The following is a 55,734-nucleotide window of genomic DNA, read 5'->3' as shown; positions in this document are numbered from 1 at the left end:
TTCAACGCCTGCAGGAAGAAGGAAGCACGGTGCTCGTGCTGACGGGAAATATGGAAAGTGCGGTTCTGTTGGCAGAGAATGTTTACCGCCTTGAATCCTCCGGGCTGCATTTGGTGGAGACGCAGACGGAAAACGAGGAAGAGGAAGCACCTGCAGCCGTGGAGGATAAAGAGCCGGGGCTGCCGTTTGATAAAATACCAAGCCGTGTAAATGAGAAATTAATTTTGTTTCATCCCACCGAGATCGACTTTATAGAAAGCGTGCAGGGCGAGGTGCATCTTCATGTCCAGGGAGAAACCTTCCCGGCGGTTTTTACACTCGCCGAGCTGGAGGAACGGCTGCAGCCATTCGGCTTTTTTCGCTGCCACCGGTCGTATATTGTAAATCTGCAGAATGTGCGCGAAATTATGACCTGGACCCGCAACAGCTATACGCTTGTGTTAAATGATGCTTCCCAGGCGGAAATTCCGCTGTCCAAAACGAAAATGGCCGCATTGAAGGCGATGCTCGGCATCAAATAAGTGTTCCACTGAGAGCAGAATATGTATCATTGGGGCCCTGATATGCTCCATTGACCCGGAATATAATGCGCCAGACCGCGTTTCTTCGTATGCTGAAAGCAATCACATAAGAGGAGGCGCAATAATGGAACCGATTCTTCACCTTCAAGGTGTATCCAAGATGTACGGCAACCAGGTAGCCGTCAACGACCTGGATATCGACGTGCAGCCGGGGGAAATTTTCGGCTTTTTAGGCCCGAGCGGCTCTGGAAAAACAACCACTATTAAAATGATTACCAATCAGCTTGAGGCAACCGATGGCGAGGTGCGCGTCTTCGGCCGGTCTCTGCCGGTGCGGGCAACAAGCGACTTTTACCGGCGGTTTGGCGTGCTGACGGATAACAGCGGCCTGTATCAGCGGCTGAGCATCGAGGAAAATCTCGCGCTTTATGCCAAACTGTACGACGTGCCCAGGCAGCGCATTCAGGATGTGCTGGAGCTTGTGAACCTGCAGGAGGCACGCCGCAGGTCTGTGGCCAAGTTGTCCAAAGGCATGAGGCAGCGCACGGTTCTCGCCCGGACGCTGCTTCATGAACCGGAGCTGCTTGTGCTCGACGAGCCGACGTCTGCCCTTGATCCGGGCAACATGCAGCATATTCACCAGGGCTTGCGGGCATTAAACGAACGGGGAACAACGATTTTTCTTTCGACCCATGATATGCAGGAGGCGGAGACGCTCTGCGACCGGGTAGCCTTTATCCATGACGGGCGTCTGCAGCAGGTTGATACCCCCAAAAATCTGCGGCGGCGGTATTCCGAAGGCATGATCCAGGTAGAGCTGACGAACGGGGATGTGCATACGCTCGCGAATACCCCGGCGTATGCCAAACAGCTGTATGAATATATGGCTGACGAACGGGTGGCCGCGATCCATTCCCAGGAACCGACACTGGGAGACATTTTCGTCCGTTTAACGGGAAGGGAGCTGGTGTAACGATGATGGCCGTACAGCGTATGTATGCGATTTTTATGAAGGATGTTAAAGATTTATCGAAAAACCTGTTTGTGACGACGACTGTGATAACACCGGTTATCCTGGCTCTGTTTTACGGGCAGCAGGACCAGCTGCCGATAGAAATTCATTACTTAACGTTCAACATCGCGCTGGTGCTTGTGGCGACATTTGTCCAGGCCGCGCTGATTGCCGAGGAAAAAGAAAAGCATACCCTGCGGGGGCTGATGCTGTCTCCGGCATCTCCGTGGGAAATTCTGGCCGGCAAAAATGTGTTAACCTTTCTATTCACAGCATTGACGCTATTCGTATGTATTCTCCTCGCCGGCTACGAGCCGGCTCACGCAGGCATTGTCGGAACGGGGATGGTGCTGTCGATCGGTTTTTACCTGGCGCTCGGTACGCTGCTGGGTCTTTTAGCGACGTCGGTCGTACAGGCGTCTGTCGCTCTGCTGCCGATTATGTTTGTTTTCGGATTTTCGCAGATTATCGAAGAAATGGCCAACCGCTACCAGGCAGCAGGGGTGCTTGAATACCTGCCGAACGTTCAGCTAGTGGAGATCGCCCGCCAGGTAGAGCAGGGAGCGGCGTGGGTCGACGTGACGGCTCCGCTCTTATGGATTGTCGGCTGGATGGCCGTCATGTGGGGCGTCGTTTTCATCACCTACCAGCGGCGTCAGCTGGAGGATTAGGGAAACGCTTTTTTAGATGAAAGGAAAGGAAGCACCGGGCGCCGTTTGGCACGTGGATGCTTCCTTTCTGGATTCTATACGGATGAAGAGCTTTTTATGCTTTAGATGCCGCCAGTCCAAGGGTGCGCGACGTGGAATCGTGCACCATGTCCAGCAGCTCGGGGTTATCCTCAAGGGATTTGCCGTAGGACGGAATGATTTCCTTCAGCTTCGGCTCCCACGCTTCCAGGTGCTCGGGAAAGCATTTGTTCAGAACCTCGAGCATAATTGACACCGACACGGAAGCGCCCGGGGATTCACCGAGCAAAGCGGCCATCGACTGGTCGCTCGCATGAATCAGCTTGGTGCCAAACTGCAGGGCGCCGCGGCCGCCTTCTTTTGTATCCTCGATTAATTGCACGCGCTGGCCGGCGACGAGCAGCTCCCAGTCCTCGCTGGAGGCATTCGGCACGAAGTTCCGCAGCTCCTCCATCCGGTTTTCCTTCGACATACTCAGCTGCTGGGCCAGGTATTTGAGCAGCGGTGTATTCTTCGCGCCTGCTGCAAGCATCGTCAGCACGTTCGTCGGCTTGACCGAGCCAAACAGATCCAGCGGCGATCCCTGCTTCAGGAACTTGGGCGTAAATCCGGCGAACGGACCGTATAAGAGCGTATCTTTTCCTTCAATATGGCGCCGGTCCAGGTGGGGCACCGTCATCGGCGGGGTTCCTGCCGGCTCTTTGCCGTACACCTTGGAATGATGCTCACGGACGACCTCCGGATTATCACAGACGAGGAATTCGCCGCTGATCGGAAAGCCTCCGATATGTTTGCTTTCCGGGATGCCGGTTTTCTGTAGCAGTGGCAGGGCGCCGCCGCCGGCACCGATAAAGGCGAAGGAAGCCGTATGTTCTTCCAAAGTTTCCTTTTCATGGTTCTGTACCTTTACCTCCCATGTGCCGTCGTTTCGCTGGGAAATATCATCAACGGAATGGTTGTAGCGGATCTCGATATTGTCCTGCTTCTCCAGGTTGGCGAGCATCTGGCGGGTCAGTTCCCCGAAATTGATGTCGGTGCCGTGGTCAACCTTCGTGGCCGCTATCGGCTCGTCAGCGTCGCGGCCCTCCATCATTAACGGAATCCACTGCCTGATTTGATCAGGATCGTCGGAAAACTCCATGCCCTGAAACTGGGGATGACCGTCGAGAGCCTCAAACCGTTTTTTCAGAAAGTTCACGTGATCCTCTCCGTAAACAAAGCTGATGTGGGGGAGGGGACGGATAAATTCCTCCGGGTTTTGAAGATCGCCCTGATCCACCAGATGCGCCCAGAGCTGCCTCGAAACCTGGAATTGGTTATTAATGTTGACGGCCTTGCTGATATCAATGGAGCCGTCCGGCTGCTCGGGGGTATAGTTCAGCTCACAGAGCGCCGCATGCCCGGTCCCGGCATTATTCCATTCATTCGAGCTCTCCTGGCCTGCAGAATCGAGCTTTTCGAAAAGGGTAATGCGCCACTGCGGCTCCAGCTTATTCAGGAGCGTGGCGAGCGTCGCACTCACGATGCCGGCGCCAATAAGGATCACGTCTGTCGTAGTGTTGCTGTGGTTCATAGTTTTTCCTCCTTAAAAAGTGCATGAGTGTAAGCGCTTGCGATAAGTAGTATGGTCATCTGATGACTTGGAATTTATCATAACATATTCCGAAAAGGAAGGACAGACTACCGGCAAAAAAGAAGCATTTATGTTAAATTGATTTAGCGTCGAATAGATAATAAACAAAACAGCAGTGAAGGTGTACTGGCTGGAAGATGCGGGAGTAATACATAGTATACGGAAGCAGCATAGATTTACAGGAGGGCACAGATGACTGATTCATGGACTTCGTTACTAAAAAATAAAACGTTTGTGCTCGTATGGCTGTCGGGCATGACGGTGATGCTTGGCTTTTCGATCTTCTTTCTGTCCGTTTCCTGGTTCGTCGTCGATGAAATGCAGGAGCCGGCTATTCTCGGGGTCGTGATGATGACGGTTGCCATTCCACGTGTGGCAATGATGATTTACGGCGGGGTGCTTGCGGACAAAATCCAGAAATCGCGAATTATGTTTACGACGAACGCGCTGCAGGTGGTCGTGATGATCGTGCTTGTAGTGCTCGTGCAGCAGGATGCCCTGCAGACGACCTCATTGATTATTCTGGCATTCGTCTTTGGCTTCCTCGACGCCTTCTTTTTCCCGGCGGCTTCGGCGATGATTCCGAGTATTGTGCCGGTGAAGCAATTACAGCAGGCCAATTCCTGGTACCAGGGCTCCACGGAGCTGATGTTTATTATTGGACCGGTGGGTGCGGGGCTGCTGTTAACCTTTGGAGGCTTTGCCTTTGCGTTTTCCGCAGCGGCTTGCCTGATCGCCGTATCCACTGTTCTGATTTACCCGCCGTTATTGAAAGACCCGGTCCCGGAAGCGAGAAGCGGGCGTCATACCGCCTGGATGGATCTGAAGGAAGGGCTTGCGTACGTGCTTCAATCAGGCATCCACCGGGCCGGCACGATGGTGATTATTACGATTAATTTACTGATGATCGGACCGCTGTTGATCAGCATCCCGATGCTTATCAGCGCCCTTGGAGGCGCCCCGTGGCAGCTGAGCCTGCTGGAGGGGGGATTTTCAACCGGTACCTTTTTATTGAGTGTATTACTGGTTACGTGGTCGCTGAAGCAGCGGCGGGGCCAGTGGGTGTTAATCTCCCTCGGGGTAAGCTTTATTCTCCTCCTGGTATTCAGCCAGGTGGAGGCTCTGCCTGTACTGGTTATTGTGATCACGCTGATGGGAGGGGCGGGGATGCTGGTGTACCTGCCGACGATTACGATGATCCAGGAGAAAACCGACAACAACAAACTGGGTCGGGTGATGAGCCTGGTCAACTTTGCCTCCAGTGGATTTGAGCCTATCGCCTTTGCGCTCATTTCGTTTCTGGTGGCGGCCTCCATCCCTATTCAGGCGGTGCTCCTGTACACATCCGTCACAGGAATTGTGCTGACCGGATTGCTATTATGGCTCAGCCCGGAGTTTCGTCAGACCGATTAGTGTAACCGTGGAATCAATATGCATCTGGGGACAAGCTGAATGCTTGTCTCTTTTTTTACGAGTAAGCAGAGGCTTCAAATTCTTTTCTTTTCAAATCATATTAGGCATTTCTTTTTTTGAAATAGGTATATATAATACAAATAATTCATACTTTTGTTTAAAAATAGTAAATATTTCATGCTCGTGGAATGAGTAATAAATAATGCGGGCGAAAGATCAGGGAGGAGGATACCGTGACGTATTCATTTAATGATTCAATGACGTTAAAGGATTTCTACACCCAAAATGCTCAATTATTCGAACAAATGCTGATTGAAGAAGCCGATACGGTAAAAAAAGAAGTCCGGGATATACTGCAGCGGGGCAATATTGATTTGGTGGCGAACGCCCACCAGTTTGTTTCCCTGGCGTTTGATGAAAAAGAAGAGGAGCTGAAAGCATTCGCTGAACAGGAGGGCATCGTCTGGGCGTCGCAGGATATTGAGTTATCCTTCAGGCTGGAATGGGTACATGCGCTGCGCCGGACGATCTGGCTGTTAATCGAAGCCTACCAGGCACGTGCCGGGGAAAAAAGATTCCACGGTTTTTTTCAGTGGGAACGAAAAATAAATAACCAGATCGACGCTTTTTTACATACGTTTTTGAAAAGCTATTCAAACTACAAAGAAACCCTTATACAAAATCAGGAGCAATTAGTCGACTATCTTTCGACGCCGGTCATCCCGCTCGGGCGCTCGATCTGTGTACTGCCATTAATTGGACCTATCGACAGGCGGCGCCTGGAGCTGCTGGAGGAAAATGTATTGATGAAGGTGGCGGAGCAGAAAATTCAGGTTTTAATCATTGATTTGTCTGGCGCAGAGTGGATGGAGAAAGAGGAATTAAAAGACTTTATAAGAATCGTTGAAGGGGTCTCTTTGATGGGAAGTGAAGCCGTACTCACCGGGGTGCCGAGAAAACTGGCGATGGATCCCGCTTTACTTCAGGAAACGGGTAATTCCCGAATCAGAACACTGGGCACGCTGCAAAGGGCCGTTAATGAATATTTTGTAAGGAAGGGTTAACCTGCCTTTGTTGGAAATTCTGCTTCATTACGGGAAAACGAGTTCCCCATTAGTGCTGGTTCCTGAGCAGAAAGAAAAAAGAAAACCAAACCGGCTGATCAAATAATTATGAGTTGTGGAAAGATCGGTATGTTTTACCTGTAAATTAGGCGGGTAAATATGCATTATAACGTTAAAACCATAAAAGCTTTCATAGCATTAGAAATAAATAATCGGCGGAAATGAATGGATACAAAAGCCAGTACATGAGCCAGGAAAAGGAGCGAAATCCTTTTTCTGGTTTTTTATTATCAAAACACAGTTGAAAATAGGCGTTCCGCGAAAAGAAATGGTGGAAGACTTATGTAAGGAATACAACCTGGTTAAGTAAGCGTGAAGGAAAATTATGAGTTTAAAGAAAGAGAGGAAATATAAACATGGAAATAGCAGCAGTAATTTTGTATGGCGTGTTTGCGGCGCTTTTGGTAGTGAATCCAGGACAGAAGACCAAAACGAAAAGCCAGTAACAGAAATAGATATGTAAATTCACGGGGCACCACCAGTGAGAACAGTGACCTGGTGGTTTCTTCTTGTTTCGGTGCATTAAAGAACTCGTTTGGAACGAACTACTCGAACATTAGTATAAAGGCCGTTAGCAAAAGCGGAGAGTAACGTTTGAGGAAGTCAGATGTAGGAAACAGAAGAAAATGAAAGTTAAAAGAAAATACAACCATCCTTAAGGAGATGAATAGCATGCTATCGTTTATTTGGAGTTTGATTATCGGCGGTTTGATTGGCTGGGCAGCAGGCGCACTTACCGGCCGCGACGTGCCATTTGGTATTATTGGTAACATTATCGCCGGTTTTATCGGCGCGAGTTTAGGCACCGCGCTTCTCGGCAGCTGGGGGCCGACTCTTGGCGGATTTGCCATTATTCCTGCCCTTATTGGTGCCGTTATTCTCGTATTGCTCGTAAGCTTTATTTTTCGGGCCATCAAGAAGAAGAAATAAAGAAAAGAAGCAGCACGACCGGAAGAAAGCTGTCTTTAATACAGGCAGCTTCCTTCTTTTGTTGAAAAACAAATAAAGCAGTTTTGAAAAATGCAGGGGGAACTGCCCGAAAGGAGAAAATTTATGAAAATAGATACATTCACAGACAAAGTAGCGGAAAAATACGGTTCTACAGATGAACAAACGATTGTTAACGAAGGGGCTGCGTTTATTGCTGAACTGGTAAGCGGAATGCAAAAGCAAATTCAGACAAAAGTTGGTGCCAACGTGCGAATGACGGGAGATGAAGAGGCGGGATCGGTGATTGGTGTAGGGCCGGTGGAGCTGCTGTTTCAAAAGCATGCCGATAATCCAATGATTGAAGTGCTGGTCTCCGATGAGAAAGAAGGCAAAAACAAGGAGCGTTTTGATGTGCTGGAAGTGCCGGAAGGACAAGCAGCACTAATAAGCACCCGTTTCCATCAGGAACTGAGTAAAGACGTTTTCGAAAAATATTTGAACGAGTTTCGGCACGTAGTTTAATGATCGTTTCTGTTCTATTTATAAAAAAAGAGCCGGGCGTGATGCAAAAGCATCCATGCCCGGCTCTTCTTATATGGATAACAAAAGCCCTTAGTGGTTAAAAATCCGTTTTGACCGCCTTCGCAATCACCAGGTAAGCGATCAGGAAGCCGGCGATGCCGAGGGAAACGGGCACAGCAGCCAGGGAATAAAGCGTCTCTGTGTTATTCATTGGTGATGAAAGAAGCGTAATAATCAGGACTGAAGAGGTGATCGTCGCGGGCACTGAATACTTTCTCATTCCAAAAAATAATGGAATCAGGGCGATGCCGGCAGAGCTCAGGGCGACTAGAAGGACACGTAAAAATCTATCCGAGAACATGTTCAGCGTAAAGGGTTCACTGATGTAGTGGAAAATGGAATTAAGGAAGGTGAAGCCGCCAAACACGATGACGTTCGAAAACAGGATAAAGAAGAAAGTTAATATGCTTACTAAAAGCACCTTTGCGAGCAGTAATTTTTTTCGGCTGACAGGATACATAAACAAGACGGTGATTGTCTTATCCCGGAATTCCTCTACGACGAGATGAGAAAGAAGCACGGAGGCATAAATCACAAAAGAAGCGACAATTAATGTTTCCATGGTGGTAAATACACTTTCATAGCTCGATAAAAGCGCGGCAGCGTCTACGTCTATGCGAAAAAGCAGAAATAAACCGATGATACCCGCGTTGATTGCGAGGAACGTGAGCAGAAGATTTCTCATATTCATTTTTTTCGTTTCCCATTTCATCAGGCTAAGCATGGAGATGGCCCCCTTCCATTAAATGCAGGAAATAATCCTCTAAGGACTGGCTCTTTTTCGTAATCGAGGCGATTTCAATTTGATGCTTTACCAGTGCCTGGATAATATCGTGCTGGGCAGCCGAACTGTCGTAAATATGAATCAATCCCTCGGTTTCCTTCATTCGAAAGTTATTGATCTGTAATTCATTTTCCAGGATGAAGGCAGCCCGGGTACGTTCGTTTACACTGAGTTCAATATGCTCCACGTGATCGTTGTGAATCCGGTCCATGGACGTTTCCTCGAGCAGTTTTCCGCCCCGGATCACGCCTATCGTATCGGCGATCTGCTCGATTTCCCCGAGAATATGGCTGGAAATTAGTAGCGTAGTGCCGTATTCCCTGCTGAGTGTCAAAAACAAATCACGTAACTCGCGTATGCCGACAGGGTCGAGGCCGTTGACAGGCTCATCGAGCACGAGTACCTCGGGCCTGGTAATGATCGCTCTCGCAATGGCCAGCCGCTGCTTCATTCCGAGCGAAAATGCTTTTACGGGCTTTTTTTCGACGTTGACCAGATGAACCAGCTGCAAGGCTTCTTCAATGGCTCCTTTTCTGTAGTAGCCCATGTAGCTGCAGTGAAGCTCCAGGTTTTCCTGTGCAGAAAGCTTTTCATAAAAAATAGGGTAGTCAATGATGCTTCCCATTCGTTTTAATCGCTCTACTGAAGAGGTAGTTACTTTTTCGCCCAGAAGTTCAATTTCGCCGCTCGTGGGCGTCACAAGGCTTGTGATCATTTTCATGACGGTGGTTTTTCCCGCTCCGTTCGGCCCCAGAAATCCGTAGATTTCACCTTTTTTCACCTTCATATTTACATCTGAAACCACGGCGCTTCCCTTATAGGCTTTAGTCAGCCGGCTGGTCTGAATAACATAGCTCATGTCGCTCCTCCTCCTTTTGGTTATATTTTCATTATAGTGAAGGAAAGTGTCTTTTTTCTTACCGAATCCTTAAGTAAATCTTACATTTATAAAAAGACTGCCATTATCCCTTGGGAAAGGTGAGGATAAAAGCAGTCTTTTGATAGGGGGTGCTGTCGTATTCGATAGTGCCATTCATCTGTTCGGTTAATCGTTTGGAAATCGTTAACCCGAGGCCGCTTCCCATTTCCGTGGCATGCTTGGAAACGGAGCCCGTATACAGACGTTCAAAAATCCGGTTTTGGGCGGACTCCTCGATGCCTTGCCCCTTGTCAGAAACCTCGACCGTTATCCTCTCGTTCTGCCCGCTTAACGCCAGGCCGATAAATTTGCCGTCGCTGCCATAGCGGATGGCGTTGGACAATAAATTGTTTAAAACACGGGTGAAGGCTTCTTCATCGCCGTAGAAGTAAAGAGGCTCTTCGGGAATACGAATGCTCACGTCGAATTTCTGCAGCATCAGCGTATCGTGGTAGCCGAGCACCACCTGCCGGCACACTTCATTGGCGTGTAGACGCCTTGTGTCCAGCTGCCAGTCTCCGGACTCGAGCTTTGCCAGGTCAAAAAACGTATTGATTAATCCTGCCGTTCCGATGACTTTGGCAGCCGCCCGTTCCAGCAGAACCGCGCGTTCTTCGGCAGTATAATGCGTTTCATGCTGGAGATTTTCGATATAGCCCAAAATCACAGTCAGCGGCGTTTTTAGGTCATGGGAAATGTTGGTGAGCATGCGATTGGTGGAGGCGCGCATGCGGGCATTATCAGCTACAAATTCCTGGTGCTCATCAAGCAGGTGGTTGATTTCGTTTAACAGCTGCTGCAGCTCTTGATTGTCCGTTGCTAATAATATTCGTTCGGAAGAGCGGCTGGAGGCGATAGCGCTGATTTTGGCGGAAATATACTGGACATCGCGGTACAGCTTTCTCCGGTACAGGTACTGTTGATACAGAAGCAATAGTAACAAGGCGGCAATAACCGAAAGTATAATCGTCATTGGCTCGACTCCAATTTGTAGCCAATCCCCCAGATCGTTTTTATGTATACGGGGGCGGAGGGATCCTGTTCAATTTTGCTTCGCAGGCGGCGGATGTGGACGTTGATCACATTTTCATCGCCGTAATAGGCTTCCTTCCAGACACTTTCAAACAGCTGGCCTTTGGAGAAAACGTGGTTGGGGTGGGCGGCCAGCAGGCTTAGGATTTGAAATTCCTTGGCCGTCAGGCTGATGAGCCTGCCGTTTTTCTGAACAGTGAAATTCTCCGGGTCGATGACAAGGTCAAGCACAGTAACTTTATTTCCGTCTTTCATGGAGGGGGAGCGCGTATATTGAGTGGACCGGCGCAGCGCTGCATGAACCCTCGCCGTCAGCTCGATGAGAGAAAAAGGCTTTCCGATATAATCGTCAGCGCCAAAGCCAAGGCCCAACGCCTTGTCGACATCGCTGTCCTTTGCCGAAATAATCAGAATCGGCATCGAATGTTCTTTTCGGACCTCCTGCACGATTTCGATACCGTTTCTCGATGGGAGCATCAGATCAAGCAGCAGTAAATCAAAACGCTCCCGGGAAAAAAGTGCAAGGGCTTCGTCGCCGTCGAAGGCTGAAACCACCCGGTAGCCCTCTTTCTTTAAATGGGTGGAGACGAGACTGTGAATGTCCTGATCATCTTCAACGAACAAAATTGTTTCATTCAATGGACTCATTCCTTTTTATATATTCATTATTATCTGTTCATCTAATGGCAATAAAAAATCTTTTTTGCATAAGCATTGAAAAAACAATGAGCTTTCAGTTTGCACCGTTGCGGTGCTGTTAATCTCTAATTTTAACGAGTTAAAAGAGAATTGCAACGTTGTTTCACTGACCATAGCATGGTATTTGTTATAATGGAAGGAAAATACAATTAATAAATTTTGCTTTGAAGGGGAGTATAGCATGAGAGCATTTATTCTGTTTCACCGCGCATTTAGCACCGTGGTTCTCTTTTTGGTGGTTGTAGATTTAGTTCAGCTGATTGAACTGCCATCCTGGGTGTTTATTGTCCTGATGAGTATGTTAGTTGCTTCTACGGCTGTCGTTTGGACGTACGAACGAAAGCAGGCCAGAATAGAACCGGGGCATTAGGCCGGTGACAGCAAGCCGGTCTTTATATGTTAGAGCATAAAAGGATAATTGTATGGAGGGAGGATGGCAGCAATGAATGCATCTTTATGGGAACAGCTTCGGGCGCTGAGCTCTCAGGAGCCTAAAACCTTGGAACAGATGGCATTAAAGCTTTCGGAGGAATCGGGTGAGGTCGCCGAAGCGGTGCTGGCAGCATCGGACGCGAGTGGAAGCGAGTACAAACAGGCGTCCCGGAATCACATTGATGAAGAATGCATCGACGTGATTCTGGTGGCAGCCGCTATGTTTTACCAGTCTGGTCATGATACTGCGCATATGGAACAGCTGATGCAAAAGAAAATGGAGAAATGGCGGGAGCATATGGCGAAAAGGGAAGTTTAATTTAACTGAGGAATAGATGAAAGACATCTGCTGAAAGCAGGGCACGGAGGAAGTGTCCTGTTTTTGTGCGCATTTCGATCCTGATCTAATGACCTCAGGAGGTTTACATATAAAATGTTTGGAAATTACGGATTTCCGTTCCAAAAGGCATAAATCATGGCGGCAAGGAGAGCCGGCGAAATCCCAACAGCTGATTCCTCCACACGTGTTTCCACCAATCCCCTCCAAAGGAAGCCGGTGCGCCTGGTTTCTCCCACGCATTTGTCTTTCACATAAATATGGCCCTGGCCGTTCCACTGCAGTTGAATAGTCACATCCGGCAGGTGATTCATGCCGCTCAGCGTCACCGCGTATTTACGTTTGGACGCATGCAGGCTTGTCATATCTGCGATGTGCATACGATTCTGAAAAACATGCCAATTGTGCCCTTTATCGAATGATTGCTGGACGATGGCGTAACTATTATCTGCTTCCATAGCGATATTAACGTCGTGAACGGGGCTTCGGGAAGGACGGTCGCCTGCATCGTGAAACCAGCGCTGCATCGTTCCAATTTCTGCTTCACGATCATACACGGAAATGGCTTTCGTAGAGGCGCCCCGCAAAGGACGGGAATACATTAGCAGCATGACAGGCTCTCTCCTTTTCTAAATGATTATAGATGAAACGGCGTTTTGTGGTTAAAAATCACCGCTTTTAAAAATGAAAATAGTAGCCTATGACCATAAAAACGAAAAAGCTGTTGGCCATCAAAAACGTTGGAAGAAGCAGCCACCACAGCCGGCCTACTACGGCAAGCACAAAGCCAGTGGCGCCGAAAACCTGACCGAAGATCCAGCAGCTGAACCCATAATCCCAAATAAAATTGGGAAGCCACGTAGCCACGCTCAGCAGCAGGCATAAAACACTCCATTTACGAAGCTTGCGCCTGGGCATGAATAATCACCCTCCCGATATTCGATGGGTAAGTAAACTTTATTTTCGGGGTTAAGGAAGAAAATTGCAAACTGAAGATGAAGAAGCTTAACGAGGGTTGCAGTTTTAAAAGAAGAAATAGTACAATTCAGACTAAAAGTAATAATTTTACATTAATTACTTTTTGTGTGTTCCGGTTCGTATAAAATAGTAGGGGAGAGGATTAATAGAATTGTTGTACATATGGGAGGAGGCCGCATGAAATTTCTTCAGGTAATGAAAGGGATACTGACGATATGGATTGCCATTCACAGTCTGAGTGTCATGATTTTATTAATATTATTGCTGCTTGCAGTTCCCGGTACCGATTTTCCTTTAAACTCTGTCGGGTCATTGATGGCGGGAATATTAGGGTATGCTGCTGTCGAGTATAAATTGAAGAAAAAAGAAGAAAATCAGGAAAAAGTGCGGGGATAATATTTGAATTCCAGGAGCAGCAGAGGACGTTTGATGGCACAAAGCTGGAAAGAGCGAAAGCAGGATAACTGTTTATATAACATGTTTCTATTCGACTATGTTATTGCCGGCATTACACTTGTGCCATTTGTGCTTCTCCTGTACTTGTTTGGCGTAGTCCCGCTAAATGAAACAACGTCGGTTTATGATTAACTTTATACGCGGCGGTCTAGTTACTTTTTTATGACTAATATCTTCATCTCCAAAGTTTATCGCTAAAGTAGGTGCACCAGGTTTTAAAAAATATTGAAGCAGTTCGCATAAAAAAAGCAGAACGCTGCCGTTCTGCTTTTTTGTATGAGTAGAGGGTTTAAAACGCCTCTCCCAATTTATCATCCACTGTCCAACCCATTTTTCTTATAGACATACATAAATATTCCCAACGTGAGGACAAGCCAGCCGAAGAGAACGCTGGTATCTGTGACGTTCCACTGGTAATCCGTGGTGGAGGAGAGTGTTTCGGACAAATTGGCCAGCACTCCGCTATACGTGTAATTCAGTATGTCCGCAAACGTCTCACTGAACACTTTGAGCACAGGAGTCGAGGTGAAAAGCACTAAAATGGGCGTGCTGACGAGTGTCGCCTGCGCCTGGTTTTTGGCGAATACGCCGATGATGAAGCCGATTACGATACTGATTAAGCTGGCTAAGGTAGTGATCACCAAATACGTAAGCAAAGGAATATCTCCCAGCGAAACGCCGCTTGCAGGCACCAGCAGAATGTTGGTGGCTACGAGGATCACGAGTATGGGAATCATGCTGCCGATAAAGTATTCGGGCCCTCTCACGGAGGAGGTCATTAACACGCGCAGGGTGTGTTTTTCTTTTTCTTCCGCGATCGGGGAGCTGCTCATGGAGATGCCGGCAATAGCAATATTAAAAATCAGGCCGAAGCTCAGCAAAAACCCTTCCGTGGAAAAGGCCATTCCCGTCTCGCCGGCTTCCACCTCCGGCATCAGATTCCTCATCACAATGACAAAGATGATGGCAAAGATCGGGGTGAAAATGATACTCATATTACTCAGAATCAGTCGTAATTTCAATTGAAGCACCGCGCTGATTTTTCGAAACGATAGACTCACACTAGTTCCCTCCCCGTCACTTCGAGAAATACCTTTTCTAAATTTGGCTCATTGGAATGAATCGTTAAAACTTCGTCACTGGTCAGCCAGCGGTGTAGCCGCTGGACCGCTTCGTCCGTATGAGGGAGCGTCACCTCTTCGCCGCTTCGCAACAGCACCTGGTATCGTTTATCCCGGTTATACTTGAGCGTTAATGCCCTGGGCGAATCGTGCTCGACAATCAGCCCGTCATTCAAGAGGGCCACGTGATCACACAGCTTGGTCGCTTCGTTCATGTTGTGCGTGGTCAAAAATATGGCAGTACCATTATTTTTGATTTCCATCAGCAGGGCATGAATGGCTTCGGTGGTAACCGGGTCGAGCCCGCTGGTCGGCTCATCGAGAAAGAGCACCTTCGGCTGGTGCAGCATCGCTCTGGTCAGAACGAGACGCTGCTTCATTCCCTTCGAGAGCTTACTGGCCAGCTTGTTTTTCTCCTCATACAGCCCGACCTTTTTAAGAAGAACATCAATGCGTTTTTTGTCCACATTCAGCAGCTTCGCGAACGTGCTTAAATTATGATACACGCTCAGTCTCTCATACACCCCGCTGTTATCGGTCACGATTCCGAGCTGTTCATAAATGCTTTCGTCGATACGTTCCACGGGGTGGCCCAACACAAAAGCCTGACCGGAGGACTGGGCCAGCTGCCCGGTCAATATTTTGATGGTTGTGGTTTTTCCGGAGCCGGAAGGCCCTAAAAATCCGAAAATGTCACCCGCACGAACGGAGAAACTGATGTCTTTTAAGGCGGTTTCGCCTTTAAACTTTTTGGATAACTGCTTCACCTCGATGAATTCCTGTTCCATCTGTCTTCGCTCCTTCAATTATGATTCAACAGGGGGCTATCGTTTTTCCTTTCGTTACCCTGTCTCTTAATCATAACTTTACCGGAGCCCGGGAGAAATGTCGTAAATATCCGGTGAACAGTAACGGTCTAAAGCCCAAATGTACTAAAAAGGAGCTGAAATTATCTCATTTCAGCCCCAAGCGTACGTTAAAATTCCATCAATGCTTTCATTTCCTCCAGCCGGTTCCGGGAAAGCGGCAGTTTGAGATTGGCATTTCCCTTTAACACAAGCGTATAGCTGTTTTTGGAATAGCTCACTAATTCCGACACCCGCTGCAGATTAACTAAATACGAGCGGTGGGACCGGAAGAAACCGAAATTCGTTAATTTTGCCTCAAGTTCATTCATGGTCAAATCGGTGGGGAAGTGCTCCTCGCCGATGCGAATCGTACTGACGCTGTTAATGCTTTCAATAAAATCAATTTCATCCGGGCTGAAAAAAATCGTTTTGTCCGCCAGCCTGCTGGATACTTTATAAACTTTGTTTGGCTTTGTTTCCGCATCGGCTGTCTCTGTCTGTGTGCCCCTGCCATTGTCGGCAAGCTCCGTTTGTTCCAGGCCGGAATGCGGATTGTACCGGTACACATCGTCGCTTAATAATAACAGCTCCTCGAGAAACGTGGAGGTGCAGAGCACCGCTGTGTTATTGGACCGAAGGTGATGTAGCGCCTGTAAATACAATTCAATGCCTTCGTCTGTTGCGTTATTTAAAGGACTTTGAATCAACAGCAGGCTGGGGGAGAACAGGAACATCCGAAACAGGCTGATTCGTTTTTTCTGGTCCAGCGACAGCCGGCTGATTCTCGTATGCCATACATCGGACAACGAAAAAACGCCGATAAACGATTCCAGAGGCTCCCCGAAATCGGCAAGCTTTTTAAAAATACGCAAATAGCTGGCCACCGTTAACCCTTCATACAGGGCGTCCTCTGTCAATTCCGTTACGATGTCATTGGTTTCTTTTTTTACATGGCCGCTCGAGGGAGCGAGGTCACCGGAGAGAAGTTCAAAAAACACAAGGCTTTCGTGGTGAGTCATTTTAATTCCTATTTGAGACGTTTCCTCAATCATTAAAGTCAGATTCTTTAAAACAGTCCGGTCGTTCTCCTGCTTCATGACATTTTCGAGCGTTAATAAAGGCAAGAAGGCCACTCGCTTTCGTATTTGATTTTGAGATCGCTTTTCTAATTACTGTGAGAACGAAAGGAAACAAAGAATTTTAATTAAGGGAAAAATGCTGGGCTACCTACTGTGATTTTTTCCTTTCATAATATCCGGCCGCCTTTTTGCGGTTCCCGCATAACTCCATGCTGCACCAGCGCCGCTTTCCAGGCTTTGATTTATCAACGAAGTGGAGACAGCATTCTGGATGCTCGCACTCACGAATACGATTGGGAGAGGTAGTATCCAATGTGGAAATAATAGAATCAACAATATGATAGACCACGTGATCTCTGGCTGTTATCCCTTCGGCTTCCATGCTTAATTTATCCTGCCTTTGTCTAATGGCGAAGCTGACTCTCAGTTGTTCCACAAGCCTGTTGAGTTGATTTATGGTAGTTGAAGAGAGGTTTTTCTGCCCGTTTAACTCAGACAAAATAACGTTGCTGAGCTCCCTGAGTGACCGAAGATCATTGATTAGCGAATCAAGTAATACTTCATTTTGTAAATAGAGAGCATCTGATTCCCGTAAAAGATCATTTTCCTCCATCCATTGGAAGGAACGCGTTCGATCATGAAGAATATCAATGGTTTGTTTGTTGGAGATATAAGTTGTATTAACTAGATTTATCCATTCGGTGCCGCCTAATAAGTATAATGATTTTTCCATTAATGTTTCACCTCATTAATTATTATAACCATTAAAAATTATATTTACAAGTTAGTATAAGTGGTGTATTGTTATTTATAACCACTAAAAATATTTATTTAAGGTTATAAAGGGTGGGGAATGGAAAGCCGTTTATCGGGAAAGGGCTATGGCAAAAGGATACGATTCAGATGAGTCATTTTTTGGTGCACCGTTGGAAGGATCTCCAATAATAATATGAGGTGAGAATATGATAGTGGAATACAAAACCGTAACGATTAATAACGTTAATATTTTTTACCGGGAAGCTGGCAGGAAAAGCAACCCGACAATTTTATTGCTTCATGGTTTTCCATCTTCTTCTCACATGTACCGGAATTTAATTCCTGAATTAATGGAGGACTACCACGTTATTGCGCCTGATTATCCAGGCTTCGGCAATAGCGATCAGCCTGGGATGGATGAATTTGATTATACATTTGATAACTTTGCTCTTTTAATAAATGAATTCGTGCAGCAATTAGAACTGAAAAAATACAGCATTTATGTTCATGATTACGGTGCTCCGGTCGGGTTCCGCCTGGCCGTCCAACACCCTGAACGCATTCAGGCCATTATTACTCAAAATGGAAACGCTTATGAAGAAGGGCTAATGCCTGCCTGGGATCCTATACGCACATATTGGGAACATCCAACGGAGGAAAATAAAAATAAGTTAAAATCTCTGCTATCGTTGGAATTTACAAAGTATCAATATACAGATGGGACCCGGAACCCCTGGCGAATCAGCCCCGATGCATGGAATATGGATCAATTGGTGCTGGACCGTCCCGGTAATAACGACATCCAGCTTGCGCTATATTACGATTATAGAAATAATCTTAAACAATATCCGCTCTGGCACGAGTATTTTAGAATGTATCAGCCTCCCGCGTTGGTAGTATGGGGAAAAAATGATATGTTCTTCGGGCCAGAGGGAGCATTAGCCTTCCAAAAAGATCTTAAAGATTGCGACGTTCATTTATTAAATACCGGGCATTTTCCTTTAGAAGAAGAGGTGGAAACCAGCGCTTATTTAATAAGACACTTTTTAAAAGACCGTTTAATGTAATTTCATCATCGATAGTCGGCCACAGGGAAGAATGGACTGCCCAGGGTATTAAAGATAAAGTATCGGAAGGACATGGCAGTAAAAAATCATGGGAGGAACGATAATGAAATCGGAGGTGCAAGTATGGAAGTCTTTATCATTGGAATTACCGGGAAAATCGGTGGCCTGCTTGCCCAAAAGCTTCGTACGGAAGGAGATGCTGTTCGCGGACTTGTGCGCCGGAATGATCAGCAGGCAGACCTTGCGGCAAAAGGTATTAATACGGTAGTCGGCGACCTTGCCAGCATATCGGTGGAAGCTCTGGGAGAGGCTTTCGGGAATGCGGATGCCATCGTATTCAGTGCAGGCTCCAATGGCGGAAGGGCAGAGGTCACGAAAGCGATTGATGACGAAGGGGTGGCAAAAGCGATCGATGCAGCTCTCCGGGCACAAACCCGCCGCTTTGCCCTCGTTTCGGTGCTCCCGGAGGCCTGGCGGGAGCGCAGTCTCAGCGACGAAGAAGAGTATTACTTTGCTGCGAAAAAGAAGGCAGATATCGAGCTTAGCCGCAGCGGTCTGGATTGGCTGATTCTTCGTCCGTCCTTGCTTGTGGACGACCCCGGCACCGGAATGGTTTCTCTGGGGGCCGCCGGCTTTCACGACCAGATAGCCCGTGCTGATGTGGCCGGAACGCTCGTGGCATTGCTGAAAGAACCTCGCATCAGCGAACAGATTCTCGAACTTAATATGGGGTCTACACCGATCGAAGAAGCAGTTAAAGCGAATGTCCGCAAATATTAAATTGGATGACTAAGGTGTTTTTAGTTCGCCGTTATTATAAAACACTTGGCCAGGTTCGCAGAGACAGGTCTTCTTCCGAATCTCTGGGTATGGATTAATAGACGATGCAGGAACGAGTGCAAAGAGCTACAGCTTTTGAATGTGGGTATCCTTAAATCCGGAGGTATACTTCAGGCCGTACCCGAGCATCCGGTCCAGGCCAATATGAACGATCCAGATGAGGCTGATGATCACCGGCCATTCGAGGGAAAAGAGGTAACCTGACAAGAGAAGTAATAGGGGAAGGATATACGTATGAGCGGCGTTATAGACATAGGCGCCTGTCTTGGAATTGACCGCATACCCGATCATGGAGACGTCGGGGACAAAAAGAAGCAGAAGAAAAAGAAGCCAGGAGTAGCCATTGGAAAAATACAACACAGTACCCAGGGCGGCAAACATAAAGCCTTCTGTTTTAATCAGCCTTTGATTCATGCTTCTCGTCTCCTTTTTAATCCTCAGAATGAATGAAGATAAACTTATCATATAACGATTTGTCCGATCAGCCAATTGTTGAATCGCTTAAATGTTTAAATACATACTGGAGACTGCTAAATTTCCTTGTTATATTAATGCTCGTTCTTTTCTCTATTTGTTAATATGCAGGCAAGCATAAACAGGGCATTTAAAATAATAGAAGCCTGGAAGCATAAAAAGAAAGCGGTAAAGCTGGAGCTGAACCAGAGGGTATAGATGTAGCATGCGCCGGCAGCTGCACCACAACAACATCGACCGTCGGACGGTATTGTTTGATAAGCAGAAAAGCATCCTCTTTTTTTGCCAGAACGACGACGCCATCCGGTTCGTCCAATGTAATGTATTTTCTGCCCCGCTGATCTGAAATGACGTGCTCGCCCTGTGCATGATCCTCATTCATGATAACTGCCTCCGTTTATTAGTAAGTGATGATCTGTTTTTCGAAGGTACTTCTAAATGCCCCGCAGCTTGTCCGCTAATTCGTGCTCCGAAAAACGGATACGGGTAATCTGGTGTTCGTCGTTCATCCACGTCTGCCCCCGAATATTCTCGGTGCCCTGTTGATCATTACCCTGATAGGCGACCTGGAGACTGAAATTATAGATTCGGTCGGCGTTGTCCTTTCGGGTAATATGGAAATCATCGATATTCAGTTCCATTTGGTGCTCCTCTGCAAGCATGTGATGGTGGGCAGCATGAACACGTACAAATTCTTCATAGGCGTTCGCCGTAAAATATTTTCTGTACTGCTCCTCGTAATAAGAGTCGAGGTCAGAGTTCTCGGTGGCATTGTCTATCTTCCCGATCACCGTGGCCCGTTCAGGGTCATTCAACAGCTGTACCAATTCATCATCCGGACCGCTGAATTGGTTCGTTAACACGTGGTTCAAATTGGATCGATCCTGTTGGACAGCAGTGTCTTCCGTATCGGTACAGCCCCCGGAAAATAAGAGAAAAACAGCTGATATAGCCACAACAATAGGTCGTTTCAGCAATGGCGGCATCCTATTCGCTCCTTTTCAAAGAAAAAGACCAATTCTCCCTCTTTCCCCAGTTATTGTAAAAAAGTATCATAAGGGGGAAAGAAAAGTAAATTCCATAGCTAATAATATGGGGAGGATGCTGAAAATGAACCAAAGGAGTATGACATGAAAGCAGTAATTATTAGTGGAATTGCAGGCACTGCAGTAATCATCGCCGTCTTAGGTTATCTTTTTGTGATGCCATTTGTTGAAACCAGAGCGAATGGAGAAGGTACGGCTATTCATAGTGACGGGGAGCATTCAAACGGTGCTCTTGCCAAGGAACAAAAACAGGAGCAGGAAACGGAAGAACGGCAGGAGAATCACATGGAGGAGCTGAAGCAAGCCATCGGGGCACGCCATGAACGTTGGGGCTTGTTTGCCGGGAAAAATGCGGAGAATGCAGAACCGAAGGATATACCAAGTCCCGAAGAAAAAATTGATCGGTGGGAAAGCTTAGCTGAAAAATCGCCTAATGAGGCTCTGCAGAAAGATCTTCGAAATTTGGCTGCGTGGAGTAAAACCTTCCAGAATGATTCGACCAGTGAGGAAAAAAGAGTAATAGCCGTCCAAAGTATTCACCGTATCCTTCATGACCTCGATGTCCATTACAATGGCAATACCCAGGAGCCTTATGGTGTCACTCATGTTCGAAACGGAGATAATGTCGATGAAAGGGTTGACATATCGAATTAATTCGATATAAAATACAGTCTATGGAGCCAATAGATTTGTTTAAAGCACTTTCAAATGAGACCCGTCTGAAAATTCTCTGGTGGTTGAAGGAACCGGAAAAGCATTTTCCCAAGCAGCAGGCTCACCTGCCAAAAGAGGTAAGCATCGAAGGCGGCGTGTGCGTGGGAGACATCCAGGAAAAGGTACAGGCGTCCCAATCCACGGTGTCCCACTATCTGAACATGATGCAAAAAGCCGGTCTGCTCGAATCTGTGCGCTATGGCCAGTGGACGTATTACAGGCGTAATGAAGAAACGCTTCAACAGCTGGCAGAATACTTAAAAACAGAAATCTGACCGTCGGGGTTTCTGTTTTTTTATGGCCTATTAAATCGAAAAATCTAGATATTTAATTATTAAGAATTGAGGTAGAAAAATGAGTGCATACGAACAAGAAAGTCAATTGAGCCGCAAGCAGAAGGTACTGGCGTTTACGCTGACGCTGTTGACGTTTGTGATGGGAACGAGCGAGTTTGTTATAGTAGGGCTGCTTTCAGAAATTTCCTCCGACCTGGGCATTCGCCTGGCGACAGCTGGAACGCTTGTGTCCGGGTTCGCGATTGCCTATGCGATTGGTACACCGGTACTGACCGCCTTTTTAAGCCGGTTTCCTAAATATAACATCATGATTATCCTGATTTTGTTATTTATCGCCGGCAATGTGATCAGCGCATTGGCAGGCACATATGCCGTGCTCCTGCTGTCGAGAATTGCGACAGCGATGGTGAGCGGCGTATTAACGGCCCTCGCAATGTCGGTCGCAGGGGACACGATGCCAACGGCTAAAAAGCCGGCGGTTATTGCCTCTATTTTTGCCGGTTTTACGATTGCCAATGTGCTTGGCGTGCCGCTGGGTACATTTATCGGCCAGCTGTCGAACTGGCACGTAACGTTCTGGGTGACAGCTCTTCTCGGGGTGGCGGCGCTTCTTATTAGTTTAGGCGTCCTTCCGAAGGATATCAAAAATGAAAAAAGCTCGATCAAGGACCAGGCTGCCCTTTTTACACAGCCGCGGATTCTGTTGGCTTTCTTCATTCCTATTTTCAGCATCGCCGGCACGTATACGATTTATACGTACATCACGCCCATTATTGAAAATGGTCTGTCGATCCCAAGCAGCTATGTGAGTGTAGTGCTTCTCGGCTACGGAGCATTTTCGATTCTCAGTAACGTGCTGGCAGGAAAAATTGCCAGTCGCAATGGCATCTCGAGGCTTCGGTACGTGTTCGTTGTTCAAAGTGTGATCCTGCTATCGCTTTATTTCACCATGGCGTCGACCATCGCCGGTTTAATCAGCATCATGCTTATCGCAGTCATGATTTATGCCCTGAATGCCACGATCCAGCTATATTTAATGAATCTTGCAGAATTATATTCTCCTTCTGCAAAAGACCTGGCATCTGCGCTAACGCCTGTTGCGGTAAACGTCGGGATCGCTTTGGGCTCTGCGGCAGGGGGGCTCGTTGTGGCTGCGGGAAGCATTGAGCTTCTTCCGTGGGCCGGCGGTTTGTCCGCCCTGATAGCTGCAGGCCTTGCAACGCTTAGCTACGGTCTGGATAGAAAAGAAGCACGAACCCGCACAGAAAGTGTCCCGTCTGAATAAAATCAAATAAGCAAATTTCCGTTGTTCTCTGGTGCGCCTGAGGGCAACGGTTTTATATTTGGGTGCTTTTTCCGATCTACTTAAGTGTGAAACGGCAAAATACAGCCCGGGTTAGTGAAAGTTAGTATATAAACGTATCGTTTTGTTTATGTATAAATGTATATATAAACCCATCAGTATGTCTTGAAGGTCTTTTTAGGATATAATTTGCGAATCAAGGGTAATAGCAGGAAGTAGGTTTAATCTACCTTGATATCGTTTATAATAAAAGAAGAAATGGAAAAAAGAGGGATGCTTATGGCCAATATCGATACAGAACTATATGAATACTTTTTTACTCACCTTGATCATGTCGTTCACCGGATTGTCAGCCGTACATCCGAAGAACTCCAAAGCCCGCTCTCCTCCCGGGAAGACGACCTGCATCAGGATCTGCTTTATAATTTGTTCATGACGATCAAGGAGAAGCTGGACGACCACCAGTCGACGACAACGATCAACCTGGATTATGACCCGGCAAACGTATTAAGTGAACAGGGATATGATCTGGATGCTATTATTATGCTGCTTTCACAATTTCGTCTGCATGCCATTGAAGAGATTGAGGAGACATTTCAAGCATACGGGGTCGGATCCCTGAAAGATGCTTTTTACTTCATGCACCGGATGAGTGACATTTTTGACCAGGCTATGAAAAATTCCACGACCCATTTTAATAACCAATACCAATTAGACCTCCAACAGCTGAAAGAAGAGCTTTTATTGCTTTCAGCCCCCGTAGTACCGGTAAAAGAAGGCATATCAGTATTACCTATAGTAGGGTCTTTAAGTAAGGAGCGCACTGATCATATTATTGAGAGCGTTCTGCCGGAAGTAGCGGAAAACAGCGTTGATATTCTGATCCTTGATTTTTCAGGCACCCATAAACTTGATGATGAGGTGGCTCCTCGATTATTTTCGATTACGAGGACGCTGCAGCTTCTGGGCATTCATCCTGTCCTGACAGGCATTCGTCCGGAAATGGCTCAATCGGCGGTCGAACACGGGGAGGCAATGAAGGATGTTAAGATGTACCGGGATGTCAAAAAAGCGCTAGAACAAATGGTGCCGTTTAGAAGTTGATCGTGTTTGGGCCAATTACTGTCTAACCCGATGGAAGTATAAAGAAAAAACCCGAATCATGCACGCTGTTTCTTTCGTGTCCATGGTTCGGGTTTTAGTTTATTTTTTTCGTTACAGTCTGTTAAAAGTCATATTGATTTTCCCGTATTTGTTCAAAGGTCTGCGAAAGTACCACGGTATCTTCTGCGAGGCGGTCCAGCCGGGCCATTACATCAGTATTAATAATTTCTTTCTGGTGAAAGTCTTTTTCTTCAATGAATACATACGTCTGAACGATTTGAGCCTTCATATAGGATAAAATCGGCTTAAGCTGCAAATCGGCGACTAAATAATGCTTCGGCGATCCGGCAGTGACGAGCATGCTTACTGTTTTATCACGAAAGGCATCGACCGGAAGCAGATCGAATACGTTTTTTAACGCTCCCGGAATAGACGCCTGGAAGATCGGCATGCCAATAATAATGGCATCTGCTTCCATCAGCTGCTGGGTGACATAGCCGGTGTCTCCTTCGTAATCCAGGTAATGGCGGCCATCGCTGAACTGCATGTCGTATTCCGCCAGATCAATGATTCCTGTTTCTATCTCAGGGTATTTTGCATTTACTTTTTTAATTGCTTCGTCCATGGCCGTTCTTGTTTTCGAACCGACCTGTGAACCGGATAAGCCAATGAGTCTCATTAGGTACGCTCCTTATTTTTTTGCCGTATATTTTTTCACAGCCGGCAGAATGGTGTCACCGATCAGTTCGATATTTTTTCTGATTTTATCCATCGGCATCCCGCCGAAATCAATCTGGGCAATGTAGCGCTGATGCCCGAATACTTCATGCTGATGCAGGATTTTTTCAATAATTTCCTGGGGGCTGCCCGTGTTCATAATATTATGAGGCTCGGCGCCCTGGGCAAACAGCTGCTTCGGAAAGCCGCCGCCGTTGGTGCGTTTCATGCCTTCATTAATATGAGGATACAGATCCTTCAGTGCCTGCTGGGTCGTTTCGGCTGCATAAAAGAAGCCGGCTGTGGCGACCGGAAGCTGGGCTGGATCATGGCCGCCAGCCCGGGCGGCATCCCTGTAGGCATCAACGGTTTGTTTAAAACGGTCCGATGACCCGCCTAAATGAGCCATAAACATCGGAACCCCGGCATACCCCGCTTTCATCGCGCTGGCCGCGGTGCCGCCGACGGCGCGCCAGATGGGAAGCGACCCTTCCACAGGGCGGGGGAGCACCTGGGCATTTTTTAAGGAAGCACGGAATTCCCCTTCCCAGTTTATCGTTTCCTGTTCATTAATCTGGCGGAGAAGATCAAATTTTTCCTCATACAGCGCCTCATAGTCCCGGACATTATAGCCAAGCAGGTCAAACAATCCAATCCGGGAAGCACGTCCTGCCACGAGCTCTGTGCGTCCTTTGGAAATAAGGTCAATTGTTGCGAAATTTTCGTACACCCGGACAGGGTCAGAGGTGCTGATGATGGTGGAGGAGCTCCCGATTTTTATTTTATTTGTCGCCTGGGCAATAGCGGAAAGAACAACCGCGTGGGCCTGCGTCGCAAAATATTCCTGATGGCTTTCCCCAACGCTGAAGAAATCCAGGCCCGCCTGTTCAGCAAGCTCCGCGTATTCGATTAATTCATGAATCCGCTCCTGGGCTGATATTCTCTCTCCTGTATGCGGATCGGGCAGATGATCTCCCAGGGTATAAATGCCAAACTCCAATCCGTTCTCTGGATGAATGCGATATTGTTCCATAGTGTAACGGCCACCTTTTTTTATTTTGTCTACTGCTATTATAATTAATACCCAACGTATTAGTAAGTACGTACATCAAAGTGGCATAGTATAAAAAAGGGTACCAGGGAGGAATAATTTTCTTGTTCTATCGATCCAAGTCATAAAACAGCCGTCCAGGCGATGTAAGAAATCGTCAAGGACGGCTGTTCGTCATGCGGACCGTATTGGTACGCTTTTTTGTATTCCGGCTTCCGTATGTTTTGGACGGATTGAGTTATAAGCATCTGAGATCCTCAGCCGTTCGCTAAGATTTAATGGAAAGAACGACGCGTCTCATCAACTGTTCGGTTTTTTCTTCGAGAGAGTAGCCTCCGTCGGTTATACACCAATCAAGCATAACGCCCTGCATGATAATAAACAGGTATTCTGTCATTTCTTCTTCGCTCATGGAAGAAGTAAAGACGTTTTCGGCCTGGCCGGTTTTAATGATTTTCTGCAGGGCTTCACTCATATACAAATCTTTATAGTACGGCACAGGGCCTTCCTTAAACAAGGAATACTTAATAATATTTAACCCTAAATCCGAAACGCTGCGGGTCAGTTGAAGGAAGAAGGTAATGAGAAGATCTTCCCCTGACTGTGGGTAATCTTCGGGGTTAAAGTCACGAAAAAGCTCTTCATCCAGTTTTTTAAACATGCTTAAATAAATATCTTCTTTAGAATGAAAATAATAATAAAAAGATCCGACGGACACTTCGGCTTTTTTGCTGATTTCTTCTATAGTAACTTCATCAAAGCTTTTATGCTGAATAAGTGCTAAAGCGGCGTTATAAATATTCTGTTTTGTTTGTATAGCCTGCTTTTTTCTTTTTGTTAGTTTGGCATTTTCCATAAAAACGAACTCCTATTTTCATGATACGGGCTGAAAAAGATGTGTCTCCAGTGTATCGGCTACAAAGGGGATTAGCAACTTTTTATAAAAGGACAGATCCTGGAAAGATAAGCCCCGTATAAATTTCATTTTAACTGAATTAAATTCAATGAATACATTTCAGTTAAATGGGGAAGCAGGTTAGTATAGGCAGGCCTTCTTTACCTTTGAATGAAAAGGAAGAGGCAGAAACAAAGGAAATTCTGGACGTAAGCTCTCATTGTGGAAAAAATATCAAAACAAGGAGTGACGAATGTTGGAAACGAATGCAGGAGCTCCGGCTCTAGTATATGTTTACGCTTTTGTACCTACAGCAGAATACCAGGAAGCACCGATGGAACCAGTAGAGGGGATGGAGCCGGATAACAGTATTGATTTTTTCGTACAGGAAGAGATTACAGCGGTTATCTGCCAGGTGCCTGAATCGGAATTTTCCGAGGAACAACTCCAAAAAAATGTGGAAAATATGAAGTGGCTGCAGAATAAAGCATTTCATCACCATACCGTCATGAATCATTTGCATGATCGTTATACGACCATTCCTTTAAAATTCGGAACCATCTTTGAACAGAGGTCGAGTCTCGCAGAGATGATAGAGGATTATAAGGAATCCATCATATCGAAATTTTCCACCTTGGCCGGTAAAGAAGAGTGGAACGTTAAAGTGTATGCTGATCAGCAATTGTTCATCGAAGCCGTGGTGCAGGACAGTGAAGAGATACGGGAAAAAGAAGCAGAAATCGAAGCGTTGCCGGCCGGGAAGCGTTTTTTTGAAAAGAAGAAAATGAAAGAATTTGTCGAAGGAAAAGCGGACGATCACATTGAACAGCACTGCACCTCGTTTCATGAAGAATTAAAAGCAAAAAGTGAAGGAACCGAGATAAAGAAAAATTGGGAACGAAAAGTGACGGACCGGGAGAAGGATATGGCCTGGAACGCCGTTTATTTAATTGAATCCAAAGACCGGGAGGCGTTTATCCAGTTTATTGAAGACCGTCAGGGGCAGGAAGAAGCAGCCGGTACCGGACTGGATATGGAATGTACCGGCCCGTGGCCATCCTTTCATTTTTCCGGACTGACAAGCAGGAGTGAGGCCAATGCCCAGGGATAGTCTTCAAAACCGGGAAGTGTCCCTGCTGGACGTTTTAGATGCCGTCCTGGAAAAGGGGGTCGTACTGCAGGGGGATTTAACGATATCGATTGCAGGCATTGATTTGGTGTACGTTGATCTGCGAGTGCTGATTGCCTCGGTGGAAACGCTCCGTCAGGCGGAGACGAAAACGCAAAAGGAATTTGTTTCTCATTCGCCGGAATCTTCTCCCATTGAATAAATAAGGAGGCTGAAACGATGGATAAAAACCCTCAAGTAACAGAAGCACAGCAGCCCACTGGTCGTATCTCACTCGACCCGGAAAAAGCCGAAGAAGGATTGACCCAGCTGGTCATGACCGTGGTCGAACTGCTGCGTGAACTCGTGGAACGCCAGGCCATGCGCCGGGTTGAAGGCGGCGATTTGACCGATGAACAGATCGAACAGCTGGGAGAAGCCCTCATGCAGCTTGAAGACAAAATGGAAGAAATGAAAGAAATATTTAACCTGACCGATGAGGATTTAAATATCGACCTTGGACCACTCGGTAACTTAATTTAAAGCCCGACAAAGGAGGAGAGAAACAATGAGTGAACAACCCGTGCGCCGCTCGGCTGAGCCGGCCAACGTAGATAATTTGGCCGGTGGGCTCGTAGAAATACTGGAAACAGTACTGGATAAAGGCGTCGTGATTGCTGGCGATATTAAAGTGAATATTGCAGATGTAGAGCTCTTGACCATCAAGATTCGCCTCGTAGTCGCTTCGGTCGATAAGGCCAAGGAAATGGGCATCGACTGGTGGGAAACAGACCCGCATTATTCTTCCAATGCGAAAAGGCTTGAAGATGAAAATCAGCGTCTGCTCGAACGCGTGGAACAGCTCGAATCAGGTGAAAAGCCGCAGGAAAAAGAACAGACAGAAGAAACTGATAAAACCGAAGAGAGGGAACGCTGATGATTTTTCGCGATTTATCCAGAGATATTGGGCGATTAGTGAAGGATATGCAGCAGCAGGAAACGTCCGGGGTTCGCCGGGTCGAGGAAAAGACGGTCGGAACACAGGAGGAAGGCCCTGCGATTCGTACAGAATGTAACGTGAAAATGCGTACGCTCCCGTCAAAAGAAGAGTTGAATGAATATCAAAACGACGTCCGCAAAAGAAACGGTGCAGCGAACGGGCTTATGGAAGACAGGAAACAAAACGATCAAGAGTAAAAGAAAGTCCTATGACTTCTGAGTCACTAAAAAAGAGTGTGCTTTGGGGAAGGAGCCCGAAGCACACTCTTTTAAGGTTCTGTGGCTGACGTTGAGGCGGTCATTTGCATTGATGATACCGAAAAATCTTTGGTTGCAAAGGGCCGCACCAGTTGAGAATTAATCGTAAAGCTGTTCAGGATTTACATTTAAAAGGCTTGACCCCGTTGGAACACCGGAATCAAGCCTTTTAAAGGTTTTATTTATTTTTACTGTCTACTTTGTAAGGGCCAGTGCACTTTTGTAGGAAACCCTTTGCTTTTGTTTTATACGCAAGGTTCTAGTAGCTTAGAAACATTCCCGCTTAAGCTTGTAGAGAAGCACATACGGAGAGGAAGCGACTTTACTACTGCTTAACGGCGGTCGTTGGAGTCGCTGTTTTTACTGGAGTCGTTGCCAGAGGTTTGGCCGCCTTTTTGACCGATGTTTTCATAAAACTCTTTGTCATGCTCCACGCTGGTTTTCTCGCCACCCTTTTGGCCGATTTCTTCATAGAATTCCTTGCCGTGTTCCTGACTGGTAGTTTTGCCGCCTTTTCGACCGGCTTCCTCGCGGGTCATTTTGTTATTATTTTCGTTCTCAGCCATAATTGTTCATCCTTTCATCCTAGTTTCCGCCCTAAGTTCAATCTATCGATAGCGTTCCATAAAAGGCTCGTCAATTCATTAAGAGATTTCCTCAATTTTTTTGGAAATATAGTGATAGCGCTGTTAAAAAATTTTCCCGGGTTTCCTCCTATAGAAACGTACGGTGTATTTTTGTAAGCAATATGTCTTTAAAGTAAGAAAAAATCGGGGTTTATGGATCAGCTGTTCTCTGTTAAACAAGGTTAAAAACGCACGAAATGGGGGAATGGTGAAATACCATCTTAACTGCAGCAAACGGTTCAGGGCGCATGGACTGGCGGTTCAACAAGAAGGACGCTTTCTTCATTAGTGGACAGAGGGTAGGGAAGCCCATGATCATTTTGAAGATTAAGGAGGCAAAATATGAGCCAGTACCAACGGATTTTAGTGGGAATTGATGCCGTTGAGATTCCTACCTACACGGTGTTCGACGAGGCGAAGAAAATGGCGGCCGAACACGGAGCCGCATTAATCATCGCTTTCGTATTTGACCAGAAGAGCTACGCGACGCTGGAACGTATGGATCCTAAGGGCATCGAACGGGTGCAGACGAAAGCTTCCCTGTATCTTGAAGCTTGTCAGCAAGCTGCCTGGGCTTATGGGATCGAGCACGTTGAAACGGTCATGGATACAGGGGCGCCGAAGAAACGGTTAGCGATTGATTTAGCCAAACGCTACCAGGCAGATGTTATTGTTATAGGCCAGAGCGGTGGTAAGTGGCTTGAACGCCTGATATTTGGCCATACCTCTAAAGCCATCCGACGAAAAGCTGACTGCGATGTGCATGTGGTGCAAAACAGCTGACGGCTTACGAATAAGGGCTCCCCGGCGCTTCGTCATAATTGTTGTCCCTGTGTTTGCTTGTCTCTCCTAAAACTCTCATATTATAGAAGGATAAATATAAAAACAGCCGGTTCCCGTTTCAGAGGAGCCGGCTGTTTTGCTGCTTCAAGGAAAACTTCTGTACTCAGGAGGGGAGCGCCCGGTTTACTTCACGGCTCCAAACTTCAAAATATTTTACGGTCTGGACTTCATATGAAGGAAATTTATTAATAGGTCCAGTTCCAGATTTAATTAAAAAGAAAAGTTATTGGAATTTGCTAAAAGTAGCATATGGGTATAATGTTAAGTTAATATAATTCAGAAAATTCTTTCTTTAATATAATTAAATTTGTGAGAAGGAGGGTGTCTCTATGAAAGCTGGCATGCACAAAAAATACGGACCGCCGGAAGTTATGAAGATTGGAGAAGTGAAAAAGCCGGTTCCAAAAGACAACGAAGTACTGGTGAAAGTGAAAGCAACAACGGTAACATCTGGAGACTGCAAAGTACGGAGAGCTGATCCGTTCCCGGTCAGACTTTTCTATGGCCTGAAAAAACCGAGAAGTGGAATATTAGGTTCTGAACTTTCTGGAAAGGTAGAAGTGACAGGGAAAAATGTAAAGTTATTTAAACAGGGGGATGCTGTATTTTGCGGAACAGGAGGGCGTCTAGGAGCCAATGCTGAATATGCACTTCTCAAAGAAAAAGGGGCAATCGCTGCTAAACCGATTAACATGACATTTGAAGAAGCTGCTTCCGTGCCCTTCGGTGCTACTACTTCTTTATACTTTCTTAGAGATAAAGGGCATATTAAGGAAGGGCAAAACGTGCTTATCTACGGTGCTTCAGGAGCGTTAGGCACGTATGCAGTGCAGTTGGCTAAAAACGTTGGTGCAGAAGTTACCGGAGTCTGCAGTGCAAAGAATGTAGAACTAGTAGCATCATTGGGAGCGGATCAAGTTATTGATTATACCCAGGAGGACTTCACCGAATCGGGGAAAACCTATGATCTTATTTTTGATACGGTAGGTAAAATCTCGTTTTCAAAATGTAAAAGTTCTTTAAAGGAAGATGGAACCTATTTGGCAGCAGTAGCAGGGCTGCCGCAATTTGTTCAAATGCTGTCGACCTCCTTAAAAGGCAGCAAGAAATTGAAAGGCGGAGTAGCATCGATGCGCAAGGAAGATTTGCTTTTCCTAAAGGATTTAATTGAGGAAGGAAAGATCAAATCAATAATAGATAGAAGTTATCCTTTGGAGCAAGTTGCTGCGGCTCACAGCTATGTTGAAACCGGACATAAACGCGGAAACGTAGTGCTTACTTTGATGTAGTAACATACAATGGAAGCGACAAGAACATTATGAATATACTGGGGCAGAAACAACTTTTTTATGAGCTGTTGAAAATAGAATTGGGGGAAAACATGGAAAAAGTATGTTTGGGAATGATTTTATCGCTGGATGGGTACGTCAATGACCGGGACGGAAAGATGGAAAAGCTGTATGCCAGCTTTGAGCCTGATGAAGTGATTCAGGCTGAGATGGCTAAAACGGGTGCGGTAGTGATGGGGCGAAACAGCTTTGATGAAAGCGAAGACCCTGACGCCTATGCGGCGGACTACGAATTTCAAGTACCGCTGTTTGTATTGACCCATCACCCACCTGCCAAGCATCCAAAAGAAAATGAGAACCTTACCATCACCTTCGTAACAGATGGCATTGAAAGCGCGATTCAACAGGCAAGAGAAGCAGCCGGTCAGAAGAATGTGGTAGTACTCGGAGCGGACGTGGGCCAGCAGCTGTTAAAAGCGAACCTGGCTGACGAATTGCAGGTCGCGTTCGCTCCCGTACTGCTTGGCCGAGGTCTGCGGTTATTCGAGCATCTGGAGGAGTATGAAATTCATTTGGAAAAACTGCGGACCGTTGAGACTGCCCAGCAGGTTGAAATCTGGTATAAGGTCCTCAAGGAATAGGGAAGAAGATAATACCTGTAAAAACGGGGGAGTCGAGCTACCTCCTTGATTTTCATGCAGATAATTGGTTGGCACGAGTCCCGGATGGCATCCGGCTTATGCCGGCCGATTTTTATTTAAAGCCTTCGTGATTATAAAGAACGCGGTCGTTCCTCCTCGCAGTCATACTATCCCCCCGAATACATTTCAGCACTCTGGTTGAACGCATTTTCTTCGACTTCGAATCCTGCTTCTTCAATCATTTGAAGATCCTTTCGCCAGGCCTGTCCAGGCGTAGTCAGATAGTCGCCGAGAAAAATAGAGTTTGCCGCATACAATGCCAGCGGCTGCATGCTTTTTAAATTTTCTTCGCGTCCGCCGGCCACACGGATTTCTTTCGAAGGAAGAATCATTCTGGCAAGGGCTAAAATACGGAGGCAATGCTCCGGCCGGAGCCCCTGCTGATCCTCAAAGGCTGTACCCTCGATCGCATGAAGAAAATTAATTGGTACAGAATCAGCCCGGATATCTTTTAACGCAAACAACACGTCGGTAATATCCTCATGGCTTTCCCCCATGCCGGCGATTAGCCCTGAACAGGGTGAGATACCTGCCTGTCTGGCTTTGTTCACCGTTTCGATCCGGTGGTCGTATGTATGGGTGGTAACAATGTTATCGTGAAATCGCTCCGAAGAATTGACGTTATGGTTGTAGCGGTCGACGCCTGCTGCTTTTAACCGATCGCCCTGGCCTTCCTTTAAAATCCCCAGGCAGGCGCATACCTTTAACTGGCTTGTGGCTTTGATTTTTTCCACTGCTTCCTCTACGGTCTGTAGCTCTTTTTCCGAAGGGCCCCGGCCGCTAGCCACAATACAATAAGTACCGGCTCCACGCTTTTCCGCTTCCCGCGCTCCCTGGATAATCTCTTCAGAAGGCATCATGCGATATTTGGAAATTACAGCTTTGGAATCAATAGACTGGGCGCAGTATCCGCAGTTTTCCGAACATAGGCCGGATTTTGTATTAATGAGCATGTTTAGTTTGACCTGATTTTGATAGTAATGAAACCGGAGCAGGTAGGCTGCTTCGAGCTGTTCGAGCAGGTGTTGACGAGGCTCCTCTAAAAACGACATGGCCTCCTCTTTTGTTAAATCTTTTCCTTTTTGTATCTCTTTGGCACGATCAATCCAGAATGTTCCCATAAACTATGCAGCTCCTTTAATTGAATTTGTTCCTCGCTCTGTTTTTTTCAAAATACGCAGCAGGCGGAGTGCAAACCAGGCAGCTCCGACGGCTAAAAGAATATCCTTAGGCATCGGTGCGAGCATCCACAGCCAGACTGTTGTGTAGGAGAAGCCTCCTGGAGCGGCAAACCACCATTCATATGCCATATACATCCAGTTAGTTCCAATCACATAGTTAACAGCTGTGCCTGTGAGGGACGTCAGACAAAACGCTGTAAATGAACGCCTATGTCCAGAAAGGGCACCTGTGACGTAAGCCACGAGAACATAAGAAAGTAAAAAGCCGAACGTCGGGGAAATGACAGCATCAAGCCCTCCCGACCATCGGGCAAATACCGGCATGCCGGCAAGGCCGATGAGCAGATAAAGGGTCATGGCTAGCGGGGCATATTTTTTTCCGAGCAGCAGGCCGGCTAAAATGCAGACTGTCGTTTGAAGTGTAATCGGTACGCCGCCAATTACAAAGATGGGGGCGATGGATGTAATATTGGCCCCAATCATCATCAAAGCTGCGAATAACGAAGCTAAGACGAAGCCGTGGACACGTGACTGAATCATGAACTTCCTCCTTTTTTCCACTAGTATATAGAACCTGGCTTTTATTGTAAACTTAAATTTAAAATAGGTTAACAATAAAAAAGTTTTTCATATTCGGTTGACATGAAAAAAGCGGCCTGCGTATATTAGATTTATCTCTATGGAATATACGGACGTGTTTTTCGTATAAATGACTGAAAATACAAAAAAAGCGGTTGCCAAAGGGAGAGCAGTTGGGATTATTCAATAGGAAGAGAAAAGGGTGGAGAATGAATGAAAAGAAGTTTACAGGAGCGTTTAGAGCAGGGACCGGTCATTGCCGGAGAAGGTTACTTATTTGAACTCGAGCGTCGGGGATATTTACAGGCAGGCACATTTGTGCCGGAGGTTGCGCTGGAAAACCCCGAAGCCTTAAAACAGACGTACCGGGATTTTATGCGCGCCGGTTCGGATGTCATACTGGCGTTTACGTATAACGCCCACCGGGAGAAAATGCGCATCATCGGAAAAGAGGATCTCTTGGAGCCGCTGAACCGTCAGGCTATCCGTCTGGCGAAAGAAGTGGCCCAGGAGCACCCGGAGGAAGAGGCACTGGTGGCGGGCAATATTTCCAATACCAATATTTTCAACCCGGATGATGAAGATTCCAAAACCGCTGTCCGCCAGATGTTTGCAGAAATGATTGGCTGGTGCAGCGAGGAAGGCGTCGATTACATTAAAGGGGAAACCTTTTATTATCACGAGGAAGCGCTGATCGCTCTTGAAGAGATTCAAAAGCAGGGTCTCCCAGCCGTTATTACACTTGGATTAATGGGCGAAAACATCCTGCGGGACGGATACTCAGTGGAGGAATCCTGCCGCATTTTATCGGAAAGCGGCGCTTTGGTCGTCGGCATGAACTGCTTCCGCGGTCCGAACACGATGCAGCCGTATCTGGAAAAGATCCGGGCATCAGTTCAGGGGTATATAGCCGGTCTTCCGGTCCCTTACCGGACCACAGAGGAGCACCCGACCTTTTTTAATCTGCCGGATTCCGGATGCAGCTGCCATACACCTCTTGAAACAACCTTTCCTACTGCGCTCGAGCCGCTCTACCATAACCGGTACGAACTGGCCGAATGGGCGAAGGAAGCGACAGATGGCGGTGTGAATTACATCGGGCTGTGCTGCGGTGCTTCCCCGGCTATGCTCCGTTCAGTAGCTGAAGCAGCAGGCCTGCAGACCATCAGCTCAGAGTACTCCCCGAATATGGAAAAGCACTTCCTGTTCGGTCAGGATGAAACCCTTCAGGACCACAACACGAGCTACCGATCGAAGGCATAATAAATAACGAAGCTCTCCTGCTAAAATTGCAGGAGAGCTTTTCTTGTTTAACGAACGCCTGAATAAATAAGGAAGTATCTTTTAGTTCATGGAATTTGTGATTTTTAAGGCTTCCACCGGCGGAAGACTGGTCCGCACCGCATAGACCATTTCTCCTTCCTGCCAGCGGATATCCACGGTAACATCCTCACTGGCCGGAGCGTAATAAATGTCGACAACCCCCTGTCTGGCAGAAGCGGGGAGTGGGTGATGCTTGAGATATTCTGATATTTGAAGAAGAACAGCTTTCTGATTGAGATTTTCCGAAGATGAGGAAGAGAGGCTCAACAGCCACTGATCCTGCTGCCCGCTGTAATGGTACTGGTCTGCGCCTTCCTGCGCATGTCCGGGCAATCCGTGCCGAAACTCCTTTACCCCTGGCCGGGATGGATTGACGGTTTTGCCTTCCCGAAAAGCTTCAATTTCATTGGAAGCTTCCTGGATCCCCATGTACTGGGCCGCTGTTACGTGTGCTAAAGGCTCTCCGGTACTTGTCTGGTACTGAACACTGTAGGTGGCTGAATTGTTGGAGGCCACTGATCCCTGAACCTGGCTGATTCGCTGGCCGGGAAAGCTTGAAGGCAGTTTGACCAGATTGTCGTCTATCAGAAGCTCCTGGTGTATTTTTCCGGCGTCCAGTTCCGACGGTGTAGGGGAGGACATATTTTCCCTTTGCGGCTCCGGCTGGGAAGATGGTTCTTCTTCTACATCCTTCTTCGGCAGGTCATCTTCATCCTGAATAGCAGTTTCCTGGGCATTTAAGGTCTGAGGAGTTTCTTCTTTGCTTGTACAGCCAAACATAACTGCAATAAGCAGGGTTCCTGGCAGAATACAAAACAGGCGCGGTTTTTTCAAACGGGTCCCTTCTTTCTGAATAGGGAATAACACTAGACTGAATTGAAATTTTTTCCATAAACAAATAAAAAGCCAGAAAAAGAATTATGCTCTTTTCCTGGCTTATGGAGTGGCTGTAGTCTCCATCCATTGCTGCCTTATATGTCGTTGTAAATTCCCCGCAGAGAAAGTAATAAAACCGGTAAACTAATGAGAAGAGTCAATAATCAGAAAATTATTTAAATCTTTTTACAGTATATCATCGTGATGAAAATTTCTGAATAAATAATTTATAACTTTTTGGATCGGAAGGAGAATCTTCGCTGTAAGCTGGCTTACATTTAATAATATACATATGCGGGAATGAGACAAAAGAATACGTTCACAGGAGGCTGGTTTGTCTAAAGCTATCCGTTCATAGAAACGTAGTGAAACCGGCAAAAAAATTCGTAAGGAGGCAAAGATATGCAGCCCAACAGAACAGTAACGGAAGCAGAATTTAAACAATGCCAGCAATCGGTCACGCTTGAAGGAGTGGTAGAGGAACCAGTGAAAATAAACTATACAGATGTAGGATCCGGGCCGCCGATCGTGCTGCTGCACGGCATACCAACCTGGTCTTACTTGTACCAGGCCGTTATTCCGCAGCTTGAAGAGGAGTACCGGGTGATTGTTCCTGATCTGCTGGGGTACGGCTATTCAGATCAAAGGGACCGCTTCGACCGCTCGCTTCATGTGCAGGCGAAAATGGTGATAAAGCTGATGGATCAGCTGGAGCTCGAACAGGTTCATCTGGCGGCGCATGATATCGGGGGAGGCGTCGGATTGATCCTTGCACTTGATGAACCGAATCGAATCAATAAGCTTGTCCTTTCCAACACCGTTGCCTATGACTCCTGGCCAATTGAAGAAATGCTGATGGCGGGCCATCCATCGTGGAAAAACAAATCTCTTCAGGAGATGGAAGATTTTCTTTCGAAGGGCTATAACGATGTATTTGCCCAGCGGGAGCAGCTGACGGATACCTTTTTGGAAGGGATTATGGCCCCGTATTTACATGAAGAAGGCAAAGTCAGCCTTGTCCGCAACGCTGCTGCCCTGAACACGAACCACACCACCGCGCTGACGCATAAGCTTTCGGATATTCAACACCCCGTGCTGCTGTTATGGGGGACCCAGGATCCGTGGCAGCCGGTAGAAACGGGAGAGATGCTGGACAGGGATCTTCCAAACAGCGAGTTGGTAAGAATAAACCAGTCGGCCCACTGGGTGCCTCAGGAAGCGCCGGAAGCGTTCGCCGCTGAAATTAAAAGGTTTATTTAGAGGAAATATTGCTCCCGTTCTTTGGGAAGTAATTATCGAAGAGATCAGCCTGATGAGCTGGTCTCTTTTTGTTGAAGCGAAATTTTATGCATCTTTATTATTTCCTAGAGATCTGTGGCAAGGCCGTGACTCAGTTGAAGAAGGGAAGCTGCCAGCAGCAAACTCATAGAGATCATTAGCTTTTTGTGCCTGCGAGCTTCTTTTGGCTTTCGATATTCTATAAGCATTATGATGCCAGCGATTGCAATAAGTAAAAAACAAACAGCGTAAACGCCTATGCTGATGCCACTCATCCTGTCGCTCCTTTATTAGATAGACTTGTACATTGCATTTTAAATGCGCCTCCATTAAATTACAATCACGTATCTCCGACATTCTCTTTTACTGCATTGGTTGGCACGAAAAATAGCCAAGTGAGCGCAGAAAGTATCACGCTTTAGAAATAAGCAAAGAGAAGAGATAGGGTGAAATGAAGTGAACCTTCAACAATTGTAAATAATGTAAATCAGTAATAAACTGAGAAAAATTCAAATGGTATTATGGTGAAGGCTATTAAAATAGGCGAAATGAGCAGTTGATATAATCGGGGAGATGAGCGTTCACAGCAACCCGGGAAAGGGGTAGTATAGGGGCATGAAGATAGTGTTAAAGCGTATGGCGTGGATAGTGTTGAGCGTGTACATAATTTTATTTATTGCTGCTGGAGTGAGGACCGGGGAATGGAATATTCTCTTTTTTATCATAGGTTTTATTGTTTTCGGCAGCGTTTTCTTAGGTTCTTATTATAAAAATTATCCGCCAAAGGCATAAGAACAAATATATTAAGCCAAGTATATACTTCCATAAAATTGTAAGATAACATCTAAGAAGAAATCAAAAGTTATGCAGAAATCAATACGTCGGAAGTGCAGCAGCTGGATAGGTTGCCGATGCCGCTATGGGTATAGGAACCTGCAGTCGTTAATTTTGGCGGAATGATCGAAAGATAGGTGAAGTTATGGGAGAAAGAAAAAGAAAGAAGGCAGAAGCCTTTAGGTTAAAGATTCAGCGATATATGGATTCTGAAGAGGAGCAGCACCGGCTGTATAAAAAAACGCTTCTCATTGTAATCATCTCACAAATATTCGGCGGAGCCGGACTGGCAGCCGGGATCACTGTGGGGGCGTTGCTGGCCCAGGATATGATGGGGACAGACAGCGTCACCGGACTGCCTACCGCCGTATTTACGTTTGGTTCTGCTGGAGCGGCGCTCTTGATCGGGCGCTTGTCCCAGCGGCTCGGCCGGCGTACGGGTCTGGCAGCCGGGTTTTTGACCGGCGGGATGGGCGCCGTCGGGGTAGTGCTGGCGGCGATTACCAATCAGATCGGGCTGCTGTTTGTTGCCCTGTTAATCTACGGGGCCGGCACAGCGACGAATTTACAGGCCCGGTATGCAGGAACGGATTTGGCCTCCTCCACTCAGCGGGCGAAGGCGGTAAGCATGGCCATGATTTCCACGACTCTCGGAGCGGTAGCCGGCCCAAATCTGGTGGGACCCATGGGAGAGGTGGCGACCGCCATGGACATACCTTCCCTGGCCGGCCCGTTTATGCTGGCTGCCGCTGCCTATCTGGCAGCCGGCGGGTTCCTCTATCTGTTTCTCCGTCCTGACCCATTCCTTGTGGCAAAGGCAGTGGCCAAAGAACAAAAGAATAGCAGGCGGCTGTACGGTGAAGAGGAGCCAGTGGAAGCATCGACTGACCGGCGGGGCGTATTAGCCGGAGCTTCCGTGATGGTGAGCACCCAGTTTGTGATGGTAGCGGTGATGACCATGACCCCTATTTACATGGGAAACCACGGCTTCTCCCTGCAGGCGGTGGGTATGGTGATCGGCTTTCATATCGCCGGCATGTATCTGCCTTCATTAATAATAGGAACCCTGGTGGAAAAGGTCGGACGAGCACGGATGGCTGTGGCATCCGCCGGTACCCTTTTGGCAGCAGGAGTGCTGGCTGCCTTGGGGCCGGCAGATTCTCTTGTATCGATAACGATTGCGCTTATTCTTCTCGGGCTTGGCTGGAACTTTGGCTTAATCAGCGGCACGACCATTGTGGTTGATGCTGCATCACTGTCAACGAGAGCGAAAACCCAGGGATCCGTCGATGTCTGGATTGCTTTTTCAGGAGCAATCGGTGGAGGATTATCCGGCATCATAGTAGCTTATTCAAGCTTTGCCGTATTGGCCATAGCTGCACCACTGCTTTCGCTCCTGGCAATTCCAATGATACGGTGGGCCGGCGTCGGCAGATCGCCGAAGACAGCGGAGGCGAAATAAATAATAATCGGCCATTCATTATCAGATGGGCTAAAGAGCAAACTGTTATTATCGGCTAATATAAAAGAAGATATTTTTAAGAGTATTTCATTCTGGTAATAGCGCTGATATGAAATAGCTTGCTAGCAAACCTCTACAATTTCGGGGGTTTGCCTTTTTATTTACTAACTTTTATTTGGCGTAGGCATTTACATTTTATCGGCAAGGGTTCTTATTGTTTTCTTTTCCGCCCTGCAGGTTTTATATTATTTCTAAGAATACATTAATAAATTCCTTTCCCTGAAATCGTTTTCTTGGTTTCAAAAGTGATAATTTATAAAATTCAGACTTGTTTGAAAGTGCACTGTTATGGTTTAATAGATAACATTAACCTTTAAAAGGTTAAAAAAAAGATAGAGGGAGAGAGAAATATGACCGTACGGCAGACAGAGGGCGTGTTTGCTACGCTGCTTAACAACAAATGGATCGGAAGCAACAGTGGAGACACTGTCGACATTTATGCTCCCGACGATAATGAAGTCGTAGGAAGCGTGCCTGCCTTGAGTCAGGAGGAAGTTGCCGCTGCGATTCAACAAACGGCCGAGGTTCAGGAAGCCTGGGAAGCAAAAGAGGGACATGAGCGTTCAGAACTTCTTCATCGCTGGGCCGAAGAGTTGGAAAAGATGACCGATGAGATAGGGGAAATGATCCACAAGGAAGTAGGCAAGACGTTGTCCTCGGGGAAAAGTGAAGTGAAGCGTACCGCCCAACTGATTCGCCACACAGCGGAAGAGGGACTTCGAACACATGGAAGCTTTATTCAGGGGGATGCCTTTCCCGGCGCTACAAAACAGACAAAAGCAATGGTTCAGAAAGTTCCACACGGAGTCGTCCTGGCCATTTCGCCATTTAACTACCCTGTAAACCTGGCTGCTTCTAAAATTGCTCCAGCGCTTATTACCGGTAATACGGTTGTCTTCAAACCGGCGACGCAGGGAGCGATTAGTGGATTGTTAATGGTAAAAGCGCTTGTGAAAGCCGGCCTGCCGGAAGGGGTATTAAATGTTGTAACGGGCCGAGGTTCCGTTATTGGCGATTTCATCGTTACTCATCCCCTGATAGATATGATCACGTTTACCGGAGGAACAGATACCGGAAAACATATTGCGAAAAAAGCATCCATGATCCCAGTGGTGCTTGAGCTTGGCGGCAAAGACCCGGCGATTGTTCTTGAAGATGCCGATTTGGATAAGGCCGCAAAAGAAATTGTCAGCGGGGCCTTCAGTTATTCGGGTCAGCGCTGTACAGCTATCAAGCGTGTGATCGTGATGGACAGTGTGGCAGATGAGCTTATCGAGAAAGTGAAGGAAATCGTGTCCAACTTGAAGGTAGGCACGTCCAGGGAAGATGCGAGCGTAACGCCGATGATTGATCAGAAGGCAGCCGATAACGTTACAAGGCTGATCGAAGATGCCCGGGAGCAGGGGGCAGCAGTCGTATTTGAGGGAGACAAGAAAAAGAATCTTCTGGGGCCAACGCTTTTGGATCATGTCACAGAGGATATGGCAGTCGCCTGGGAGGAGCAGTTTGGCCCGGTGCTTCCTTTTCTAAGAATTGAAAATGAACAGGAAGCCATCATGCTCGAAAAGCGTAACGAGTATGGTCTTCAAGCCAGTATTTTTACTCAGAACCTGGAGAACGCCTTCGCTATTTCCGACAAGCTGAATGTCGGCACGGTTCAGGTGAATGGCAAGACGTCCCGTGGACCTGATCATTTTCCGTTTTTGGGAGTGAAAAATTCGGGTCAGGGCGTACAGGGAATTGGCAGAAGTATCGATTCGATGCTCCGCGATAAAGTGCTTGTGCTGAACCTGTAAAAAGCGAAAAATGTTTACGCTTAGAGCAAGAGAGCACCGCAATTTTCAAAAATTTTTTATCTCAGGAACGGAAGCGTCATTTTAAAAGGCAGTTCTAGTTGAAGGAATGACTGCTTCTGTAAGGAACCGCACACAAAGGCCTCCGGCATTCTTTGCCGGAGGCCTTTGTGTGTGTTTGGTGGTGCTGTGGCGTTCAATGATATAACGATGCTCCTATGCTTATGTCCAGTTTCTATGACACTATACCTACTATACGTTTTTCTACTAATAACCTCATAAATAAATACTCTTTTTTATGCGAACGAAAGTGCCAATTTTTGAAACAGGCCCTTCTTTATTCTATGTGCAGATTAATGAATAAGCTATACAGAGTTGTTTTTAATTATATTAATTATCCTGGAGGCGTTTTCTTTAATTTCTTTCAGGTCATTTTTGTATAGCACGCTCCCCACACTGATTGCTGCTGCTCCCTGTTCAATCCACTCTTTAGCATTTTTTTCTGTTACACCACCTGAAGGCATAAGAACGGACTGAGGAAGAGGCCCTTGAATTGATTTTATGAAGGAAGGGGTCACAGTGTTTCCGGGAAAAATCTTTATAATATCTGCCCCGTACTTCATTGCAGTAATTATTTCGCTTACAGTATAACATCCAGGTAGGTAAGGAACCCTATACGTGTTACATATTTTAGCGATATCCTTATCAAAGTGAGGAGATACGATAAAAGAAGCACCAGACGATATGGCCAGGCGGGCAGTAGTAGCATCCAATACAGTACCCGCGCCTATAAGGGCCTGGTCGCTGTATTTTTTACTTAAAGAATCAATGAGATTCGAAGCATTAGGTACTGTATAAGTAATCTCAAGACACGTTATTCCACCTTCAAAAGCGCCAGTAGTCACTTTTTCTGCCTGCTCAAGTGTGTCCCCCCGAATTACCGCTATAATTTGAGAATTAAATATTTTAGATAAGGCATAATGTTTTTGATCTTTCATAGTAAGCTCCTTTAAGATCAGAATATTATTATCGGATCATCATCAATCAAAAATATTAACGATTCACATCAGTACCGTGTTGTTTTTCAAGATATGCTTGTACGTTCTCTTGTTTTAAAATGAATGAGTCTCCCTTTAAAGTATGAGCTAACAACCCTGTGACGGTGGCAAAGTTAATTACTTCTTCCATGTTGCTAAGTTGCTGAAGGTTTATTTTGTGTAATAAACCAGCTGCAAAAGCGTCGCCGCCGCCTATACGATCATAAACATGCACACAATAAGTGGGGGAGAAAAAAGAATCTCCCTTCTGATGGATTAAGGAGCCCTGCAAAAAATGCAATTCATTTGTTTCTACTTTTCGGTTCGAGGAAGCAAACCATTTGATGTCATACTCATTTAGAAAATGAATTATTGTATTTATTTCTTTAGTTTCAGACGACCCTGAAGACGGTCTTTTCAAAATATTAGTAAGGTCTGAAAGGTTTCCAAAGCAAATAGTGACGTAAGGCAGAACTTCTTCAAACGCCTCCTTTGCTTCATCAATACTCCAGAGCTTACTTCTATAATTAAAATCAAAACTAATATCTATATTTCTTTTTTCAGCTTCCTGTAGAATTATTTCGGTATGGCGACGACTTCTTTCCCCCAAAGCCAGGGTAATACCTGTAACATGTAAAATATCGACTTTGTCTAATATAGCATCCCAATTTTTATTGCCTAAATCCCAAGTAGAGAAAGAAGAAAGTATACGGTCATAAGTAACCTTGGAAGGTCTCTCAGCAGTGCCGTTTTCTACATAGTATGTTCCAAGCCTTGCTCCTTGGATATCAATATAAGAGGTATTGATGCCTTCCTTATTTAAAAAAGCTGCTGCTGCTTCTCCTAGTGGATTATCTGGAAGAGCTGTTAACACGGTGCTTCGGCTTCCTAAGTTACTTAATGCGACAGCTACATTGATTTCAGCACCGCCGTAGTAAAAATTTAAACAGTCTGATTGCTTTAACGTATCAATAGAAGGAGGGGAGAGCCGCATTAAAAGCTCTCCCACTGTAATTACTTTTTTCATATAAACACCCCGAATAATCTTTGATAAAATATTTGATTATACACCTGAATAAGCCATGAAACCTCCATCAACAGGGATAGTGACTCCTGTGACAAAACGGGACATTTCAGAATCTGCCAACCAGACTAATGAGCCAGTTAAATCTTCAGGCTTTCCAAAACGCTCCATCGGTGTCTGGCTGATAATTTTGTTTGCTCGGCTTGTCAACTCTCCTTGCGCATCGAGTAGCATATTGCGATTTTGCGAAGTGAGAAAAAAGCCGGGAGCAATAGCGTTGCAACGAATATTCTCCTTAGCCATATGAACAGCGAGCCATTGAGTGAAATTATCGATCCCGGCTTTGGCAGCGCTGTACGAAATCACTTTGGTCATCGGAGTGGGGGCACTCATTGAGGAGATGTTTATGATGCTGGCGTCTTGTTTTCCAAGCATATGTTTCATGAATACCTGAGTAGAGAGGACGGTACCAACATAATTCAAATCGAAAACATGTTTGATACCTTCTTCTGTTAAATCGAAAAATGTTTTAATATTTTCGTCTTCTACATGACTAGATTGAAAAAATTCTTCAGAGGTGGCAGCATCAGGATGGTTGCCGCCCGCTCCGTTAATTAAAATGTCATAGGAGCCATACTTACGGTAGACGATATCATCTGCGGCTTCGATACTTTCTTTATCCAGTACATCACAGGCAAGAGCAATAGCTTCCCCGCCGTCACTGGTAATAGCATCGACTACCTTTTGCGCATTTTCTTCCTTTCGGCTGAGTACAGCTACTTTTACTCCCTGGCGAGCCAGCTCTTTCGCCATTTCTCCACACAGGACACCACCCCCTCCGGTAATAACAGCAACTTTTCCCTTAAGGTTCGCATGCAATGAAAGCATATTATTTTCCCTCCTGTTTGTTTAATGTATCCCAAATTCCTAACAAGTACATAATACCCAGGGCGCGGTCATAGAGTCCGTAGCCCGGACGACAGTTTTCATCCCAGATTTGTCTGCCGTGATCTGGCCGGATCACTCCGTCGAAGTGAATATCATGATAGGCTTTCATAATTTCGCCAATATCCAGTGAACCATCAGAGGAACGGTGAGAAGTTTCAATGAAATCACCGTTCGCATAACGGTAGAGGTTACGAACATGACCGAAAGCAATCCTATCTTTAAACGCCCGAATCATTTCTGGTACATTGTTTTCCTTAGTGGCTCCCAATGAGCCACTGCAAAGAGTGATTCCATTGGAAGGACTGTCGACCAGATTTAATAGTTTCTGGATATCTTCAGGACCGGAGAGAATCCTTGGTAATCCAAAGACCGGCCACGGTGGATCATCCGGGTGAGCAGCCATTTGGATGTTATGCTTTTCGCACACAGGAATGATAGCGGACAAAAAATAATGTAAGTTTTCACGCAGGATGTCTGTGGTGATGTTTTCATATTGATGAATAATGTACTTAATATCCTTTAGACGTTCAGGCTCCCAGCCAGGCATAGTGAACTCCGGGTTAGATGTTATAGTGCGGACCATTTCTTCCGGATTTACATTGTTTATAAGATCGTATTGGTAGAACATCGCATACGACTCATCATTCAATGACTTATTCAAATCCGTGCGAATCCAGTCAAAGACAGGCATAAAATTATAACAAATGACTTTCACGCCAGCATCTGCTAGATTTTCAATTGTATGTTTGTAATTTTCAATATAGGCATCCCGGGACGGCAGACCAAGTTTAATATCCTCGTGAATATTAACACTTTCCACAACGTTCGCACTGAACCCATGAGAAGTAATGGCCGAGGTCACTTCATCGATCTCGTGCTTTGGCCAAAGTTCTCCAGGCTGTTTATGGTGCAGCGCCCATACGATGCTTTCGACTCCAGGTATTTGTTTGATTTGTTTCAGAGAAATTGTATCGTTATCTTCTCCGAACCAACGGAAGGCTATACGCATCGCTTCAACTCCGTTCTTAGATTCTGGCATTCGTTAACGCATTAATACTTCTGGCAGGAATAAGGATATTTGAGGGAAAAGAACTAAAATAATGATAAAAACGACGACCATGCAGATATAAGGTATTGACTCTTTCATGTAGTCTGTGACAGCGATATTGGATAAAGAGCAAACGGTATACATGGTCACACCTATTGGCGGGGTCATTCCACCCATGGTCACGATTGTCATCATCAAAATTCCAAAATGTACAGGATCCATTCCGATGTTTGTCATAATAGGAAGAAGAATTGGAGTAAGCAGAAGCGTGTTAACCGTACTCTCCATAAACATGCCTGCGACTAATAAGAAAACCAAAACAATCGTTATGATTAAAAAAGGATTTTCAGTTAGAGACAGAAGAAACGTAGTGGCGCTTTGGGGCAGCCGGGCAGAAGTAATAGCATATCCCAGTATAGATGCGCAGGCGATGATCAGCATAATAATCGCGTTATCTTCAACCGTATTTTTTAATACCAAATTTAATTTTTTCCAATCGAGTTCTTTGTAGATGAACCACCCAACTACAAGAGCATACACCACAGCAAAGGCTCCGGCTTCAGAAGCTGTAAATACACCGAAACGGATACCTACAATTAAAATAACTGGAAACAAGAGCCCCCAAAAACTAGCTTTAAAAGTAGAAACGACTTCTTTAAACGTGGCTCTCTCAATACGGGCGGGCTCATAGTGACGTTTTTTTGCAATAAGGCTGGAAGTAATCATGAGCATGATGGTCATAAGAACGCCCGGTACGATGCCAGCCATAAATAATTGCCCTATTGAAACTTCTCCAACAAAACCGTAAAGAATGAGGCCAATGCTTGGAGGAATAGTGGCAGTAATTAAAGCACTGAATGCAATAACAGAGCCAGTAAACCCTCCCGAGTACCCCTTGTTCATCATTTGGGGGGATAAAATTCTGCTTTGCATTGCAGCATCCGCATTTGCTGAACCTGAGATACCGCCCATCATAGCACTTAAAATAATAGAAACATGGGCGAGACCGCCGACTAAATGACCGGTTAAAGCATTCGCAAAATCAATAAGTCTTTTTGTGATGCCGGTTTCGTTCAACAAATTACCTGCTAATACAAAGAAGGGGACAGCTAGTAAGGGAAAAGACTGCGTTCCTTCGGCAAAACGCTGAATGGCCAGATTTATAGGTAAGTTCGGATCTGTGATAAAAAAGACGAGACCTGAAATGCCAATAGCAAAAGCAATAGGTACGTTAACGACAATTAACACGACAAATGAAATTAAAACCCAAATCATGGTTTTACCTCCTTTGCCGGACTATCTTTAACAGGTTCAGGGCTGAGTGGCTTGTCTTTGTTTATAAAATAGAGGAGCCACTTGGTAACAAGAGTAATAAACATGAGGCTACAGCCTACTGGTACTGAAGCAGTGATGTAGGAATAGCTAAACGGAAGGTTTTGAATACTTCTCAATGTAAATTGGCTGGTCTGGACAAAGCCAAAATAAATACAATAAAGAAGAAAACCGCCAATTAATACGTTTGTAAACACTTGAATGATAAGTTGACCTTTAAATGGAAGCTTACTAGTGAAAAAGTCAACACCTATATGCCGGTTTTTGCGAAGAGCTTGATTTGCTCCAATAAATACGAGCCAAATGAAAAGCAGTTGAGCCATTTCCACGGACCAGGCGATGGGAAACCCGGCCCAGCGGACCATAGCAGAATAAAACACCAGCAAAACAATACAAGCCAACAATAGTTTCGTGAGTGTTTCTTCAATCTTGTTTAAAGCGAAAGCTAGCTTGCTCATCGCGAGTGCCTCCTCAAAATCTTATGCTAAGATTCAATAATTTCCAAAATTTCATCTCGAAGCTCTGGATAACCATCAAATTCTTCATACACGTCTTCTGTGGCTTTTTGGAAAGGTTCAAGTTCGGGTTCTACAATTGTCATGCCTTCATTTTCCATTTGACTTTCATATTCCTCGGAAGTATCGACTACTTGTTCAGAAGCATAAGTACCGCCATTTGTGGCTTCTTCGAGAACAATATCCTGGTATTCCTGCGGTAATCCTTCGAACCAATCGGCGCTTACTACTAAGCCGGTAATAAGCTGTATATGATTAGTTTTAGAATAATAATCTGAAACTTCGTAGAGGCTCGCTTCATAGGCAGCGGACTGCTGGGCTTCAGCTCCATCAATTGCTCCTTGTTGAATGCCGGAGTAAACTTCAGCCCAATCAAGACCTGTAGGGTTCGCTCCCATCGCTGTCATCGTTTCTAAGAAAATATCTGAGCCAATGGTACGTATGCTTTGCCCATTTAAATCCTCAGGAGTTTCAATGGCATTATCAGTTACCATGTTGCGGGTACCCTGATACCAGTTAAAGGAGAGAATTTGTAAATTTTCGTTTTCAGCCAGATCGTCAGACCATCCCTGAAATAAGTCGGAGTCTGTTACTTTTTGGATTTCTTCGTAATTTTCAAAAAGATAAGGACCTTGAAGAATTCCAATTTCCTCTTGATAGTCTCCCATAATAGCAGCATCCGCTAAGGTTCCCACATTAGAGCCTGCTTTAGCCTGTTCCTGAATAGCAGGTGTATCACCTAATGAGGAATTTGGAAAAAGTTCAATTTCAAGGTCACCATCAGTTTTTTCTTCCACATTTTTTTTAAACTGTTCTAATCCTGCATACATTGGATCATTTTCTGATACCACTATCCCCACTTGCAGGGAATGGGTAGCATCGTTGTTTTCAGAATTTGAACCTGAGCCGGAGTTATCATCCTCAGAACTTCCATAGCCACCGCCACAGGCACTGAGAACTAATACACTTGCTGCACTTACTACAGTAAAACTTTTTTTCATTTTGTTTCACTCCTTAATAGGTTAGTAAAATTAATAAAATTTCCCTGGAATAACTGCTCAACATCGTTTTGTATGGTTTCTTTTGTAACGGTCATTCCCTTGTTTTCTAACAGTTGGTAACGTTGGGTTAAGATGGGGGAAAATGTTTGTCGGAAATGACTCCATTTATACAATAACTGTTCCATGACCCGGCAATCAGAGTGCTGTGGGATGAAATGAAGGCCCAGTTGATCCAATCTCATGGTGGTGATTTCTTCAATCAATTGAGGAGTATTTAAAAACCACCAGCATCCAAAAAGCATTACGTTTTTAAATTTCTGAGCAATAACGGTTAGTTCATATTGATTTTCGCGGGAAAGCACAGTGATTAAAAATTTTTGTTCAGGAAAGCGCATACATAATTGTTCTAAATAGACAAAGGATGTTCGTCCCGTCCCGTCTCCCGCAATACCGAGGTCAGGGTTCAATTGTCGTTTTGTACCGAGCATTAAAGACATGGGAAGATTGTATTCTTCACACACAGGGAGAACGCATTCTTCTAGAAGCGTGATCTCATAATCGCTTTTGGGAAAATCCCAGGGGAGGGAGGCTGCCATATAGACAGGCTGCATTTTCTCGACCCAAAAACGTAAAAAACGTTTGATTTCTTCTATTGTAGAAGTATTTATATCTTCAGAAACAGAATATCCATCTTGCTTGATTATTTTATAAGCATTTTTCCAGTCATTAATTAATGGATCAACACGCACAGCGGGAATAAAAGTGGTGGAAGAAAAGGAAACGTCCTGATCCCAATATTTTCTTTCCTCGTTGTCAAAAGGGTTATTGGTCATAACGAAAGAAGAAATATTGGCTTTGTTCATTATATAAGCTACATAATCTTCGTTATTGATTTTCGAGAAATGTTCGCGGATGGTATTTAAATCTTTGGAAAAAGGAATGCCAAGTTCGTTTAGGATCGTAAGAAGTCCTACAGAAGCTTCGCTAAAGGGAGAGCGTTTTACAAATAATTCTTCCCATACAATTTCCGCCTGGACTTTCTTGGAATATCGTGAAAACTGTTGGTAATCACTGTCTATCCAAAGCGTCGCCTCTGAGATTAAGTAATGGTAGGTTAATAATTCATCGATTCCATATAAACATAGTTGAGAAAAGGCGGAAGGGAATAGATGTGTGTGCATATCAATGACCGGTACTTTATTAATGGTATCGCTTACATAACTTTCAATAACATTATCCATTTGCCTCGCCTCCATGGCTTACTCAAAGTAGTGACTGTAATTCGTTTTCAAACTAGCCAGATCAATATTTACAAGCGCCATATGCTCCCGCATGATACGCTCTGCTTCTTTTTCATTTTGGTTTTTTATAGCTTCCAAAATTTCTTTGTGCTGAGTGACTATTTTTTCCCAATTCAACTCGGAAGCCAGACTGAGCATTCTAGTACGATTTAGATGCACCATCATGTTTTGAACTGCCTGCCAGGTTCGTTCTTTATTACAGCCAATAAAAATAGCGTGATGAAATTCTTCATCTAATTGAAACAAGCGTTGGTGATTTTTTTCTATTACGCTATTATCCTGTAAAAGGAGATTTTCTGATAAATGCTGGAGATTGATTCTACTGCTAGTTTGACAAGCAAGTTTCACTACAGCTATCTCCATGTGTTCACGCATAAAGCGTCCTTCTTCTACATCATCTTCTTTAATAAGCGAAATAAAAGAACCCCGCTGTGGGTAGACGTCAATTAATCCTTCCTGGGATAAACGGACAAATGATTCGCGTACGGGCGTTCTACTTACTTCAAGCGTCTCGGCAATCTTGTTTTCAGATACCCGTTGGCCTGGTTTAAGTTCCAGCCGGACAATTTTATCTTTAATAGTGTTATAAGTATTGCTTCGTGCTGTTTGCTGCATTGGGTTGGGCACCTCCTTTTAGTATTCTAGTATACAAGTATACTACCATGGTGTTTATTGGATCGCAATAGTTTTTGAAATTCGATTTTGCTAATGGGCCTCCAATGATATTTTGTACATTGCGCTGCCTGATATACTTCAAGAGCAAAATTTTGCTATATTTAAATTTAAAGCTTATATATTAGACATTAAAATAAAACTCTTAAGGAGGGAAACAAGAGTTGAGCGATAGTTTTGAACCGCAAAGAAGAATAAAAGAGCTAGAGGATAATTTTTTAGTCCAAGATTGGATGGACTTTCATCCATTAACTGCCGGAGCAGATAATAGTGTACGGAATCTTGCAGAATTGCTGGCAGCTTCTCAAAAAGAAAATATAGTCATTGTAAGTAATGATAATAAACCGATAGGGCTGGTTACGCCACGGCTGCTGCTTCCATCAATTTTATCGGGTGCTGGAGACAGGCCGGTTGCTGATTTTTTAGGTAAAGAAGATTTTATTATCATTCAGCAAAATGAACCTCTATTGAATGTGTATAGAAGCAACTCGACGTGGTTTGTTGTTAGAGATGAAAGTAATAAATTAGTAGGGGTCCTGAATCGTAATAATATTTCAAACGGTCTTTCAGATTTATTGCAAAAAGCAGATAAGCTTGAGCATACCGCTGAAATCCTCGATATTGTTTTAGAACGGGCTTATGAAGGAGTGGCGGTAGTAGACCATAATGGAATAATTATTCAATTTAACGATGCCTACAGCCGTTTTATTGGAATTGACAAACATTACGCATTAGGAAAGCAAGTTGAAGAAATCATAGAAAACACAAACTTGCACAATACTGTACGAACAGGACTTCCAGAGCGTGGTGCCATTCAGTATATTAACGGTCAGGCTATGGTCGTTCACCGGCTTCCATTATGGAAAAATGGAAAAGTAGTGGGGGCTGTAGGTATGCTTATTTTTGAAGGACTAAATGAGTTGTATAAAATTTATGAGAATATGCAGAAAAGCTACAGAAATGATCAATTAACAACTGAAACCGCAAATGTGAATACAGAAAGAAGTGCCCGTTTTACCCTTGATGAAATTATTGGTCAGAGTGAAAGTACCATGAATTCAAAATCATTGGCACGAAAAGTGGCTAAAAAGCACATAACTGTTCTTATAACTGGTGAAAGTGGAACCGGAAAAGAAATGTTTGCCCAAAGTATTCATGAATTAAGTCCCTTTTCAACAGGACGGTTTGTCAGTGTTAATTGCGGAGCGGTTCCTGAACATTTAATTGAATCTGAACTTTTTGGTTATGAGGAGGGAGCTTTCACTGGGGCTAAAAAAGGAGGAAAGCCGGGAAAATTTGAACTGGCTCAAAAAGGCACATTATTCCTCGATGAAATTGGCGAAATGCCTTTGGACATGCAAACGAAACTGCTTCGGGTTTTACAGGAAAGAGAATTTGAGCGGGTGGGGGGGCTGGAGACCATTCAAACAAACACCCGAATTATAGCTGCATCGAATCGAAAATTATATGAAGAAGTCAAAAAAGGAAACTTTCGGGAAGATTTATACTACAGAATTAACATCGTGGAAATTCCTATCGCTCCTATCCGGGAGAGAAAAGAAGACATTCCTTCCCTGGTTTCCTACTATTTAACTTCAATAAGCAACAGGCACCAGGTGGCAGTAAAATCTATTTCTTCTGAAGCTCTGCAAGTACTTATTAAATATAAATGGGAAGGTAATATAAGGGAGTTAAGAAATGTAATAGAAAATCTGGTGGTCTTATTGGACGAAGAAGTGATTGAAAAGAAACACCTGTCTTCTTATTTGTTGGTGGAGGATGGCGGCAAAAGTATAGAAGGAGAACTTCCCATATTGAAAGCCAATGACGAAGAGAAAGAAAAGCAGATTATTGAATCCTCCCTTGAAAAAAACAACGGCAATAAATTAAAAACGGCAAAAGAACTTGGGATCCACCGCACTACTCTCTATCAAAAATTAAAAAAATACGGTCTGAATTAATTGTATATATTGATGACATTAAAACTGTAGATTGTAAAATCAATCTACAGTTTTAATTTGTAAGCGCTATTATGAGGGGATTAACAGTTGGCATGCTTCTTGCAATTAGTTTTTCATAAAGGAGGATGAATTTAATGAACATACCTACGGCTTTTCAATCGCCAGCAATTATTCACTACGGTCAGGAGGCATTTCAACAGGTTGGGAGAGAAACTGCGCGGAAGGGAAAAAAAGCTCTTATCATCAGCGACCAAATGATGGAAACACTAGGGTACATTGAAAAGTGCCAGTCTTATTTGCAGGAGGAACTCGTTGAGAGTGTAGTTTACACGGGAGTAGGCTCAGAACCTACCGACCTGTTTGTTGAAGAAGCGCTGGCTCTATATCATCAGGAAGCGTGCGATGCAATCATATCAATAGGTGGAGGGAGTTGTATTGACACAGCTAAATCGGTAGCGGTAGTGAGCACAAACGGTGGATATATAGGTGATTATATGGGAGGGAAAAAGCATGCTTCTCAACCGCCAGCACCGCATATCGCTGTTCCAACCACTGCTGGCACCGGATCGGAAGCCACGGACGTTACGATTATTACTAACACTTCTAATGATGTAAAAATGATGGTAAAGCAGCCAGCTTTTCTTCCTGAAGTAGCTATCGTTGACCCGGAGCTTTCAAAATCAGCTCCTGCGAAAGTAAAAGCTGCTACGGGGGTGGACGCTTTAAGTCATGCTATTGAGGCATACATCTCACAAAAGGCACATGCTTTATCAGATATGATGGCATTATCGGCTATGGAATTAATTGTTCCGAATTTAAAAAAAACGTATGACGAGGCGGAGGACTTGGAAGCACAGGCAAAAATGGCGTTAGGTGCTTTGCAAGCAGGATGGGCTTTTTCAAACTCGTCCGTATGTCTGGTGCATGGCATGTCGCGGCCGATTGGGGCTCTCTTCCATGTGCCGCATGGTTTCTCAAATGCGATGCTGCTGCCGGCCGTCATGGAGTTCAGCCGTGAAGCTGCCATTGATCGCTTAGCTGATTTGGGAAGGATCTTTAAGCCGGAAGCTGAAAAATATTCAAATGAAGAAGCGGCGGATATTGCTATTAACTCTGTTAAAGAACTTTGCCGGAATTTACAGATACCTAATCTACAGGAATGGGGCATTGAACAAAAAGAATTTGAAAGCGCTGTCGATAAAATGGTGAAAGATGCATTTGAAAGCGGGAGTCCTGAAAAGAATCCTAAAGTGCCTTCTGCAGAAGAAATGAAAGAATTATACCGGGTTTGTTACAGCTACGATTATGCTGAAGAAACCGTGAGGTAACAGGGAGGAGAAAAAATGAGTATTGTCGGAATGTTAGGGCTGATTGCTTCTCTTGCCCTGCTAATTTACCTTACGATGAAAGGCATTAATATTATCGTAGCCGCACTGTTAAGTTCTATTGTCGTCGCGGTGACGGGAGGATTAAACCTTCAAAGCGCCCTGTTGGATAATTATATGAACGGTTTTACTGATTACTTTGCTTCGTGGTTTTTAGTATTTCTCTTAGGAGCGATTTTTGGAAAGATCATTCAGGAAACCAAAGCAGCAGACAGTATTGCCCAATGGACTAAAAAGAAACTAGGAGCAAAGCGGGCCGTATTTGCGGTTGTAGCTGCCGCTGCGATTATGACGTATGGCGGAGTGAGTTTATTTGTGGTAGGCTTCGCAGTTTATCCTATTGCCGTTTCCTTATTCCAAGCGGCAAACCTGCCTCACCGGTTTATTCCGGCGGCTTTGGTGTTTGGTTCCATTTCATTTACAATGACGGCCCCGGGTTCACCAGAAATACAAAATATTATACCAACGGAATTCTTTGATACAGCGCCCACAGCCGGTGGTATTATTGGTGTCCTTAGTGCCTTATTAGTAATGGTCACTGGTGGATGGTGGCTCGGAAGAATGGTGAAAAAAGCAAGTGATAATGGGGAGGAATTTTCTCTCCCTTATGGACCTTCGAATAAGACCAAGGAGGAAACCGCTGCGGCAGTTGAAGCTGAAGAATTAGAGCCGGAGCATGATCCGAACCCAGAAAATCAACAAAAATTACCAAATATTTTTCTGGCTTTCGCTCCCTTAGTTTTGGTCATTCTTATTTTAAATATATTATCGCAGTTCATTGATCCTACTTCTTCTTTGCTAATTGCTTTAACAACTGGTATTGCGTTTGCTTGTGTCAGCATGAGGAAACACCTGCAGGCATTTTGGGATTACCTGGCTACGGGTACGCAGAACGCCTTAATAGCCTTAGCAAACACTTGTGCAGTCGTAGGCTTTGGCAGTGTAGCAGCTCAAGTAGCAGCTTTTGATACCGTCGTTGATGGATTAGTGAATATGCCGGGACCGCCACTATTAGGATTAGCCGTGGGTGTAACGGTTATTTGCGGTATTACAGGGTCTGCTTCCGGCGGGTTAGGTATCGCTCTTCCTATCTTAGCACCTATTTACATGGCTCAAGGTTTGAATCCAGGAGATATGCACAGAATTTCTGCGTTGGCTTCCGGAGGGATTGATTCTCTCCCGCATAATGGATATGTTGTGACGACAGTGAGGGTTATCTCCGGAGAAACACACAGAAGATCTTACAAACCAATATTCTATGTAAGCGTTGTTGTACCATGTATCGTTCTATTCTTAGCCGTTCTGGCTTATTCCATTTTCTAATTGATTTATTATATTAAAGGAGGATTTTTATTATGCAGGAACAAGCAGTAACCACACTGAAAAATTTTATCGGCGGCGAATGGGTGGAGTCCCGGTCGGCGACCGACAAGGTGTACAATCCGGCC

At 45.4% G+C, this 55,734-nt stretch carries 62 protein-coding genes (1 of these 62 only partly in view); 32 read left to right on the top strand and 30 right to left on the bottom strand.

The genetic code is table 11. The features are described from left to right. From ACTRXG_RS10770 to ACTRXG_RS10760, 3 genes are all read left to right on the top strand, one after another. Positions 1-521, top strand: partial view of a LytTR family transcriptional regulator DNA-binding domain-containing protein gene (locus tag ACTRXG_RS10770; RefSeq protein WP_474284921.1) — the 3' portion only. The gene continues 508 nt to the left of window position 1, outside the view; 521 of the gene's 1,029 nt are visible here — the last part of the coding sequence; its start codon lies beyond the left edge, outside the window; it ends in the stop codon at positions 519-521. Between the two features lie 124 nt (positions 522-645). Next, on the top strand, positions 646-1,494 hold the full coding sequence (locus ACTRXG_RS10765) for an ABC transporter ATP-binding protein (protein WP_474284920.1): 849 nt from the start codon (positions 646-648) through the stop codon (positions 1,492-1,494). Between the two features lie 2 nt (positions 1,495-1,496). Continuing rightward, positions 1,497-2,204 (top strand): ABC transporter permease, encoded by a 708-nt coding sequence (locus ACTRXG_RS10760; protein WP_474284919.1) that lies wholly within the window; start codon positions 1,497-1,499, stop codon positions 2,202-2,204. A gap of 94 nt (positions 2,205-2,298) precedes the next feature. On the opposite strand, the gene mqo is transcribed toward ACTRXG_RS10760, so the two are convergent. After that, on the bottom strand, positions 2,299-3,795 hold the full coding sequence (gene mqo, locus ACTRXG_RS10755) for a malate dehydrogenase (quinone) (protein WP_474284918.1): 1,497 nt from the start codon (positions 3,793-3,795) through the stop codon (positions 2,299-2,301). 252 nt (positions 3,796-4,047) lie between these two features. Here mqo and ACTRXG_RS10750 point away from each other — a divergent pair, with 252 nt between their 5' ends. The 4 genes from ACTRXG_RS10750 to ACTRXG_RS10735 all read left to right on the top strand — a co-directional run bounded on the left by ACTRXG_RS10750 (position 4,048) and on the right by ACTRXG_RS10735 (position 7,844). Beyond that, the gene (locus ACTRXG_RS10750) at positions 4,048-5,268 is read left to right on the top strand and encodes an MFS transporter (RefSeq protein WP_474284917.1); all 1,221 of its coding nucleotides are present in this window, start codon (positions 4,048-4,050) and stop codon (positions 5,266-5,268) included. A gap of 233 nt (positions 5,269-5,501) precedes the next feature. Then, positions 5,502-6,332 (top strand): STAS domain-containing protein, encoded by an 831-nt coding sequence (locus tag ACTRXG_RS10745; protein WP_474284916.1) that lies wholly within the window; start codon positions 5,502-5,504, stop codon positions 6,330-6,332. A 732-nt stretch (positions 6,333-7,064) separates the two neighbouring features. After that, positions 7,065-7,322 (top strand): GlsB/YeaQ/YmgE family stress response membrane protein, encoded by a 258-nt coding sequence (locus ACTRXG_RS10740; RefSeq protein ID WP_474260626.1) that lies wholly within the window; start codon positions 7,065-7,067, stop codon positions 7,320-7,322. Positions 7,323-7,445: 123 nt separating this feature from the next. Beyond that, positions 7,446-7,844 (top strand): hypothetical protein, encoded by a 399-nt coding sequence (locus tag ACTRXG_RS10735; protein WP_474284914.1) that lies wholly within the window; start codon positions 7,446-7,448, stop codon positions 7,842-7,844. A 97-nt stretch (positions 7,845-7,941) separates the two neighbouring features. Here the strand turns inward: ACTRXG_RS10735 and ACTRXG_RS10730 are convergent, their stop codons facing one another. From ACTRXG_RS10730 to ACTRXG_RS10715, 4 genes are all read right to left on the bottom strand, one after another. Continuing rightward, positions 7,942-8,628 carry an ABC transporter permease gene (locus ACTRXG_RS10730; protein ID WP_474284913.1) on the bottom strand — a complete coding sequence of 229 codons (687 nt, stop codon included), beginning with the start codon at positions 8,626-8,628 and terminating at the stop codon, positions 7,942-7,944. After that, positions 8,621-9,547, bottom strand: coding sequence for an ABC transporter ATP-binding protein (locus tag ACTRXG_RS10725; RefSeq protein ID WP_474284912.1), 927 nt, complete (start codon positions 9,545-9,547; stop codon positions 8,621-8,623). Before ACTRXG_RS10725 ends, ACTRXG_RS10730 begins: the two co-directional genes overlap by 8 nt. Before the next feature lie 103 nt (positions 9,548-9,650). Further along, positions 9,651-10,580: a sensor histidine kinase gene (locus ACTRXG_RS10720; protein WP_474284911.1), complete on the bottom strand. Its 930-nt coding sequence runs from the start codon at positions 10,578-10,580 to the stop codon at positions 9,651-9,653. Beyond that, positions 10,577-11,287 carry a winged helix-turn-helix domain-containing protein gene (locus tag ACTRXG_RS10715; RefSeq protein ID WP_474284910.1) on the bottom strand — a complete coding sequence of 237 codons (711 nt, stop codon included), beginning with the start codon at positions 11,285-11,287 and terminating at the stop codon, positions 10,577-10,579. The genes ACTRXG_RS10720 and ACTRXG_RS10715 overlap by 4 nt, the downstream gene beginning before the upstream one ends. 232 nt (positions 11,288-11,519) lie before the next feature. Here ACTRXG_RS10715 and ACTRXG_RS10710 point away from each other — a divergent pair, with 232 nt between their 5' ends. Both ACTRXG_RS10710 and ACTRXG_RS10705 read left to right on the top strand, forming a co-directional pair. Beyond that, the gene (locus tag ACTRXG_RS10710) at positions 11,520-11,708 is read left to right on the top strand and encodes a hypothetical protein (RefSeq protein WP_474284909.1); all 189 of its coding nucleotides are present in this window, start codon (positions 11,520-11,522) and stop codon (positions 11,706-11,708) included. Positions 11,709-11,780: 72 nt separating this feature from the next. Further along, on the top strand, positions 11,781-12,089 hold the full coding sequence (locus ACTRXG_RS10705; RefSeq protein ID WP_474284908.1) for a MazG-like family protein: 309 nt from the start codon (positions 11,781-11,783) through the stop codon (positions 12,087-12,089). A 125-nt stretch (positions 12,090-12,214) separates the two neighbouring features. Here the strand turns inward: ACTRXG_RS10705 and ACTRXG_RS10700 are convergent, their stop codons facing one another. After that, positions 12,215-12,718: a hypothetical protein gene (locus ACTRXG_RS10700; RefSeq protein WP_474284907.1), complete on the bottom strand. Its 504-nt coding sequence runs from the start codon at positions 12,716-12,718 to the stop codon at positions 12,215-12,217. A gap of 67 nt (positions 12,719-12,785) precedes the next feature. Beyond that, a complete protein-coding gene (locus ACTRXG_RS10695) occupies positions 12,786-13,025 on the bottom strand; it encodes a hypothetical protein (protein WP_474284906.1) in 240 nt (79 codons plus the stop codon). 237 nt (positions 13,026-13,262) lie between these two features. On the opposite strand from ACTRXG_RS10695, the gene ACTRXG_RS10690 reads away from it, so the two are divergent. After that, on the top strand, positions 13,263-13,481 hold the full coding sequence (locus ACTRXG_RS10690; protein WP_474284905.1) for a hypothetical protein: 219 nt from the start codon (positions 13,263-13,265) through the stop codon (positions 13,479-13,481). 33 nt (positions 13,482-13,514) lie between these two features. Beyond that, positions 13,515-13,673: a hypothetical protein gene (locus ACTRXG_RS10685; protein WP_474284904.1), complete on the top strand. Its 159-nt coding sequence runs from the start codon at positions 13,515-13,517 to the stop codon at positions 13,671-13,673. Positions 13,674-13,852: 179 nt separating this feature from the next. Here the strand turns inward: ACTRXG_RS10685 and ACTRXG_RS10680 are convergent, their stop codons facing one another. The 4 genes from ACTRXG_RS10680 to ACTRXG_RS10665 form a co-directional block, all read right to left on the bottom strand. Next, positions 13,853-14,602 carry an ABC transporter permease gene (locus ACTRXG_RS10680; RefSeq protein ID WP_474284903.1) on the bottom strand — a complete coding sequence of 250 codons (750 nt, stop codon included), beginning with the start codon at positions 14,600-14,602 and terminating at the stop codon, positions 13,853-13,855. After that, positions 14,599-15,450, bottom strand: a complete 852-nt coding sequence (locus ACTRXG_RS10675; RefSeq protein WP_474284902.1) for an ABC transporter ATP-binding protein — start codon at positions 15,448-15,450, stop codon at positions 14,599-14,601. Before ACTRXG_RS10675 ends, ACTRXG_RS10680 begins: the two co-directional genes overlap by 4 nt. 188 nt (positions 15,451-15,638) lie before the next feature. Next, a complete protein-coding gene (locus tag ACTRXG_RS10670; protein ID WP_474284901.1) occupies positions 15,639-16,643 on the bottom strand; it encodes a LytTR family DNA-binding domain-containing protein in 1,005 nt (334 codons plus the stop codon). A 94-nt stretch (positions 16,644-16,737) separates the two neighbouring features. After that, positions 16,738-17,322: a CGNR zinc finger domain-containing protein gene (locus tag ACTRXG_RS10665; RefSeq protein WP_474284900.1), complete on the bottom strand. Its 585-nt coding sequence runs from the start codon at positions 17,320-17,322 to the stop codon at positions 16,738-16,740. 229 nt (positions 17,323-17,551) lie between these two features. On the opposite strand from ACTRXG_RS10665, the gene ACTRXG_RS10660 reads away from it, so the two are divergent. Further along, positions 17,552-18,412 carry an alpha/beta fold hydrolase gene (locus tag ACTRXG_RS10660; protein ID WP_474284899.1) on the top strand — a complete coding sequence of 287 codons (861 nt, stop codon included), beginning with the start codon at positions 17,552-17,554 and terminating at the stop codon, positions 18,410-18,412. 123 nt (positions 18,413-18,535) lie between these two features. Continuing rightward, entirely contained in the window at positions 18,536-19,192 is a 657-nt protein-coding gene (locus ACTRXG_RS10655; protein WP_474284898.1) for an NAD(P)H-binding protein, read from the top strand. Between the two features lie 126 nt (positions 19,193-19,318). On the opposite strand, the gene ACTRXG_RS10650 is transcribed toward ACTRXG_RS10655, so the two are convergent. The 3 genes from ACTRXG_RS10650 to ACTRXG_RS10640 form a co-directional block, all read right to left on the bottom strand. Continuing rightward, positions 19,319-19,666: a DUF4260 domain-containing protein gene (locus ACTRXG_RS10650; RefSeq protein WP_474284896.1), complete on the bottom strand. Its 348-nt coding sequence runs from the start codon at positions 19,664-19,666 to the stop codon at positions 19,319-19,321. 190 nt (positions 19,667-19,856) lie between these two features. Further along, on the bottom strand, positions 19,857-20,108 hold the full coding sequence (locus ACTRXG_RS10645) for a hypothetical protein (RefSeq protein WP_474284895.1): 252 nt from the start codon (positions 20,106-20,108) through the stop codon (positions 19,857-19,859). A gap of 52 nt (positions 20,109-20,160) precedes the next feature. After that, the gene (locus tag ACTRXG_RS10640; RefSeq protein WP_474284894.1) at positions 20,161-20,712 is read right to left on the bottom strand and encodes a hypothetical protein; all 552 of its coding nucleotides are present in this window, start codon (positions 20,710-20,712) and stop codon (positions 20,161-20,163) included. A gap of 144 nt (positions 20,713-20,856) precedes the next feature. Here ACTRXG_RS10640 and ACTRXG_RS10635 point away from each other — a divergent pair, with 144 nt between their 5' ends. The 4 genes from ACTRXG_RS10635 (at position 20,857) to ACTRXG_RS10620 (ending at position 24,189) form a co-directional block, all read left to right on the top strand. Further along, complete coding sequence (locus tag ACTRXG_RS10635; protein WP_474284893.1) at positions 20,857-21,426, top strand: hypothetical protein; 570 nt, start codon at positions 20,857-20,859, stop codon at positions 21,424-21,426. A 20-nt stretch (positions 21,427-21,446) separates the two neighbouring features. Beyond that, complete coding sequence (locus ACTRXG_RS10630) at positions 21,447-21,761, top strand: ArsR/SmtB family transcription factor (protein WP_474260629.1); 315 nt, start codon at positions 21,447-21,449, stop codon at positions 21,759-21,761. Positions 21,762-21,840: 79 nt separating this feature from the next. Next, positions 21,841-23,067, top strand: a complete 1,227-nt coding sequence (locus tag ACTRXG_RS10625; RefSeq protein ID WP_474284892.1) for an MFS transporter — start codon at positions 21,841-21,843, stop codon at positions 23,065-23,067. A 297-nt stretch (positions 23,068-23,364) separates the two neighbouring features. Further along, the gene (locus tag ACTRXG_RS10620; protein WP_474284891.1) at positions 23,365-24,189 is read left to right on the top strand and encodes an STAS domain-containing protein; all 825 of its coding nucleotides are present in this window, start codon (positions 23,365-23,367) and stop codon (positions 24,187-24,189) included. 121 nt (positions 24,190-24,310) lie between these two features. On the opposite strand, the gene ACTRXG_RS10615 is transcribed toward ACTRXG_RS10620, so the two are convergent. From ACTRXG_RS10615 to ACTRXG_RS10605, 3 genes are all read right to left on the bottom strand, one after another. Then, positions 24,311-24,868 (bottom strand): NADPH-dependent FMN reductase, encoded by a 558-nt coding sequence (locus ACTRXG_RS10615; RefSeq protein WP_474284890.1) that lies wholly within the window; start codon positions 24,866-24,868, stop codon positions 24,311-24,313. 12 nt (positions 24,869-24,880) lie between these two features. Further along, entirely contained in the window at positions 24,881-25,939 is a 1,059-nt protein-coding gene (locus ACTRXG_RS10610) for an LLM class flavin-dependent oxidoreductase (protein WP_474284889.1), read from the bottom strand. 286 nt (positions 25,940-26,225) lie between these two features. Then, a complete protein-coding gene (locus ACTRXG_RS10605; protein WP_474284888.1) occupies positions 26,226-26,813 on the bottom strand; it encodes a TetR/AcrR family transcriptional regulator in 588 nt (195 codons plus the stop codon). Positions 26,814-27,105: 292 nt separating this feature from the next. Here ACTRXG_RS10605 and ACTRXG_RS10600 point away from each other — a divergent pair, with 292 nt between their 5' ends. Genes ACTRXG_RS10600 through ACTRXG_RS10580 form a run of 5 tightly spaced genes read left to right on the top strand, consistent with a single transcriptional unit; the run spans position 27,106 to position 29,157 of the window. Beyond that, positions 27,106-27,963, top strand: coding sequence for a GvpL/GvpF family gas vesicle protein (locus ACTRXG_RS10600; RefSeq protein WP_474284887.1), 858 nt, complete (start codon positions 27,106-27,108; stop codon positions 27,961-27,963). After that, a complete protein-coding gene (locus ACTRXG_RS10595; RefSeq protein WP_474284886.1) occupies positions 27,950-28,183 on the top strand; it encodes a gas vesicle protein in 234 nt (77 codons plus the stop codon). Before ACTRXG_RS10600 ends, ACTRXG_RS10595 begins: the two co-directional genes overlap by 14 nt. Positions 28,184-28,200: 17 nt before the next feature. Beyond that, complete coding sequence (locus ACTRXG_RS10590) at positions 28,201-28,503, top strand: gas vesicle protein K (protein ID WP_474284885.1); 303 nt, start codon at positions 28,201-28,203, stop codon at positions 28,501-28,503. Between the two features lie 25 nt (positions 28,504-28,528). Next, positions 28,529-28,897 (top strand): gas vesicle protein, encoded by a 369-nt coding sequence (locus ACTRXG_RS10585; RefSeq protein ID WP_474284884.1) that lies wholly within the window; start codon positions 28,529-28,531, stop codon positions 28,895-28,897. Next, entirely contained in the window at positions 28,897-29,157 is a 261-nt protein-coding gene (locus tag ACTRXG_RS10580; RefSeq protein WP_474284883.1) for a hypothetical protein, read from the top strand. Before ACTRXG_RS10585 ends, ACTRXG_RS10580 begins: the two co-directional genes overlap by 1 nt. A 392-nt stretch (positions 29,158-29,549) precedes the next feature. On the opposite strand, the gene ACTRXG_RS10575 is transcribed toward ACTRXG_RS10580, so the two are convergent. Continuing rightward, a complete protein-coding gene (locus ACTRXG_RS10575) occupies positions 29,550-29,783 on the bottom strand; it encodes a KGG domain-containing protein (RefSeq protein WP_474284882.1) in 234 nt (77 codons plus the stop codon). A gap of 402 nt (positions 29,784-30,185) precedes the next feature. Here ACTRXG_RS10575 and ACTRXG_RS10570 point away from each other — a divergent pair, with 402 nt between their 5' ends. From ACTRXG_RS10570 to ACTRXG_RS10560, 3 genes are all read left to right on the top strand, one after another. Beyond that, positions 30,186-30,626 carry a universal stress protein gene (locus ACTRXG_RS10570; protein WP_474284881.1) on the top strand — a complete coding sequence of 147 codons (441 nt, stop codon included), beginning with the start codon at positions 30,186-30,188 and terminating at the stop codon, positions 30,624-30,626. A gap of 389 nt (positions 30,627-31,015) precedes the next feature. After that, positions 31,016-31,975, top strand: coding sequence for an NAD(P)-dependent alcohol dehydrogenase (locus ACTRXG_RS10565; RefSeq protein ID WP_474284880.1), 960 nt, complete (start codon positions 31,016-31,018; stop codon positions 31,973-31,975). A 92-nt stretch (positions 31,976-32,067) separates the two neighbouring features. After that, positions 32,068-32,616 (top strand): dihydrofolate reductase family protein, encoded by a 549-nt coding sequence (locus tag ACTRXG_RS10560; RefSeq protein ID WP_474284879.1) that lies wholly within the window; start codon positions 32,068-32,070, stop codon positions 32,614-32,616. A 167-nt stretch (positions 32,617-32,783) separates the two neighbouring features. On the opposite strand, the gene bioB is transcribed toward ACTRXG_RS10560, so the two are convergent. Beyond that, positions 32,784-33,797: a biotin synthase BioB gene (gene bioB, locus ACTRXG_RS10555; protein ID WP_474284878.1), complete on the bottom strand. Its 1,014-nt coding sequence runs from the start codon at positions 33,795-33,797 to the stop codon at positions 32,784-32,786. Positions 33,798-33,800: 3 nt separating this feature from the next. Further along, positions 33,801-34,397: a biotin transporter BioY gene (locus ACTRXG_RS10550; protein ID WP_474284877.1), complete on the bottom strand. Its 597-nt coding sequence runs from the start codon at positions 34,395-34,397 to the stop codon at positions 33,801-33,803. Between the two features lie 252 nt (positions 34,398-34,649). Here ACTRXG_RS10550 and ACTRXG_RS10545 point away from each other — a divergent pair, with 252 nt between their 5' ends. Further along, complete coding sequence (locus ACTRXG_RS10545; RefSeq protein WP_474284876.1) at positions 34,650-35,699, top strand: homocysteine S-methyltransferase family protein; 1,050 nt, start codon at positions 34,650-34,652, stop codon at positions 35,697-35,699. Positions 35,700-35,780: 81 nt separating this feature from the next. Here the strand turns inward: ACTRXG_RS10545 and ACTRXG_RS10540 are convergent, their stop codons facing one another. Further along, positions 35,781-36,593 carry a hypothetical protein gene (locus tag ACTRXG_RS10540; RefSeq protein ID WP_474284875.1) on the bottom strand — a complete coding sequence of 271 codons (813 nt, stop codon included), beginning with the start codon at positions 36,591-36,593 and terminating at the stop codon, positions 35,781-35,783. A 444-nt stretch (positions 36,594-37,037) separates the two neighbouring features. Here ACTRXG_RS10540 and ACTRXG_RS10535 point away from each other — a divergent pair, with 444 nt between their 5' ends. The 3 genes from ACTRXG_RS10535 (at position 37,038) to ACTRXG_RS10525 (ending at position 42,065) form a co-directional block, all read left to right on the top strand. Beyond that, entirely contained in the window at positions 37,038-37,895 is an 858-nt protein-coding gene (locus tag ACTRXG_RS10535) for an alpha/beta fold hydrolase (protein ID WP_474284874.1), read from the top strand. A gap of 997 nt (positions 37,896-38,892) precedes the next feature. Then, a complete protein-coding gene (locus ACTRXG_RS10530; RefSeq protein WP_474284873.1) occupies positions 38,893-40,209 on the top strand; it encodes an MFS transporter in 1,317 nt (438 codons plus the stop codon). Between the two features lie 410 nt (positions 40,210-40,619). Beyond that, the gene (locus ACTRXG_RS10525) at positions 40,620-42,065 is read left to right on the top strand and encodes an NADP-dependent glyceraldehyde-3-phosphate dehydrogenase (RefSeq protein ID WP_474280509.1); all 1,446 of its coding nucleotides are present in this window, start codon (positions 40,620-40,622) and stop codon (positions 42,063-42,065) included. Positions 42,066-42,427: 362 nt separating this feature from the next. Here ACTRXG_RS10525 and ACTRXG_RS10520 read toward each other — a convergent pair whose 3' ends face one another. From ACTRXG_RS10520 to ACTRXG_RS10480, 9 genes are read right to left on the bottom strand one after another with little or no spacing between them, the layout of a single operon-like run. Continuing rightward, positions 42,428-43,060: a bifunctional 2-keto-4-hydroxyglutarate aldolase/2-keto-3-deoxy-6-phosphogluconate aldolase gene (locus tag ACTRXG_RS10520; protein ID WP_474284872.1), complete on the bottom strand. Its 633-nt coding sequence runs from the start codon at positions 43,058-43,060 to the stop codon at positions 42,428-42,430. Between the two features lie 55 nt (positions 43,061-43,115). After that, positions 43,116-44,126: a sugar kinase gene (locus tag ACTRXG_RS10515; RefSeq protein ID WP_474280513.1), complete on the bottom strand. Its 1,011-nt coding sequence runs from the start codon at positions 44,124-44,126 to the stop codon at positions 43,116-43,118. 36 nt (positions 44,127-44,162) lie between these two features. Then, complete coding sequence (locus ACTRXG_RS10510; RefSeq protein WP_474280515.1) at positions 44,163-45,011, bottom strand: SDR family oxidoreductase; 849 nt, start codon at positions 45,009-45,011, stop codon at positions 44,163-44,165. 1 nt (position 45,012) lies between these two features. Then, positions 45,013-46,080 (bottom strand): mannonate dehydratase, encoded by a 1,068-nt coding sequence (gene uxuA / locus ACTRXG_RS10505; protein WP_474284936.1) that lies wholly within the window; start codon positions 46,078-46,080, stop codon positions 45,013-45,015. Between the two features lie 33 nt (positions 46,081-46,113). Further along, entirely contained in the window at positions 46,114-47,394 is a 1,281-nt protein-coding gene (locus ACTRXG_RS10500; RefSeq protein ID WP_474280519.1) for a TRAP transporter large permease, read from the bottom strand. Next, on the bottom strand, positions 47,391-47,909 hold the full coding sequence (locus tag ACTRXG_RS10495) for a TRAP transporter small permease (RefSeq protein ID WP_474280521.1): 519 nt from the start codon (positions 47,907-47,909) through the stop codon (positions 47,391-47,393). The genes ACTRXG_RS10500 and ACTRXG_RS10495 overlap by 4 nt, the downstream gene beginning before the upstream one ends. Before the next feature lie 26 nt (positions 47,910-47,935). Then, positions 47,936-48,967, bottom strand: a complete 1,032-nt coding sequence (locus ACTRXG_RS10490) for a C4-dicarboxylate TRAP transporter substrate-binding protein (protein ID WP_474280523.1) — start codon at positions 48,965-48,967, stop codon at positions 47,936-47,938. Beyond that, on the bottom strand, positions 48,964-50,208 hold the full coding sequence (locus tag ACTRXG_RS10485; protein ID WP_474280525.1) for a glucuronate isomerase: 1,245 nt from the start codon (positions 50,206-50,208) through the stop codon (positions 48,964-48,966). Before ACTRXG_RS10485 ends, ACTRXG_RS10490 begins: the two co-directional genes overlap by 4 nt. 18 nt (positions 50,209-50,226) lie before the next feature. Then, complete coding sequence (locus ACTRXG_RS10480; RefSeq protein ID WP_474284871.1) at positions 50,227-50,883, bottom strand: GntR family transcriptional regulator; 657 nt, start codon at positions 50,881-50,883, stop codon at positions 50,227-50,229. Positions 50,884-51,104: 221 nt separating this feature from the next. Between ACTRXG_RS10480 and ACTRXG_RS10475 the strand changes: the two genes are divergently transcribed. The 3 genes from ACTRXG_RS10475 to ACTRXG_RS10465 all read left to right on the top strand — a co-directional run bounded on the left by ACTRXG_RS10475 (position 51,105) and on the right by ACTRXG_RS10465 (position 55,609). Beyond that, complete coding sequence (locus ACTRXG_RS10475; protein WP_474284870.1) at positions 51,105-52,901, top strand: sigma 54-interacting transcriptional regulator; 1,797 nt, start codon at positions 51,105-51,107, stop codon at positions 52,899-52,901. A gap of 134 nt (positions 52,902-53,035) precedes the next feature. Beyond that, entirely contained in the window at positions 53,036-54,229 is a 1,194-nt protein-coding gene (locus ACTRXG_RS10470; protein WP_474280751.1) for an iron-containing alcohol dehydrogenase, read from the top strand. 15 nt (positions 54,230-54,244) lie between these two features. Then, on the top strand, positions 54,245-55,609 hold the full coding sequence (locus ACTRXG_RS10465; RefSeq protein ID WP_474284869.1) for a GntP family permease: 1,365 nt from the start codon (positions 54,245-54,247) through the stop codon (positions 55,607-55,609). Positions 55,610-55,734: the final 125 nt, after the last annotated feature.

The organism is Marinococcus sp. LNSP9103-4 (genome assembly GCF_056034345.1).
Note: the sequence above shows the minus strand (reverse complement) of the source record. Positions and strands in the feature narration are given on the sequence as shown.

Coding starts and splice junctions, on each gene's coding strand:
- ACTRXG_RS10765 (WP_474284920.1), top strand. CDS start 646: ATGGAACCGATTCTTCACCTTCAAGGTGTATCCAAGATGTACGGCAAC.
- ACTRXG_RS10760 (WP_474284919.1), top strand. CDS start 1,497: ATGATGGCCGTACAGCGTATGTATGCGATTTTTATGAAGGATGTTAAA.
- mqo (WP_474284918.1), bottom strand. CDS start 3,795: ATGAACCACAGCAACACTACGACAGACGTGATCCTTATTGGCGCCGGC.
- ACTRXG_RS10750 (WP_474284917.1), top strand. CDS start 4,048: ATGACTGATTCATGGACTTCGTTACTAAAAAATAAAACGTTTGTGCTC.
- ACTRXG_RS10740 (WP_474260626.1), top strand. CDS start 7,065: ATGCTATCGTTTATTTGGAGTTTGATTATCGGCGGTTTGATTGGCTGG.
- ACTRXG_RS10735 (WP_474284914.1), top strand. CDS start 7,446: ATGAAAATAGATACATTCACAGACAAAGTAGCGGAAAAATACGGTTCT.
- ACTRXG_RS10730 (WP_474284913.1), bottom strand. CDS start 8,628: ATGCTTAGCCTGATGAAATGGGAAACGAAAAAAATGAATATGAGAAAT.
- ACTRXG_RS10725 (WP_474284912.1), bottom strand. CDS start 9,547: ATGAGCTATGTTATTCAGACCAGCCGGCTGACTAAAGCCTATAAGGGA.
- ACTRXG_RS10720 (WP_474284911.1), bottom strand. CDS start 10,580: ATGACGATTATACTTTCGGTTATTGCCGCCTTGTTACTATTGCTTCTG.
- ACTRXG_RS10715 (WP_474284910.1), bottom strand. CDS start 11,287: ATGAGTCCATTGAATGAAACAATTTTGTTCGTTGAAGATGATCAGGAC.
- ACTRXG_RS10710 (WP_474284909.1), top strand. CDS start 11,520: ATGAGAGCATTTATTCTGTTTCACCGCGCATTTAGCACCGTGGTTCTC.
- ACTRXG_RS10705 (WP_474284908.1), top strand. CDS start 11,781: ATGAATGCATCTTTATGGGAACAGCTTCGGGCGCTGAGCTCTCAGGAG.
- ACTRXG_RS10700 (WP_474284907.1), bottom strand. CDS start 12,718: ATGCTGCTAATGTATTCCCGTCCTTTGCGGGGCGCCTCTACGAAAGCC.
- ACTRXG_RS10695 (WP_474284906.1), bottom strand. CDS start 13,025: ATGCCCAGGCGCAAGCTTCGTAAATGGAGTGTTTTATGCCTGCTGCTG.
- ACTRXG_RS10690 (WP_474284905.1), top strand. CDS start 13,263: ATGAAATTTCTTCAGGTAATGAAAGGGATACTGACGATATGGATTGCC.
- ACTRXG_RS10685 (WP_474284904.1), top strand. CDS start 13,515: ATGGCACAAAGCTGGAAAGAGCGAAAGCAGGATAACTGTTTATATAAC.
- ACTRXG_RS10675 (WP_474284902.1), bottom strand. CDS start 15,450: ATGGAACAGGAATTCATCGAGGTGAAGCAGTTATCCAAAAAGTTTAAA.
- ACTRXG_RS10665 (WP_474284900.1), bottom strand. CDS start 17,322: ATGGAAAAATCATTATACTTATTAGGCGGCACCGAATGGATAAATCTA.
- ACTRXG_RS10660 (WP_474284899.1), top strand. CDS start 17,552: ATGATAGTGGAATACAAAACCGTAACGATTAATAACGTTAATATTTTT.
- ACTRXG_RS10655 (WP_474284898.1), top strand. CDS start 18,536: ATGGAAGTCTTTATCATTGGAATTACCGGGAAAATCGGTGGCCTGCTT.
- ACTRXG_RS10650 (WP_474284896.1), bottom strand. CDS start 19,666: ATGAATCAAAGGCTGATTAAAACAGAAGGCTTTATGTTTGCCGCCCTG.
- ACTRXG_RS10645 (WP_474284895.1), bottom strand. CDS start 20,108: ATGAATGAGGATCATGCACAGGGCGAGCACGTCATTTCAGATCAGCGG.
- ACTRXG_RS10640 (WP_474284894.1), bottom strand. CDS start 20,712: ATGCCGCCATTGCTGAAACGACCTATTGTTGTGGCTATATCAGCTGTT.
- ACTRXG_RS10635 (WP_474284893.1), top strand. CDS start 20,857: ATGAAAGCAGTAATTATTAGTGGAATTGCAGGCACTGCAGTAATCATC.
- ACTRXG_RS10630 (WP_474260629.1), top strand. CDS start 21,447: ATGGAGCCAATAGATTTGTTTAAAGCACTTTCAAATGAGACCCGTCTG.
- ACTRXG_RS10625 (WP_474284892.1), top strand. CDS start 21,841: ATGAGTGCATACGAACAAGAAAGTCAATTGAGCCGCAAGCAGAAGGTA.
- ACTRXG_RS10620 (WP_474284891.1), top strand. CDS start 23,365: ATGGCCAATATCGATACAGAACTATATGAATACTTTTTTACTCACCTT.
- ACTRXG_RS10615 (WP_474284890.1), bottom strand. CDS start 24,868: ATGAGACTCATTGGCTTATCCGGTTCACAGGTCGGTTCGAAAACAAGA.
- ACTRXG_RS10610 (WP_474284889.1), bottom strand. CDS start 25,939: ATGGAACAATATCGCATTCATCCAGAGAACGGATTGGAGTTTGGCATT.
- ACTRXG_RS10605 (WP_474284888.1), bottom strand. CDS start 26,813: ATGGAAAATGCCAAACTAACAAAAAGAAAAAAGCAGGCTATACAAACA.
- ACTRXG_RS10600 (WP_474284887.1), top strand. CDS start 27,106: ATGTTGGAAACGAATGCAGGAGCTCCGGCTCTAGTATATGTTTACGCT.
- ACTRXG_RS10595 (WP_474284886.1), top strand. CDS start 27,950: ATGCCCAGGGATAGTCTTCAAAACCGGGAAGTGTCCCTGCTGGACGTT.
- ACTRXG_RS10590 (WP_474284885.1), top strand. CDS start 28,201: ATGGATAAAAACCCTCAAGTAACAGAAGCACAGCAGCCCACTGGTCGT.
- ACTRXG_RS10585 (WP_474284884.1), top strand. CDS start 28,529: ATGAGTGAACAACCCGTGCGCCGCTCGGCTGAGCCGGCCAACGTAGAT.
- ACTRXG_RS10580 (WP_474284883.1), top strand. CDS start 28,897: ATGATTTTTCGCGATTTATCCAGAGATATTGGGCGATTAGTGAAGGAT.
- ACTRXG_RS10575 (WP_474284882.1), bottom strand. CDS start 29,783: ATGGCTGAGAACGAAAATAATAACAAAATGACCCGCGAGGAAGCCGGT.
- ACTRXG_RS10570 (WP_474284881.1), top strand. CDS start 30,186: ATGAGCCAGTACCAACGGATTTTAGTGGGAATTGATGCCGTTGAGATT.
- ACTRXG_RS10565 (WP_474284880.1), top strand. CDS start 31,016: ATGAAAGCTGGCATGCACAAAAAATACGGACCGCCGGAAGTTATGAAG.
- ACTRXG_RS10560 (WP_474284879.1), top strand. CDS start 32,068: ATGGAAAAAGTATGTTTGGGAATGATTTTATCGCTGGATGGGTACGTC.
- bioB (WP_474284878.1), bottom strand. CDS start 33,797: ATGGGAACATTCTGGATTGATCGTGCCAAAGAGATACAAAAAGGAAAA.
- ACTRXG_RS10550 (WP_474284877.1), bottom strand. CDS start 34,397: ATGATTCAGTCACGTGTCCACGGCTTCGTCTTAGCTTCGTTATTCGCA.
- ACTRXG_RS10545 (WP_474284876.1), top strand. CDS start 34,650: ATGAAAAGAAGTTTACAGGAGCGTTTAGAGCAGGGACCGGTCATTGCC.
- ACTRXG_RS10535 (WP_474284874.1), top strand. CDS start 37,038: ATGCAGCCCAACAGAACAGTAACGGAAGCAGAATTTAAACAATGCCAG.
- ACTRXG_RS10530 (WP_474284873.1), top strand. CDS start 38,893: ATGGGAGAAAGAAAAAGAAAGAAGGCAGAAGCCTTTAGGTTAAAGATT.
- ACTRXG_RS10525 (WP_474280509.1), top strand. CDS start 40,620: ATGACCGTACGGCAGACAGAGGGCGTGTTTGCTACGCTGCTTAACAAC.
- ACTRXG_RS10520 (WP_474284872.1), bottom strand. CDS start 43,060: ATGAAAGATCAAAAACATTATGCCTTATCTAAAATATTTAATTCTCAA.
- ACTRXG_RS10515 (WP_474280513.1), bottom strand. CDS start 44,126: ATGAAAAAAGTAATTACAGTGGGAGAGCTTTTAATGCGGCTCTCCCCT.
- ACTRXG_RS10510 (WP_474280515.1), bottom strand. CDS start 45,011: ATGCTTTCATTGCATGCGAACCTTAAGGGAAAAGTTGCTGTTATTACC.
- uxuA (WP_474284936.1), bottom strand. CDS start 46,080: ATGCGTATAGCCTTCCGTTGGTTCGGAGAAGATAACGATACAATTTCT.
- ACTRXG_RS10500 (WP_474280519.1), bottom strand. CDS start 47,394: ATGATTTGGGTTTTAATTTCATTTGTCGTGTTAATTGTCGTTAACGTA.
- ACTRXG_RS10495 (WP_474280521.1), bottom strand. CDS start 47,909: ATGAGCAAGCTAGCTTTCGCTTTAAACAAGATTGAAGAAACACTCACG.
- ACTRXG_RS10490 (WP_474280523.1), bottom strand. CDS start 48,967: ATGAAAAAAAGTTTTACTGTAGTAAGTGCAGCAAGTGTATTAGTTCTC.
- ACTRXG_RS10485 (WP_474280525.1), bottom strand. CDS start 50,208: ATGGATAATGTTATTGAAAGTTATGTAAGCGATACCATTAATAAAGTA.
- ACTRXG_RS10480 (WP_474284871.1), bottom strand. CDS start 50,883: ATGCAGCAAACAGCACGAAGCAATACTTATAACACTATTAAAGATAAA.
- ACTRXG_RS10470 (WP_474280751.1), top strand. CDS start 53,036: ATGAACATACCTACGGCTTTTCAATCGCCAGCAATTATTCACTACGGT.
- ACTRXG_RS10465 (WP_474284869.1), top strand. CDS start 54,245: ATGAGTATTGTCGGAATGTTAGGGCTGATTGCTTCTCTTGCCCTGCTA.